The sequence below is a fragment of the Streptomyces sp. NEAU-W12 genome, assembly GCF_026242095.1.
Classification (GTDB): Bacteria; Actinomycetota; Actinomycetes; order Streptomycetales; family Streptomycetaceae; genus Streptomyces.
In genome coordinates this window covers 1-52,440 of the sequence record NZ_JAPJDM010000025.1, presented here as the reverse complement: position 1 = coordinate 52,440, position 52,440 = coordinate 1, and the positions used below count along the sequence as shown (strand labels likewise).

Annotated in this window: 47 protein-coding genes and 2 pseudogenes; 36 read left to right on the top strand and 13 right to left on the bottom strand. The window is 72.6% G+C overall.

Annotated elements, in window-relative coordinates; all coding sequences use genetic code 11:
* Positions 1 to 153: 153 nt before the first annotated feature.
* Positions 154 to 759: a proline-rich domain-containing protein gene (locus tag ORI94_RS27580; RefSeq protein WP_266080503.1), complete on the bottom strand. Its 606-nt coding sequence runs from the start codon at positions 757 to 759 to the stop codon at positions 154 to 156.
* A 365-nt stretch (positions 760 to 1,124) separates the two neighbouring features.
* On the opposite strand from ORI94_RS27580, the gene ORI94_RS27575 reads away from it, so the two are divergent.
* The 12 genes from ORI94_RS27575 to ORI94_RS27520 all read left to right on the top strand — a co-directional run bounded on the left by ORI94_RS27575 (position 1,125) and on the right by ORI94_RS27520 (position 17,112).
* Positions 1,125 to 1,979 carry a bifunctional methylenetetrahydrofolate dehydrogenase/methenyltetrahydrofolate cyclohydrolase gene (locus ORI94_RS27575; protein ID WP_266080501.1) on the top strand — a complete coding sequence of 285 codons (855 nt, stop codon included), beginning with the start codon at positions 1,125 to 1,127 and terminating at the stop codon, positions 1,977 to 1,979.
* A 247-nt stretch (positions 1,980 to 2,226) separates the two neighbouring features.
* Positions 2,227 to 2,670 (top strand): DUF3017 domain-containing protein, encoded by a 444-nt coding sequence (locus tag ORI94_RS35385; RefSeq protein WP_323056095.1) that lies wholly within the window; start codon positions 2,227 to 2,229, stop codon positions 2,668 to 2,670.
* A gap of 508 nt (positions 2,671 to 3,178) precedes the next feature.
* Positions 3,179 to 4,324, top strand: coding sequence for a helix-turn-helix domain-containing protein (locus ORI94_RS27565; protein ID WP_266080497.1), 1,146 nt, complete (start codon positions 3,179 to 3,181; stop codon positions 4,322 to 4,324).
* Positions 4,325 to 4,818: 494 nt separating this feature from the next.
* Positions 4,819 to 5,808, top strand: coding sequence for a malate dehydrogenase (locus ORI94_RS27560; RefSeq protein WP_266080496.1), 990 nt, complete (start codon positions 4,819 to 4,821; stop codon positions 5,806 to 5,808).
* Positions 5,809 to 6,024: 216 nt separating this feature from the next.
* The gene (locus tag ORI94_RS27555) at positions 6,025 to 7,776 is read left to right on the top strand and encodes a hypothetical protein (protein WP_266080494.1); all 1,752 of its coding nucleotides are present in this window, start codon (positions 6,025 to 6,027) and stop codon (positions 7,774 to 7,776) included.
* Positions 7,763 to 8,119 carry a hypothetical protein gene (locus ORI94_RS27550; RefSeq protein WP_266080492.1) on the top strand — a complete coding sequence of 119 codons (357 nt, stop codon included), beginning with the start codon at positions 7,763 to 7,765 and terminating at the stop codon, positions 8,117 to 8,119. The genes ORI94_RS27555 and ORI94_RS27550 overlap by 14 nt, the downstream gene beginning before the upstream one ends.
* A gap of 427 nt (positions 8,120 to 8,546) precedes the next feature.
* The gene (locus tag ORI94_RS27545; RefSeq protein ID WP_266080490.1) at positions 8,547 to 9,275 is read left to right on the top strand and encodes a hypothetical protein; all 729 of its coding nucleotides are present in this window, start codon (positions 8,547 to 8,549) and stop codon (positions 9,273 to 9,275) included.
* Between the two features lie 211 nt (positions 9,276 to 9,486).
* On the top strand, positions 9,487 to 11,007 hold the full coding sequence (locus ORI94_RS27540) for an aldehyde dehydrogenase family protein (protein ID WP_266080488.1): 1,521 nt from the start codon (positions 9,487 to 9,489) through the stop codon (positions 11,005 to 11,007).
* Positions 11,008 to 11,251: 244 nt separating this feature from the next.
* Positions 11,252 to 12,850 (top strand): GMC family oxidoreductase, encoded by a 1,599-nt coding sequence (locus ORI94_RS27535; protein WP_266080486.1) that lies wholly within the window; start codon positions 11,252 to 11,254, stop codon positions 12,848 to 12,850.
* Positions 12,850 to 13,959 carry a quaternary amine ABC transporter ATP-binding protein gene (locus tag ORI94_RS27530; RefSeq protein ID WP_266080484.1) on the top strand — a complete coding sequence of 370 codons (1,110 nt, stop codon included), beginning with the start codon at positions 12,850 to 12,852 and terminating at the stop codon, positions 13,957 to 13,959. Before ORI94_RS27535 ends, ORI94_RS27530 begins: the two co-directional genes overlap by 1 nt.
* A 64-nt stretch (positions 13,960 to 14,023) precedes the next feature.
* The gene (locus ORI94_RS27525; protein WP_416237908.1) at positions 14,024 to 16,042 is read left to right on the top strand and encodes an ABC transporter permease; all 2,019 of its coding nucleotides are present in this window, start codon (positions 14,024 to 14,026) and stop codon (positions 16,040 to 16,042) included.
* A gap of 101 nt (positions 16,043 to 16,143) precedes the next feature.
* The gene (locus tag ORI94_RS27520; RefSeq protein ID WP_266080482.1) at positions 16,144 to 17,112 is read left to right on the top strand and encodes an ABC transporter substrate-binding protein; all 969 of its coding nucleotides are present in this window, start codon (positions 16,144 to 16,146) and stop codon (positions 17,110 to 17,112) included.
* 156 nt (positions 17,113 to 17,268) lie between these two features.
* Here the strand turns inward: ORI94_RS27520 and ORI94_RS27515 are convergent.
* Positions 17,269 to 17,452 (bottom strand): annotated as a pseudogene (locus ORI94_RS27515) (isocitrate lyase/phosphoenolpyruvate mutase family protein); the annotation flags it as partial.
* A 218-nt stretch (positions 17,453 to 17,670) separates the two neighbouring features.
* Positions 17,671 to 18,228, bottom strand: a complete 558-nt coding sequence (locus ORI94_RS27510) for a carboxymuconolactone decarboxylase family protein (RefSeq protein ID WP_266080480.1) — start codon at positions 18,226 to 18,228, stop codon at positions 17,671 to 17,673.
* Between the two features lie 47 nt (positions 18,229 to 18,275).
* Between ORI94_RS27510 and ORI94_RS27505 the strand changes: the two genes are divergently transcribed.
* From ORI94_RS27505 to ORI94_RS27480, 6 genes are all read left to right on the top strand, one after another.
* The gene (locus ORI94_RS27505) at positions 18,276 to 19,646 is read left to right on the top strand and encodes a PLP-dependent aminotransferase family protein (RefSeq protein WP_266080478.1); all 1,371 of its coding nucleotides are present in this window, start codon (positions 18,276 to 18,278) and stop codon (positions 19,644 to 19,646) included.
* A 204-nt stretch (positions 19,647 to 19,850) separates the two neighbouring features.
* Complete coding sequence (locus ORI94_RS27500; protein WP_266080476.1) at positions 19,851 to 20,243, top strand: hypothetical protein; 393 nt, start codon at positions 19,851 to 19,853, stop codon at positions 20,241 to 20,243.
* Positions 20,244 to 20,278: 35 nt separating this feature from the next.
* Positions 20,279 to 21,502 (top strand): glutathionylspermidine synthase family protein, encoded by a 1,224-nt coding sequence (locus ORI94_RS27495; RefSeq protein ID WP_266080474.1) that lies wholly within the window; start codon positions 20,279 to 20,281, stop codon positions 21,500 to 21,502.
* A 427-nt stretch (positions 21,503 to 21,929) separates the two neighbouring features.
* Positions 21,930 to 23,378 carry a glycine hydroxymethyltransferase gene (locus ORI94_RS27490; protein WP_266080472.1) on the top strand — a complete coding sequence of 483 codons (1,449 nt, stop codon included), beginning with the start codon at positions 21,930 to 21,932 and terminating at the stop codon, positions 23,376 to 23,378.
* Between the two features lie 271 nt (positions 23,379 to 23,649).
* Complete coding sequence (gene trpS / locus ORI94_RS27485; protein ID WP_266080470.1) at positions 23,650 to 24,663, top strand: tryptophan--tRNA ligase; 1,014 nt, start codon at positions 23,650 to 23,652, stop codon at positions 24,661 to 24,663.
* Positions 24,664 to 24,887: 224 nt separating this feature from the next.
* Complete coding sequence (locus ORI94_RS27480) at positions 24,888 to 25,466, top strand: 2'-5' RNA ligase family protein (protein ID WP_266080468.1); 579 nt, start codon at positions 24,888 to 24,890, stop codon at positions 25,464 to 25,466.
* Positions 25,467 to 25,492: 26 nt separating this feature from the next.
* On the opposite strand, the pseudogene ORI94_RS27475 reads toward ORI94_RS27480, so the two are convergent.
* Positions 25,493 to 26,288: pseudogene (locus tag ORI94_RS27475) on the bottom strand (SDR family NAD(P)-dependent oxidoreductase).
* Positions 26,289 to 26,413: 125 nt separating this feature from the next.
* On the opposite strand from ORI94_RS27475, the gene ORI94_RS27470 reads away from it, so the two are divergent.
* On the top strand, positions 26,414 to 27,328 hold the full coding sequence (locus ORI94_RS27470; RefSeq protein ID WP_266080466.1) for a YihY/virulence factor BrkB family protein: 915 nt from the start codon (positions 26,414 to 26,416) through the stop codon (positions 27,326 to 27,328).
* On the opposite strand, the gene ORI94_RS27465 is transcribed toward ORI94_RS27470, so the two are convergent.
* Positions 27,276 to 28,622 (bottom strand): D-alanyl-D-alanine carboxypeptidase family protein, encoded by a 1,347-nt coding sequence (locus ORI94_RS27465; RefSeq protein WP_266080464.1) that lies wholly within the window; start codon positions 28,620 to 28,622, stop codon positions 27,276 to 27,278. The two genes, ORI94_RS27470 and ORI94_RS27465, sit on opposite strands and share 53 nt — an antisense overlap.
* 172 nt (positions 28,623 to 28,794) lie before the next feature.
* On the opposite strand from ORI94_RS27465, the gene ORI94_RS27460 reads away from it, so the two are divergent.
* On the top strand, positions 28,795 to 29,043 hold the full coding sequence (locus ORI94_RS27460) for an SCO4848 family membrane protein (protein WP_042165347.1): 249 nt from the start codon (positions 28,795 to 28,797) through the stop codon (positions 29,041 to 29,043).
* Between the two features lie 24 nt (positions 29,044 to 29,067).
* Entirely contained in the window at positions 29,068 to 30,468 is a 1,401-nt protein-coding gene (locus ORI94_RS27455; protein WP_266080461.1) for a metallophosphoesterase, read from the top strand.
* A gap of 283 nt (positions 30,469 to 30,751) precedes the next feature.
* Here ORI94_RS27455 and ORI94_RS27450 read toward each other — a convergent pair whose 3' ends face one another.
* Entirely contained in the window at positions 30,752 to 31,627 is an 876-nt protein-coding gene (locus ORI94_RS27450) for a TetR/AcrR family transcriptional regulator (protein WP_266080459.1), read from the bottom strand.
* 100 nt (positions 31,628 to 31,727) lie between these two features.
* Between ORI94_RS27450 and ORI94_RS27445 the strand changes: the two genes are divergently transcribed.
* Positions 31,728 to 32,369, top strand: a complete 642-nt coding sequence (locus tag ORI94_RS27445; protein ID WP_266080457.1) for an alpha/beta hydrolase — start codon at positions 31,728 to 31,730, stop codon at positions 32,367 to 32,369.
* 339 nt (positions 32,370 to 32,708) lie between these two features.
* Here ORI94_RS27445 and ORI94_RS27440 read toward each other — a convergent pair whose 3' ends face one another.
* The gene (locus ORI94_RS27440; RefSeq protein WP_042165354.1) at positions 32,709 to 33,119 is read right to left on the bottom strand and encodes a VOC family protein; all 411 of its coding nucleotides are present in this window, start codon (positions 33,117 to 33,119) and stop codon (positions 32,709 to 32,711) included.
* A gap of 202 nt (positions 33,120 to 33,321) precedes the next feature.
* On the opposite strand from ORI94_RS27440, the gene ORI94_RS27435 reads away from it, so the two are divergent.
* The 3 genes from ORI94_RS27435 to ORI94_RS27425 all read left to right on the top strand — a co-directional run bounded on the left by ORI94_RS27435 (position 33,322) and on the right by ORI94_RS27425 (position 34,706).
* Entirely contained in the window at positions 33,322 to 33,795 is a 474-nt protein-coding gene (locus tag ORI94_RS27435; RefSeq protein ID WP_266080454.1) for a TM2 domain-containing protein, read from the top strand.
* A gap of 49 nt (positions 33,796 to 33,844) precedes the next feature.
* Positions 33,845 to 34,204 (top strand): DUF2752 domain-containing protein, encoded by a 360-nt coding sequence (locus ORI94_RS27430; protein WP_323056094.1) that lies wholly within the window; start codon positions 33,845 to 33,847, stop codon positions 34,202 to 34,204.
* 235 nt (positions 34,205 to 34,439) lie between these two features.
* Positions 34,440 to 34,706 carry a TM2 domain-containing protein gene (locus ORI94_RS27425; protein WP_042165362.1) on the top strand — a complete coding sequence of 89 codons (267 nt, stop codon included), beginning with the start codon at positions 34,440 to 34,442 and terminating at the stop codon, positions 34,704 to 34,706.
* An 84-nt stretch (positions 34,707 to 34,790) separates the two neighbouring features.
* Here ORI94_RS27425 and ORI94_RS27420 read toward each other — a convergent pair whose 3' ends face one another.
* The 5 genes from ORI94_RS27420 to ORI94_RS27400 form a co-directional block, all read right to left on the bottom strand.
* Positions 34,791 to 35,570, bottom strand: coding sequence for a succinate dehydrogenase iron-sulfur subunit (locus tag ORI94_RS27420; RefSeq protein ID WP_266080450.1), 780 nt, complete (start codon positions 35,568 to 35,570; stop codon positions 34,791 to 34,793).
* Positions 35,570 to 37,324 (bottom strand): succinate dehydrogenase flavoprotein subunit, encoded by a 1,755-nt coding sequence (sdhA, locus tag ORI94_RS27415; protein WP_266080448.1) that lies wholly within the window; start codon positions 37,322 to 37,324, stop codon positions 35,570 to 35,572. The genes ORI94_RS27420 and sdhA overlap by 1 nt, the downstream gene beginning before the upstream one ends.
* Positions 37,325 to 37,343: 19 nt before the next feature.
* On the bottom strand, positions 37,344 to 37,826 hold the full coding sequence (locus ORI94_RS27410) for a succinate dehydrogenase hydrophobic membrane anchor subunit (RefSeq protein WP_042165370.1): 483 nt from the start codon (positions 37,824 to 37,826) through the stop codon (positions 37,344 to 37,346).
* Positions 37,827 to 37,831: 5 nt separating this feature from the next.
* Positions 37,832 to 38,212: a succinate dehydrogenase, cytochrome b556 subunit gene (sdhC, locus tag ORI94_RS27405; protein ID WP_266080445.1), complete on the bottom strand. Its 381-nt coding sequence runs from the start codon at positions 38,210 to 38,212 to the stop codon at positions 37,832 to 37,834.
* A gap of 280 nt (positions 38,213 to 38,492) precedes the next feature.
* Positions 38,493 to 39,074, bottom strand: a complete 582-nt coding sequence (locus tag ORI94_RS27400; RefSeq protein ID WP_266080443.1) for a 2-oxo-4-hydroxy-4-carboxy-5-ureidoimidazoline decarboxylase — start codon at positions 39,072 to 39,074, stop codon at positions 38,493 to 38,495.
* A 247-nt stretch (positions 39,075 to 39,321) separates the two neighbouring features.
* Here ORI94_RS27400 and ORI94_RS27395 point away from each other — a divergent pair, with 247 nt between their 5' ends.
* The 8 genes from ORI94_RS27395 to ORI94_RS27360 all read left to right on the top strand — a co-directional run bounded on the left by ORI94_RS27395 (position 39,322) and on the right by ORI94_RS27360 (position 47,688).
* Complete coding sequence (locus tag ORI94_RS27395) at positions 39,322 to 40,923, top strand: beta-N-acetylhexosaminidase (protein ID WP_266080441.1); 1,602 nt, start codon at positions 39,322 to 39,324, stop codon at positions 40,921 to 40,923.
* A gap of 149 nt (positions 40,924 to 41,072) precedes the next feature.
* Positions 41,073 to 41,633: a hypothetical protein gene (locus tag ORI94_RS27390; protein ID WP_266080439.1), complete on the top strand. Its 561-nt coding sequence runs from the start codon at positions 41,073 to 41,075 to the stop codon at positions 41,631 to 41,633.
* A 108-nt stretch (positions 41,634 to 41,741) separates the two neighbouring features.
* Positions 41,742 to 42,311, top strand: coding sequence for a hypothetical protein (locus ORI94_RS27385; protein ID WP_266080437.1), 570 nt, complete (start codon positions 41,742 to 41,744; stop codon positions 42,309 to 42,311).
* Between the two features lie 921 nt (positions 42,312 to 43,232).
* Complete coding sequence (locus ORI94_RS27380; RefSeq protein ID WP_266080435.1) at positions 43,233 to 43,664, top strand: hypothetical protein; 432 nt, start codon at positions 43,233 to 43,235, stop codon at positions 43,662 to 43,664.
* Positions 43,665 to 43,859: 195 nt separating this feature from the next.
* Positions 43,860 to 44,477, top strand: coding sequence for an RNA polymerase sigma factor (locus ORI94_RS27375; RefSeq protein WP_266080433.1), 618 nt, complete (start codon positions 43,860 to 43,862; stop codon positions 44,475 to 44,477).
* Between the two features lie 187 nt (positions 44,478 to 44,664).
* On the top strand, positions 44,665 to 45,588 hold the full coding sequence (locus ORI94_RS27370) for a hypothetical protein (RefSeq protein ID WP_266080431.1): 924 nt from the start codon (positions 44,665 to 44,667) through the stop codon (positions 45,586 to 45,588).
* Positions 45,589 to 45,931: 343 nt separating this feature from the next.
* Positions 45,932 to 46,606 (top strand): RNA polymerase sigma factor, encoded by a 675-nt coding sequence (locus ORI94_RS27365; protein WP_266080429.1) that lies wholly within the window; start codon positions 45,932 to 45,934, stop codon positions 46,604 to 46,606.
* On the top strand, positions 46,606 to 47,688 hold the full coding sequence (locus ORI94_RS27360) for a hypothetical protein (protein WP_266080427.1): 1,083 nt from the start codon (positions 46,606 to 46,608) through the stop codon (positions 47,686 to 47,688). The genes ORI94_RS27365 and ORI94_RS27360 overlap by 1 nt, the downstream gene beginning before the upstream one ends.
* 231 nt (positions 47,689 to 47,919) lie before the next feature.
* Here the strand turns inward: ORI94_RS27360 and ORI94_RS27355 are convergent, their stop codons facing one another.
* Positions 47,920 to 48,822, bottom strand: coding sequence for a L,D-transpeptidase family protein (locus ORI94_RS27355; protein ID WP_416237911.1), 903 nt, complete (start codon positions 48,820 to 48,822; stop codon positions 47,920 to 47,922).
* Between the two features lie 431 nt (positions 48,823 to 49,253).
* Between ORI94_RS27355 and ORI94_RS27350 the strand changes: the two genes are divergently transcribed.
* The 3 genes from ORI94_RS27350 (at position 49,254) to leuE (ending at position 52,227) form a co-directional block, all read left to right on the top strand.
* Positions 49,254 to 50,852 (top strand): acyl-CoA mutase large subunit family protein, encoded by a 1,599-nt coding sequence (locus ORI94_RS27350; RefSeq protein ID WP_266080425.1) that lies wholly within the window; start codon positions 49,254 to 49,256, stop codon positions 50,850 to 50,852.
* Positions 50,853 to 50,944: 92 nt separating this feature from the next.
* The gene (locus ORI94_RS27345) at positions 50,945 to 51,520 is read left to right on the top strand and encodes a Uma2 family endonuclease (protein ID WP_266080423.1); all 576 of its coding nucleotides are present in this window, start codon (positions 50,945 to 50,947) and stop codon (positions 51,518 to 51,520) included.
* Positions 51,521 to 51,564: 44 nt separating this feature from the next.
* Positions 51,565 to 52,227, top strand: a complete 663-nt coding sequence (leuE, locus tag ORI94_RS27340) for a leucine efflux protein LeuE (RefSeq protein WP_266080421.1) — start codon at positions 51,565 to 51,567, stop codon at positions 52,225 to 52,227.
* Positions 52,228 to 52,440: the final 213 nt, after the last annotated feature.

Below are 52,440 nucleotides of genomic sequence, written 5' to 3'. Positions count from 1 at the left end.
CCCCCCCCCCCCCCCCCGGCCCCCCCCCCCCCCCCCCCCCCCCCCCCCCCCCCCCCCCGCCCCCCCCCCCCCCCCCCCCCCCCCCCCCCCGGCCCTGGTGCGTGATTGGCCGAAAGCAGTGCCGGGCGGATCCGGCACGGCGGGGGAACGGGTTCAGTACCGGGGCCGGTTGAACCAGTGGCTGCCGTTGCGGTTGGCGCAGAACACGATGATCAGGATGCCGAGGATCAGGCTGATCAGCGCGAAGACGTTGGCTGTGATCAGGCTGATCACACTGAACAGCGTGACCACCGAGGCGTAGACGATCGCGGAGACACGCACCCCGCCGCGACCCGTGGCCATTTTCACGGCGGTGAGGATCGCCCAGAACGCGAACCCCAGGACGATCACACCGAACACGATCATGATGCCCGCGCCGATGTCGCCGACCGTGTTCACGTCGTCCGACGAGAAGTTCGGGTCGGAGGAGAGCTCCTCCTGGAGGTAATCGGCGAACCAGGCGCTGGCCACCACCATCAGCACGCCGCCGAGGGCCTGGAGCCCGCCGAGCACGAACAGCATCACGCGCGCGGCCTTCACGCTGCCCGGCATCACCGCCACGGGGCCCGGCCCCGGCTGTCCGTAGGACTGCGGGAACTGCGGCGGCGAGGGGTAGCCGTAACCGGGCTGGCCGGGCTGCTGCTGGGGGTAGCCGTAGCCGGGCCCGCCGTGCTGCTGGGGCGGCTGCCCGTAGGGGTTGTTCGGGTCGCCGAAGCTCATGGCGGTTCTTCCTCCGTTGTCGCTTCAGGTGCGGGGACACGCGGGGCGCGGGTCGGAGGAAGGTCTACAGATGCGGTCCGTCCCCCCGGTACTGCCCGCGGCACTGTCCGTTCATCGTTCTCGACAGATCTGTCGATTGTCCAGCCGCAGGCAGATTGTGTTGTGCAAGTGCAACATTGCTGATCTTGGCCGGATACAGGTGGAACGCGACCGGTGCGGGGGCGGGCCGGAGCCGGTGTGTGGGATCGCGAACCCCGAGGCCGTCCGTGCGCGCCCGTCGCACGGCCCGGGTGCGGCCCCCGCACGGGGTGGCCGGAATGCGGGCGGATTGGAACCCGGGGCCGGTCATCCGCGAGGATGGGGCCATGACCGCCCAGATTCTCGATGGCAAGGCCACCGCAGCAGCGATCAAGTCCGATCTGACCGCCCGCGTGGCGGCGCTGAAGGAGAAGGGCGTCACGCCCGGCCTCGGCACGATCCTCGTCGGGAACGACCCCGGCAGCCAGAAGTACGTCGCAGGCAAGCACCGGGACTGCGCCCAGGTCGGTATCGCCTCCATCCAGCGGGAGTTGCCCGAAACGGCCACGCAGCAGGAGATCGAGGCAGTCGTCCGCGACCTGAACGAGGACCCGGCCTGCACCGGGTACATCGTCCAGCTGCCGCTGCCCAAGGGCATCGACGAGAACCGCATCCTCGAACTCATGGACCCGGACAAGGACGCCGACGGCCTCCACCCGATGAACCTCGGCCGGCTGGTCCTGAACGAGCCGGCTCCGCTGCCCTGCACCCCCAACGGCGTCCTCACCCTGCTGCGCCGCTACGGCGTGGAGATCAAGGGCGCCGAGGTCGTCGTCGTCGGCCGCGGTGTGACCATCGGCCGTCCGATGCCGCTGCTGCTGACCCGGCGCAGCGAGAACGCCACCGTGACCCAGTGCCACACCGGCACCCGTGACCTGTCGGCGCATCTCAAGCGCGCGGACATCATCGTCGCCGCCGCCGGCTCCGCCCATCTCGTCCGTCCCGAGGACGTCAAGCCCGGCGCGGCCGTCCTCGACGTCGGTGTCTCCCGCAGCGCCGAGGGCAAGATCGTGGGCGACGTGCACCCGGGTGTGGCCGAGGTGGCCGGCTGGATCTCCCCGAACCCCGGCGGTGTCGGCCCGATGACCCGGGCCCAGCTGCTGGTCAACGTGGTCGAGGCGGCGGAGCGCAGTGCCGGCTGACCGCAGCGCCCGAGAGGCGGAGGCCGGGGCCCGCGAGCCCGGGACGGACTTCGGCGAGACGCACGAGCCGGAGCCGGAGCCGGACCGGGGGCACGGGCAGAAGCAAGAACAGGGCCAAGGACAGAAGCAGGAACGGAAGCGGGAACAGGGGCAGGAGAAGAGGCAGGGGCAGGAGGGGGAGAAGGAACGGGAGCCGGCCGAGGGTGCCGCCGCCGAGGAGGCCTCCGGGGACGTCGCCGACGAGGAGATCACGGTCGTCGACCCCGTCAGCGCGCCCGACGCCTCGGGGCGGCCACGGCGCGCCACCCGTCGCTTCCCCCTCTTCACCAGGGACACCGCCCGCCCGGAGGGCGGCGGCCGGGCCGCACCCGGCGACGCTCCCGCGCCCGCCCGGCAGTGGCCGATCCTCGCCGTCCTGCTCGTGGCCGGGCTCGGCCTGCTGCTGACGGCGCTCGACCTGTTCCGGATCGGCACGCTGCTGATCGGCACGGCGCTGCTGGTCGGCGGGGCGCTGCGCTGGCTGCTGCCGGGCGTCGGCATGCTCGCCGTGCGCTCCCGCTTCACGGACATCGCCACGTACGGGGTGCTGGGTCTGTCGATCGCGCTGCTGGCGATGATGGCGCAGCCCGACCCCTGGCTGGAGATCCCGTTCCTGAAGGACACCCTGCACTTCACCGTCAGCAACAGCTGACGCGCCCGTTGCCCCGTCCCGCTGCCCCGTCCCGCTGTCCCGCTCATCCGGTGAACGGCGGCCCGTCCTCACCCCCGTGAAAGGACGGGCTGCCGCCGGGAGCAACCTTCCTGCACCGTGAACCGGCTGTTCAACGGCTGTCAGGGCGCTGTGGCACGGAAGTGACCGTTCCGGTACGTCCCCCGGATGGCCCGGACCGGCCCGGGAACTTCCGCGAAGCGCCTCTGGAACCCGGGCGGCGTGATAACCATGACGATCCGGGACGACCTGTGACGTCCCCCGCGTTGTGACGGTTCCGTTCGGTCGAAAGGGCTGCCGGTGGGAGACTGGGACACGAGCGAGTGAGCGTGCGACGGCGCATGCCCGCGGCCCTGACGCTCCCGTGCGCCCCACCCCGGGAACCGAGATCCTGACTGGCGGCATCCACGTGGGTAGCCGGAACGGGGACTCGGCAGAGGCACCACGCGCGAGGAAATACCAGCACGACCGGGGGGAAGGTGGGGAATCAATGCCTCGTTGGAAGGCCTTGCCGGATGAACTCGATCCGCAGATCAAGGAGTTCACGAGTCAGCTCAGGCGGGTGGTGGACCGCAGTGGCATGAGTGTCGCGTCGGTCTCGGACCGCACGGGCTACAGCAAGACGTCCTGGGAGCGTTATCTGAACGGCCGGCTGCTCGCGCCCAAGGGCGCGATCGTGGCACTGGCCGAGGTCACCGGAACCAATCCGGTGCACCTGACCACGATGTGGGAGCTGGCCGAGCGGGCCTGGAGCCGCTCGGAGATGCGTCACGACATGACGATGGAGGCGATCAGGATCTCGCAGGCGCGTTCCGCGCTGGGCGAGTTCGCCGGACCGTCGTCGGCCGGCGCGGGCGGCCGGGGGCGCAAGGGCGGCGGTGCCGCGGTCCGGCCGGGCGGCGCCGGACCGGCCGTGGGCTCCCCGCTGGTACCCCCGCAGCCCACCCCCTCGGACGTCCGTGACGCGTCGGGGTCGAACTCCTGGGGCATGGCCGGGTACGCCGGACCGTCCCCGTCGGGCCCCCGGAACGCCGCGGCGCACGCGGCCGCGCAGCCCGCGGGGGGCGACGGGCGTACGCCGGGCGCGCCGCCGCAGGGTGCGGCGGGCCGTGGCGGTTCCGGCGGCAAGCGGCGGGCGGGAACGTTCCTCGCGGGTGCCGTCTGCGTGCTGGTGGTGATCGCGGCCGCGTTCTACGTCACCGGGCTCGAGGGGGGCAAGGAGGCCGAGGCGGTGAAGTCGCCCTCGCCCACGGTCTCCGTCCCCGCGAACCTGCCCGCCGGGGTGGAGTGCAGCGGCGACAGCTGCCACGGCAAGGACGCGGAGAGCATGGGGTGCAGCGGTGACCTCGTGACCACGACGCGGACGGCGACCGTCGGCACCACGCTCGTCGAGGTCCGCTACAGCGAGGTCTGCGGTGCCGCGTGGGGCCGGATCACCCAGGCCACGCAGGGCGACACGGTCGAGATCACCGGCGGGAAGAGCAAGCAGAGCGACAGCATCACCGAAGCCGGCGACACGGTCACGTACACCCCGATGATGGCGGTCGGGGAGGCGGCGGACGCCAAGGCGTGCGTGCTGCTGGCCTCCGGCGAGCAGGGGTGCACGGAGGAGACGGCGGCGGGGACCGCGGAGTAGGTCTCCGAGGCGCGCCCGCGGCCCGCCGAGTACGGGCGCGGTGCGGCGGGCGCCGGCGGCGCGGGGCGGTGGCGGCCCTCCGGGGCCCGCCCGGGCCGGCACGCACCCGGTGAAGTTCGTGGCGCGGGACGGGCATGAGTCGGCGAATGCCGGGCATGAGCACGTCACCCCCACGGGAGTCCGGCAGGATCGGTCACCCGAACGGCGGCCGCCTCCGTCCCTCTTACGGGCGGGCGGCCGCCTTTCCCGTGAGTGCGCTCGCGTACCCCTCGGTCACTCTGTGGGACGGGCCACATGGAGCCCGGCCGTCCACGATCGTGGATGCGCGATAGCCTGGCCGCTGGATCTCTCTTGACGCCAAGAGACCGATCATCCAGCGGTGATCCCTCCGTACCGGTGATCGATCATCGTGGCGGGCACCGGTCACGAGCCGGACGGGATCCCGTACCCCGGGGCAGGGACGCCCCACCGCCAGCTGTCATACGGAGAACGCCATGACCCGCACTCCCGTGAACGTCACCGTCACCGGCGCGGCCGGCCAGATCGGTTACGCCCTGCTCTTCCGCATCGCCTCCGGCCAGCTGCTCGGCGCGGACGTGCCGGTCAAGCTGCGTCTGCTGGAGATCACCCCCGCGCTCAAGGCGGCCGAGGGCACGGCCATGGAGCTGGACGACTGCGCGTTCCCGCTGCTCCAGGGCATCGACATCTCGGACGACCCGAACGTGGCCTTCGACGGGGCCAACGTCGCCCTTCTCGTGGGTGCCCGTCCGCGCACCAAGGGCATGGAGCGCGGTGACCTCCTGGAGGCCAACGGCGGCATCTTCAAGCCGCAGGGCCAGGCCATCAACGGCCACGCCGCGGACGACATCCGGGTGCTCGTGGTCGGCAACCCGGCCAACACCAACGCGCTCATCGCCCAGGCCGCCGCGCCCGACGTACCGGCCGAGCGCTTCACCGCGATGACCCGCCTGGACCACAACCGCGCGCTGACCCAGCTGGCGAAGAAGACGGGTTCGACGGTCGCCGACATCAAGCGCCTGACCATCTGGGGCAACCACTCCGCCACGCAGTACCCGGACATCTTCCACGCCACCGTCGCCGGCAAGAACGCCGCCGAGGTCGTGAACGACGAGAAGTGGCTGGCCGAGGACTTCATCCCGACCGTCGCCAAGCGCGGCGCCGCGATCATCGAGGCCCGTGGCGCCTCGTCGGCCGCCTCCGCCGCCAACGCGGCCGTCGACCACGTCCACACCTGGGTCAACGGCACCGCGGACGGCGACTGGGTCTCCATGGGCATCCCGTCGGACGGCTCCTACGGCGTCCCGGAGGGCCTGATCTCCTCCTTCCCGGTCACTGTGAAGGACGGGAAGTACGAGATCGTCCAGGGCCTGGAGATCAACGACTTCTCCCGTGCCCGCATCGACGCCTCCGTCAAGGAGCTCGAGGAGGAGCGCGAGGCGGTCCGCGGCCTCGGCCTCATCTGATCACCCGGTCCGACCGCGGACCACGGACCCCGCACCGGTACTGACCGGTGCGGGGTCCGTCCCGTGCCCGGGGCACAAGCTCTACCCAAAGCTTGACGCATGTCACATGATCGCACTCTTGACAATCCGGTTCCCTCCGGCCTGGCGCCTCCCATATGCTGATGGCTCGTCAACTCTTCCGTCACCGAAGACGTACGCAGCATCGGGGGGACCGGCATGAGCACTGTCCACGTGCCGCAGCAACCGCATCACCCGGAGGGCCCGGCCCCGCCGGAGTGTCCGGCCGTCGCACCGCACGCCAGTGAGGCGACCCGGCTGCTGTGCGGGGGCGTCTACGTGGACCCCGACTATCGCGACCGCGTCATCGAGGAGCTGTATCTCCACGAGCAGCGGATCGTGGCCCCCTCCCTGGGCTTCGACGCGGCGCGGGTCCTCGCGCACGCGCTGCGGGCCCGCCGGCAGGAACTGCTCTGGTCCGCCGCCGTCGTCGGGCTCTGGGTGGTGGGCGTCGCGGTGACCGGCGGGCTGCTGGCCGGCCTGCTGCTGCCCAGTCTGCTGCTCGGCCTCGCGGCCCGGGTCAGGGGCGGCGCCCAGGAGCCGCCCTTCCACCGGCAGTTCCCCGCCCTCGTGCTGCGCTGGGCGGGCCGCATCCTCTTCACGACGCAGGTGTTCCTCGTCGTCGCCATGGCCTTCGGCGCCGATCCGGGCGGCTCCGGTTCCTCGTCCGGCTCGTACGGCTCCAGCAGTTCCTACGCCTCGGGTGGTTCCAGCGGCCTCGGCGACCTGGGCCTGCCCTTCGCCGTCGTGGTCGAACCCTGGCGGGCCTGGCTGGGCATCGGGGTCCTCGCGCTGATCGCGTGGTGCGCGGCGGCCCAGCGGGACGGGTTCGCCCGCGCGTTCGCCGCGGAGCTGTCCCCGCTGCGCTTCCCGGACGCGGCGAACGACCCCGCGGAACAGGCCGAGGGGGAGAAGTTCACCCGGCTGACGGGACGCATCCGGCGGGAGCAGCACGCGCCGCTGATCATGTACGACGAGGAGCGTCCCTTCTGCGGAGCGGGAGCCGCGCACGACACCTGGGTGCTCGCCGTGGAACTCCGGCCGGACGAGGAGCAGAAGCAGCGGCAGCCGCTCGGCAACCGTGTGATCCTCGACCGGATCCGGCCGCTGATCGAGCAGTTGCGTGAACCCGCCGAGCACGCGGGCACCCCCGTGCGCGACCGACTGCGCGGGCTGGAGGTCGACGAGTGCGTGTTCCTCCCCGTCGAAGGGCTGACCGACCGCGACCAGGCCCCCTGCACGCCGGAGGCGTTCGAGCAGCATTGGCTGCGGGCGGTCGAGGAGGGCGGCGAGAAGCGGCGGCACTTCCTGCGGATCCGGGTCGGCGGCTGGGGGGAGGAGCTGGGCGTCACCGTGTACGTACGGGTCCACACCCAGGGGCACATGCTCATGCTGGAGATCGCACCGCACGTCATGACCCCGGTGCGCCAGGAGTTCAAGCGTGCCGACCATCTCGCGCACCGGGTCCGCACCAGCCCGGCGCCGGCAAGGATCGCCTCGACGGCGGCCCTGGTGCCCGGTTCCGCGGGCCGCGCCCTGGTCTCCTTGTTCCGCGGCGCGCTCTTCGCCTGGCGGCTGCTCACCGGTGGACACCGGAGCGCGCTGCCCGAGGGCCCGGCCCTCTCGGTGCGCGAACTGGCCGCGATCGACACCGGATCCACGTTCCAGGAGATGGACGTGGCCCGTTACCTCCGCAGCATCCAGGACCGTGTCGGACGCGGGGTGCGGCTCGCGCTCGCCGAAGCCGGTTACGAGACCGGCGAGTTCGTCCAGAAGATCGTGAACATCAGTAACGGCGCCGTCAGCATCAACCGGGTCGAGGGCTCCACCTTCGCCATCGGTGAGAAGGCCAGTGCCGCCACCGGCGGCCCCGGGCCGCAGAAAGGAGCCCCCGGCCATGGCGGCACGTGAGGAGCAGCCGGGCGTCAGCCTCGGGAACGTGCACGGCAGTACCTTCGCCATCGGCAGCAACGCGCACGCGGAGAGCCATCACGGCGTCCCGGCGCCGCGAGCCGCCGACGAGGAACTGCTCACCGCGGTACGGGAACTGCGGGCCGATCTGTCCCGGCTGCGGCAGAGTGAGCAGACCGCACGGCTGGACGAGGCCCTCGCGGAGACCGAGGACGAGATCGACCGGACCGGCGCGGCCGGGGAGGGCCGCCGTCGACGGCTGCGCGACCTGCTCGCCGACGCCGAGACCGTCACGGCGCTGCTGGCCTCGGCCGGGACGGTGGCGGGTCTGCTCGGGATGTGACGCCGGCGGGCGGCACGACGAGGGGACGAGAAGGGCGACGAGGGGGACGAGGGGGGGGGAAGCGGTGAGCGGAGGACAGGGACCGCGGTACTGGAACGAGGAGACCCAGCGCTGGGAGGAAGGGAGCCCCGGAACACAGGGGAACCCGGGGAGCTCGGGGAACCCGGGGGAGCAGGGGGAACCGAGCGGCGCGGGCGCGGTGACGCGCGCCCCGGAGGTCCCGCCGCGCCCGGATGTCTCGCCCTCCGCCCCCACCCTCACGGGCATCCGGTGGCCGGGTGGTGGTACCCCGCCGGTGCCCTCCGGGCAGCCCGCGCCGGCCCTCTGGTCGTCTCCCGAGCTGCCCCACGGCCCCGCCGGGCCACCCGTCCCGCCCGTGCCTCCGCCCCCGGCGCGGCGCGGGCTCGACCAAAGGCGGGTGTGGGCCGTGGCGGGCGGGGCCGCCGTGGTCGGGGTGGTCGTGGGACTGGTGCTGACCCGGCCCCTGGGAGGCGGCGAGGGGGCGGACGGCCAGGAGGACGACAAGGCCGCCTCGGCGAGCGTGTCGCAGCCCGCCGGTTCCCGAACCCCCGGGCCGCAGGAGCCCTCCGCCCCGCGGGAGCCGTCCTCTTCCGCCGAGCAGACCGCGCCGGTCACCCCGGACCCGGACCCGGACAGCACCGTCCCCGCCGGTTACGACCGGTACACCGACTCCGAGGGCTTCACCCTCGCCCGCCCCGAGGGGTGGACCCGCACCAGTGTGTCCTCCCAGTACGGCATGGACGTGGTCAGCTACCGCAGTCCCGGCAGCGGCAGGCGGCTCCAGGTGTTCGAGGTGGCGGAGCCCTCGCCCGACGCGTCGTACGAACTCTTCCTCTCCGACGCCACCCCGAAGGCCCCGGGATTCGAGCAGCTCTCCCTGGAGACACTGGACGACGGCGACTTCACCGGCTCCCGGCTGGAGTACCTCGCGGACTCCTTCGGGGGAGAGCCCGACATCGGGACCTGGCACGTGGTCGACCTGCGCTTCCAGGCCGCCGACGGCAAGCTGTACGCGCTCGCCGCCTACGGGGCCGACTCCGACGGCCACGAGGACGAACGCGAGCTGATCCGGACCGCCCTCGCACACTTCTGCCCGCCGGACACCACCTGCGGGACGGCCGTGGACCTCGGCTGAACCGATCGCGGCCGGTGGTACGGGGGTATTTGCCCGTTCTTGTTCGCGCGGTTCGTGACGCTGCACACTTTCCGCCGTGAATCGCGCATGCATGCGAAGCCCGCGGGCAGAAGCCCTCCCGCTCTGTGGGTGACGCCTGTGTGGCTCGATCTGGTCACTCGACCTGTGTCACTCGCGGGCGCGGAACAGGAACGGAAGGCAGTAGGCGATCATGGCGGACACTACAGAGCATCAGGTGCGCACCTCCATCCACGCGGGAGGCGAGTGGCGGGCGGCCGTCTCGGGGGCCACGCGCGAGATCTTCGACCCCGCGGACGCCCTGCCGTTCGCCGTCGTCGCGGAGGGCGACGAGAAGGACGCCGACCTCGCGGTGGCCGCCGCCCGGCGCGCGTTCGACGAGGGCCCGTGGCCGCACACCCCGGTCACCGAGCGGGCCGCGCTGCTGCGCCGCGTCGCCGGTCTCCTCGTCCGGGACCGGGAGGAGCTCGGCCTGCTGGAGAGCCGGGACGCGGGCAAGACCGTCGAGGAGGGGCGTGTCGACATCGACTGCGTCGCCGACGCCTTCCGCTACTTCGCCGACCTGGTCGCCGGGGAGGCCCCCGGCCGGGTCGTCGACGCGGGTTCCACCGACGTCCACAGCGTCGTCGTGCACGAGCCCGTCGGCGTCTGCGCCATGATCACGCCCTGGAACTACCCTCTGCTCCAGGCCAGTTGGAAGATCGCCCCGGCGCTGGCGGCCGGCAACACCTTCGTCGTCAAGCCCAGCGAGATCACCCCGCTGACCACGGCCGCCCTCATCGGCCTGCTGACCGAGGCGGGCCTGCCCGCCGGTGTCGCCAACATCGTCACCGGCCCCGGCCACACCGTCGGCGCCCGGCTCGCCGAGCACCCCGACGTCGACCTGGTCTCCTTCACCGGCGGACTGGTCAGCGGCACCAAGGTCGCCGAGGCCGCCGCGCCGACCGTGAAGAAGGTCGCCCTCGAACTCGGTGGCAAGAACCCCAACGTGGTCTTCGCCGACTCCTGCGCCACCGAGGAGGGCTTCGACACCGCCGTCGACCAGGCACTCAACGCGGCCTTCATCCACAGCGGCCAGGTCTGCTCGGCGGGCGCGCGGCTCATCGTCGAGGAGTCGGTCCGCGACCGCTTCGTCACCGAACTCGCCCGCCGCGCCGAGCGGATCAGGCTCGGCCGGGGCACCGCGGACGGCGTCGAGTGCGGCCCGCTGGTCTCCGAGCAGCAGCGCGACAAGATCGAGGCGTATGTCGCCTCCGCGCTGAAGGAGGGCGCGGTGCTGCGCTCCGGCGGCAAGCGTCCCGAACCGTCCGCGGAGCGGCCCGAGGCCGGCTACTTCTACGAGCCGACCGTCCTCGACCACTGCCACCGCGAGATGCGGGTGGTGCGCGAGGAGGTGTTCGGGCCGGTCCTCACCGTCGAGACCTTCCGCACCGAGGACGAGGCCGTCGCCCTGGCCAACGACACCGAGTACGGGCTGGCCGGCGCCGTCTGGACCGCCGACGCGGGCCGCGCCCGGCGGGTGGCCGGACGGCTGCGCCACGGCACCGTGTGGATCAACGACTTCCACCCCTACCTCCCGCAGGCGGAGTGGGGCGGATTCGGCAAGAGCGGAGTGGGCCGTGAACTCGGCCCGGCGGGTCTCGCCGAGTACCGCGAGACCAAGCACATCTACCAGAACCTCGCGCCGAAGCCGGTGCGCTGGTTCGCCGGCTGAGCCCGCCACCACCGAGCGGCCCCCACGGCGAACGCGGCGAACGCGCGGCACCGCGGGGAGAGGCGGCCCCGCGACTCTCCCCGGCATCCGCGGCACCCACGGCCCTCGGGGCGCGCGGCACCCCGGCGTGTCCGGCGCACCAAGGACAGCGGAAACACCCGCCCCGCCCCACCCCACCGTTTCGAACAGCACACCGCACAACTCCCTGCCCACCCGCCCCGAGCCCCCGGAGGAGCGACAGCCCATGCCAGAGCGCGCCCACGAACACCGCCACGAACCCGACCGGGAGCACGGCCCGGACGCCACCCGCGACCACACGTACGACTACGTCGTCATCGGCGGTGGCACCGCGGGGTCCGTCATCGCCTCCCGGCTGACGGAGAACCCGGACGTCACCGTCGCGGTCATCGAGGGCGGTCCCAGCGACGTGGGCCGCGACGACGTGCTGACCCTGCGCCGCTGGATGGGCCTGCTCGGCGGCGAGCTGGACTACGACTACCCCACCACCGAGCAGCCACGCGGCAACTCGCACATCCGGCACAGCCGGGCCCGCGTCCTCGGCGGATGCTCCTCGCACAACACCCTCATCGCGTTCAAGCCGCTCCCGTCCGACTGGGACGAGTGGGAGCAGGCCGGTGCCCAGGGGTGGGGCCCGGTGCAGATGGAGGCGTATTACGCCCGGCTCAAGAACAACATCGTCCCGGTCGACGAGAAGGACCGGAACGCCATCGCCCGTGACTTCGTCGACGCCGCCCAAAACACGCTCGGCGTGCCGCGCGTCGAGGGCTTCAACAAGAAGCCGTTCAACGACGGCGTCGGCTTCTTCGACCTCGCCTACCACCCGGAGAACAACCAGCGCTCCTCGGCGTCGGTCGCCTATCTGCACCCGGTGATGGACGAGCGCCCCAACCTGACGCTCCTGCTGGAGACCTGGGCGTACCGGCTGGAGCTGAACGGCACCCGCGCCGAAGGCGTCCACGTCCGCACCAAGGACGGCGAGGAGCTCCTCGTCCGGGCCCGCAGCGAGGTCCTGCTGTGCGCCGGAGCCGTCGACTCCCCCCGGCTGCTGCTGCACTCCGGCATCGGTCCGAAGGCCGACCTGGAGGCGCTCGGCATACCCGTGGCGCACGACCTCCCCGGTGTCGGCGAGAACCTGCTCGACCACCCCGAGTCGGTGATCGTCTGGGAGACGGACGGGCCCATCCCGGACAACTCCGCGATGGACTCCGACGCCGGCCTGTTCGTGCGCCGCGACCCCGGACACGCGGGCCCCGACCTGATGTTCCACTTCTACCAGATCCCGTTCACGGACAATCCGGAGCGCCTCGGCTACCGGCGGCCGGAGTTCGGCGTCTCGATGACCCCGAACATCCCCAAGCCGAAGAGCCGCGGCCGGCTCTACCTGACCAGCGCCGACCCGGAGGTCAAGCCCGCGCTGGACTTCCGCTACTTCACCGACGCGGACGACTACGACGCCCGCACCCTCGTCGACGGCATCCGCATCGCCCGCGAGATCGCGCAGAGCGAACCGCTGGCCCACTGGCTCAAGCGCGAGGTGGCCCCCGGCCCCGACGTCACCGGTGACGAGGAGCTGAGCGAGTACGCCCGTAAGGTCGCGCACACCGTCTACCACCCGGCGGGCACCTGCCGGATGGGCGCGGCCACCGACCGGTGGGCCGTCGTCGACCCCGAACTGCGGGTCCGCGGCCTGGAGGGCATCCGCATCGCCGACGCCTCCGTCTTCCCGACGATGACCGCCGTGAACCCCATGATCGGGGTGCTGATGGTGGGCGAGAAGGCGGCCGAACTGCTGGCCGAGACCAGCGAAGGGAACCACGCCTGATGAGCAGCACCGTCACCCCCGGGAAGTCCCGGCCCGGTACGCAGACCCCGTCCGCGGACCCGTCCGGGCAGCCGCCCGTCTTCGGCGTGCGCAACCTGTGGAAGGTCTTCGGCCCGAAGGCCGAACGCATCCCCGCCGATCCGGAGACCGCGGGCCTCACCCAGTCCGAACTGCGCACCCGCACCGGCTGCACCGCGGCCGTCCGGGACGTCTCCTTCGACGTGCGCAAGGGCGAGGTCTTCGTCGTCATGGGCCTGTCCGGCTCCGGCAAGTCCACCCTCGTACGCTGCCTGACCCGGCTCATCGAGCCGACCTCGGGCTCCCTGGAGATCGACGGCGAGGACGTCCTCGCCATGGACCGCAACCGGCTGCGCGAGCTGCGCAGGCACCGCGCGGCCATGGTGTTCCAGCACTTCGGCCTGTTGCCGCACCGCTCCGTCCTGGACAACATCGCCTACGGTCTGGAGATCCAGGGCATGTCCAAGGCAGAACGGCGGGCCCGGGCCGAGGAGATGGTCCACAAGGTCGGCCTCGACGGGCTGGAACTGCGCCGCCCCGGCCAGCTCTCCGGCGGTCAGCAGCAGCGCGTGGGCCTGGCACGGGCGCTCGCCTCCGACCCCGAGGTGCTGCTCTTCGACGAGCCGTTCAGCGCCCTCGACCCGCTGATCCGGCGGGACATGCAGGAGGAGGTCATCCGGCTGCACCACGAGGAGGGCCGCACCATGGTCTTCATCACCCACGACCTCAGTGAGGCGCTCCGGGTCGGCGACCGCATCGCACTGATGCGGGACGGCGAGATCGTGCAGCTCGGCACCCCCGAGCAGATCGTCGGCTCGCCCGCCGACGACTACGTCCGCGACTTCGTCCGCGACGTGCCGCGCGAGCAGGTCATGACCGTGCGCACCGCGATGCGGCCGGGGGGCTGCGGCGGCTCCGAGCACCCCGGCTCCCTCACCCCCGACACGATCGTCGTCGAGGCCGTCGAGACCGTCGCCCGCAGCGGCCGGGCCGCGTGCGTGGTGCAGGACGGCGCGTGCCTGGGGCAGGTCGACCAGGTGGACCTGCTGCGGGTCGTCGCCGGACTGGACCGCGAGGAGGCGGCCGCATGACCTCCCGTCCCCGTACGAGCCCGGTGGCCACCGGCGCCGTCTCCCACGGCCGGGGGTGGACCGCGTGAGCGCCGTCATCACGCCCGCCCCGCCGACGAAGCCCACCGGACAGCCGGAGGAACCCGCGCCCGCCGAGCGGCGCCCCCTGCTGCGGCACCCCGTGGTGCGCCGTCTGCTGCCGCTGGCCGTCGCCGCCGCCGTGCTCGTGCCGCTCGCCGCCCTGCTGTGGGGCAGCGGAACCTGGCCGTCCGAGCTGACCGCGGACGTCCGGACACCCCTGGACGACGCCTACACCTGGGTCGTGAACAACCGGGAGACCCACCCGGTCTTCCTCTACTTCCTGCTGCACCTGAGCAACTGGTCCGACGGATCCGTCAGCTGGATGACGGACCTGCTGGAGTCCCTCGGCTGGTTCCCGGTGATCACGGCCGCCATGCTGCTGTCCTGGCGGGCGGGCGGACTGCGCGACAGGCGCGGACCGAAGCTGGCCGGCGTCACGTTCGCCGCCTTCGCGGTGTGCGGCGTGCTCGGTATGTGGGAAGCCACCATGGAGACCCTGGCCCTGATGGCGGTCGCGGTCACCGTCTCGGCCGCGATCGGCGCGCTGCTGGGCCTGGGCGCCGGGCTGTCGGACCGCTTCGAGCGGATCCTGCGACCGGTCCTGGACACCATGCAGATCATGCCGGCGTTCGCGTATCTGCTGCCGCTGGTGCTGCTGTTCGACATCGGCGTGCCGTCCGCCCTGATCGCGACGGTCATCTACGCGGCCCCGCCGATGGCACGGCTGACCGCGCTCGGTCTGAGGGGCGCGGACCCGTCGGTCATGGAGGCCGCGAAGTCGCTGGGCACCAGCCCGGCGCAGCGGCTGCTGACGGCCCGGCTGCCGCTGGCCCGCAAGGAGATCCTGCTCGGCCTGAACCAGACGATCATGATGGCGCTGTCGATGGTCACCATCGCCTCCGTGATCGGAGCCGGCGGCCTCGGTGAGGAGGTGTTCCGCGCACTGTCCACCGTCGACGTCGGCGGGGCGCTCGCCGCGGGCATCCCGATCGTGCTGCTGGCGGTCTGGCTGGACCGCACCACCGCCGTCGCCGGAGAGCGGCTGAGCGAGGGCGCGGCCCCGGCCGGCTCCTCCTGGCTGCACGGCCGGCGCGCCTGGGCCGTGGCCGCCGGCTCCGGTGCGGCGCTGGGTACGGTCGGGTGGCTGCTGCTGATCGCCGAGTGGCCGGGGACCTGGACCGTCAACATGGCCCCGCCCGTCAACGACGCCGTGGGCTGGTTCACCGGCCACCTGGCCGAGGGCGTGCCCGTGCTGGGCGGCACCCGGACCTGGGCGGACGGCTTCACCATCTGGGTGCTCGACCCGCTCCGGGACGGCCTGACCGCCATGCCGTGGTGGCTGATGGTGCTGCTGGCCGCGGCCCTGGCCCTGCTCGCGGGCGGCTGGGGCGCGATGTGCATGGCGGGCCTGGCGATGGCCGGGGTCGGCGTCATCGGTGTGTGGGCCACTTCCCTGGACACCCTGTCGCAGGCGATCGCGGGCGTCGCCGTCACGCTCGTGCTCGGCTTTTTGATCGGCGTGGTGGCGGCCCGGGTGCCGCTGCTGAACCGCCTGCTGCGGCCGGTGCTGGACACCATGCAGACCCTGCCGCAGTTCATCTACCTGATCCCGGTGGTGGCCCTGTTCAACGTGGGCCGCTCCGCCGCCGTCGCCGCGGCCGTGCTGTACGCGCTGCCCGCCGTCGTACGGATCACGGTGCAGGGCCTGAGCCAGGTCGACGCCGCGACGCTGGAGGCGGCCCGCTCCATGGGCGCGAGCTCCTTCCAGCAGATCCGCCAGGTGCAGGTGCCGCTGGCCCGGCCCGCGCTGATGCTCGCCCTCAACCAGGGCGTGGTGCTGGTGCTGGCCATGGTGATCGTCGGCGGCTTCGTCGGCTCCGGCGCCCTCGGCTACGACGTCGTCTACGGCCTGCAGAAGAGCGAGCTCGGTGTCGGCCTCAGCGCCGGTGTGGCGATCGTGCTGCTGGGTCTGGTCCTGGACCGCACCACACAGCGCCCGGGCCGGCCGGCCGGTACCCGCTAGCCCGCCGTTCCCGGGACCCGGCCTCCCGCCCGTACCCGGCCCCCAAGCCCCCTCCGCAGGGAAACGACCCCCTGCCTGTTCCCACCGAAAGAGACACTCACATGAAGAGCAGAAAGAACCTCCTGCGCGCCGCGACCGCCACGGCCGCCGTCCTCGCCGTCACCGGCCTGAGCGCGTGCGGTGCCGCCAAGACCGACTCCTCCTCCTCATCATCGTCGGGCGGCTCCGACACGGTCACCATCGCCGTCCCGTCGTGGGTCGGCGCCGAGGCCAACGGGGCCGTCGCCAAGTACCTCCTGGAGAACGAGCTCGACACCGAGGTCGAGCTGACCCAGCTCGACGAGTCGGTCGCCATCGACGGGCTCAACAGCGGCAAGGTCGACGCCGTGCTCGAGGACTGGGGTGGCGCGCCGGACAAGATCAAGCGGTACGTCGAGGACAAGAAGTCCGTCGTCGAGGGTGGTGACCTCGGTGTCACCGGCCACATCGGCTGGTTCGTGCCGAAGTACCTCGTGGACGAGCACCCGGACATCACGGACTGGGAGAACCTCAACAAGTACAGCGATCTCTTCCGTACCGCGGAGAGCGGGAACAAGGGCCAGCTGCTCGAGGGTTCGCCGTCGTACACCACCAACGACGACGCGATCATCGAGAACCTCGATCTGGACTTCAAGACCGTGTACGCCGGCTCCGAGGCCGCGCAGATCACGCAGATCAAGGAGGACTACAAGGCCAAGAAGCCGTTCATCACCTACTGGTGGACGCCGCAGTGGCTGAACGCGCAGGTCGACCTGGTCGAGGTGAAGCTGCCCGAGTACAAGGAGGGCTGCGACGCCGACCCGAAGAAGGTCGCCTGCGGTTACGCCCAGACGCCTCTGCAGAAGTACTTCAACGCCGACTTCGCCAAGGACGGCGGGGAGGCGGCCCAGTTCCTGAAGAACTTCAACTGGACCGCCGAGCAGCAGAACGAGGTGGCCGCGATGATCGCGGACAAGAAGATGAGCTCCGCGAAGGCGGCCGAGACCTGGGTCAAGGCCAACGAGGACGTCTGGAAGGCGTGGCTGGCCTGACCGGAGCCCCACCGTCGCACGGGGGTGACCGCGCCCCTGGCGCTGTGGCCGGGAGGGGCCACCGGCTCCGGCACACCTTCCCGGCCACAGCACCAGAGGCCCTCCGGGGGGGTGAGTCCGGCCGCGATGCCGGCCGGTGCCCGTGCCGCCCGGTGCTGCCGGGGCCGCCCCGTCCTCGTGCCCGAGGGACGCCGCCCCCCGTGCTGGGCGTCGCGAGCGCCGGGGATCCGGCCTCGGCGAGGCCCCGGGCGCGGGCCGCGTCCCAGGGGCCGGGCAGGACGAGCGGGTCGCCCGGAGCGCGTCCGTGGTGGAGGGCGCGGAAACGGCCGGCCCTGCTCACCGCTCGGCACTCCCCGGAGAGAACCGCCAGCCGGTTCCCGCCGCCGCCGACGGCGACCGGCGCCGGGAGACGGGCCGGCCCGTCGGCGTCGAAGCGACGGGCGGCCCCTCCCCGGGGCTCGGCGGACCGGACTGCCTCTCACCCAGCCCTGCCCGGCGGCGCCGTCCCGGCCCGCAGCGCGGACCGGACGCCGTCGGCCGGCAGCGTGGTGCGCGCCGTTACCTGTAGTGCCCCGGCGTGTAGTGACCCGGCGTCCTCCGGCACGTCACACCGAAACGGTTCCAGGCGTTGATCACCGTGATCACGGCGATCAGCCGCGCCAGCTCCGGCTCGTCGAAGAACCGGGCGGCCTTCCCGTACACCTCGTCGGGCACGAAGCCGTCCGTCAGCACGGTGACCGCCTCGGTCAGCTCGAGCGCCGCCAGCTCCTTCCCGGTGTAGAAGTGGCGCGACTCCTGCCAGGCGGCGAGCTGCACGATCCGCTCCACGCTCTCGCCCGCCGCGAGCGCGTCCTTGGAGTGCATGTCCAGGCAGAAGGCGCAGTGGTTGAGCTGGGAGGCCCGGATCTTCACCAGCTCGAGCAGCCTCGGGTCGATCCCCTTACGGGACGCCGCGTCGAGCCGCACCATCGCCTTGTAGACGTCGGGGGCGAGCGCGGCCCAGTCCAGTCGGGGTGTCTCCTCGGGCGCGTACTCCGTGGCCGTACCTCCGCCGACGGCGGCTGCCGTCGCGGTGCCGTCGTTCGTGGTGGTGGTCGTGGTGGTGGTCGTGGTCATGGCTACGAGCGTAGGAGTGAGGCAGCCCAGGAGTATGGTCCATTCGCATGGCGAAACCATGGGCCACTTTCGGTATCGACCTCCACCTGGAACCGGCCGGTCCCGGTCTGCGCCGCGGTCTGACCGACGCCCTGCGCGAAGCGGTCCGCAGCGGCCGGCTCGCCCCCGGCACCCGGCTGCCCTCCTCCCGTGCCCTCGCCGCCGACCTGGGCGTCGCCCGCAACACGGTCGCCGAGGCCTACGCGGATCTGGTCGCCGAGGGCCGGCTGACCGCGCGGCAGGGCTCCGGGACCCGGGTCGCCGACCGTGCGGTGCCCCGGCCGCCCGCCCGGCGGCCCACCCCGCGACGCCCGTCCGGGCGGCCGCGGTACGACCTCACCCCCGGCATCCCCGACCTCGCCTCCTTCCCGCGCGCCGAGTGGCTCAGGGCCTCCCGCCGGGCCCTGGCGACCGCCCCCCACGACGCCCTCGGCTACGGCGACGCGCGGGGCCGCCCCGAACTGCGTACCGCCCTCGCGGACCACCTGGCCCGCGTACGGGGCGTACGCGCCGACCCCGAACGCATCGTCATCTGCTCCGGGTTCGCCCACGGCCTCCACCTGCTCTGCGACATCCTGCGCGCCCGCGGCGCCCGCACCCTCGCCGTGGAGTCCTACGGCCTCGCCGAACACCGCGACCTGATCGAACGCACCGGCCTGCGCACCACTCCGGTCCCCTCCGACGACGCCGACCCCGGCGACGCCGCCGCGGTGCTGCTCAACCCCGCCCACCAGTTCCCCCTGGGCGGTGTCCTGCGCCCGGAGCGCAGGGCGGCCGTCATCGACTGGGCCCGCCGCACCGGCGGCCTGATCCTGGAGGACGACTACGACAGCGAGTTCCGGTACGACCGCCAGCCCGTCGGGGCGATCCAGGATCTGGACCCCGACCACGTGGTCCACCTCGGCACGGTCAGCAAGTCCCTCGCCCCCGGCCTCCGTCTGGGCTGGATGGTGCTGCCCCCGTCCCTGCTGCCGGAGGTCGTCGAGCACGGCGCCGTCCGTTCCGTCGGCGTGCTCGAACAGCTCACCTTCGCCGAGTTCCTCACCTCCGGCGCCCACGACCGGCACGTGCGCGCCGCACGGCTGCGCTACCGGCGTCGCCGCGACGCCCTGGTCGACGTCCTCGCCGAGCGGGCGCTCGACGTCCGGGTCACGGGCATCGCGGCCGGGCTGCACGCGGTGCTCCGACTGCCGCCGGGCACCGAGCAGTCGGTCGTCCGGGCGGCCGCCTGGCAGGGCCTCGCGGTCAAGGGCCTGGCGTACTTCCGCCACCCCGCCGCCGAGGTCGCCCCCCTGGACGCCCTGGTCGTCGGCTACGGCACCCCGCCGGACCATGCCTGGACGGCGACCCTGGACGCCCTGTGCCGGGCTCTTCCCTGAAGGGTGGGCCCGGCAGCCCTTCGCGACGGGCGGCCGTGCCGAGCCCGCACACCCTCCCAAAGGCCCCGGAACCGGGCCCGGCCGAGCCCGCTTTCAAGGGCCCCCTGCCCACGTCTGCCGGTCGGCGCCTAGGCTGTCCGCCGCGAGCCGGGGAGCATGACGGACCGGCAGCGGCCACGCGGCACACACGGGGGAGCGGAGAAGATGACGCAGAACACGGCCCAGGAGACGGTGCAGGGCACGGCCCGGAAGGCTCGGACACGGCGGCGGCTGCGGTCCGGCACGGTGATGCTCGGCAGCATGGGGGTCCTCGCGGCGGCCCTGTCCGCGTGCAGTTCCGATCCGGACCGCCGCTGCGTGGACCGGGACAGCTACGACTACGTCAACGGTTACAAGGTCGTCGCCGACAAGAACTGCACGACGTCCTCCGGTTCCGCCGGCAGGGGCGGCAGGTCCGGCTCGGCCCAGCGCGTCGACGCCGACTGGTACTACGACGCCGATGTCAGCGGCAGCTGGGCCGAGGACGGCACCTTCAACCGGAGCGAGGCCGTCGACCGGGGCGGCTTCGGCTCGTCCTCCGGCAAGAGGGGCGGCTGAGGACCCGGACGGGCGAAGGAACGAAGGGCTCACCCGTGGAACGCCGCACCATCGAACCCCGCCCCGGCTGGCAGCGGACCGTCGAGGAGCAGGGTCTGATCTACCCCCTCACCCTGCCCAAGCCGCTCGAGGCCGACCGGGCTGCGGGAATCCCCGTCCCCGAGGACGCCTGGGTCCCGTACTGGGACGAGAGCGCGTACTACGTCTTCGCCATGGACGAGGTCGAGGCGCTGGAGGAGGCCGTCGAGGAACTGCACCGCATGTGTCTCGCGGCCGCCGACCACATCGTCGGCGCCGACCGCTTCGCCGACCTCGGCATCACCGATCCGAGGGTCGCCGGCGCGGTTGCCGAGGCCTGGCACCGGCGGGCCGAACTCCCCTCCGTCTACGGCCGTTTCGACCTCCGCTACGACGGCACCGGCCCCGCGAAGATGCTGGAGTACAACGCCGACACCCCCACCTCCCTGGTGGAGGCCGCCTCACCCCAGTGGTTCTGGATGGAGGAACGGTTCCCCGGCGCCGACCAGTGGAACTCCCTGCACGAACGCCTCGTCGACGCCTGGCGGAGGCAGGCCGCGCTCCTCCCGCCGGGCAGCCCGCTGTACTTCGCCCACTCCTGGGACGACGTGCTCGGCGAGGACCTCATGACCGTCGCCTACCTCAAGGAGACGGCCGAGCAGGCGGGCCTCGAGACCGAGTGGCTGACCGTGGAGGAGATCGGCTGGGACCGGCTCTCCGGCCGCTTCGTCGACAACGACCTCCGGTTCATCCGCAGCATCTTCAAGCTGTACCCCTGGGAATGGCTCACCACCGACCGCTTCGCCGGCCACGTCCTCGACACCCTCGACAACGGCGGCGGCACCGGCAGCACCCTGTGGATCGAGCCCGCCTGGAAGATGCTGCTGAGCAACAAGGCCCTGCTGGCGATCCTCTGGGAGCTCTACCCGGACCACCCCAACCTCCTCCCGGCCCATCTCGACGGCCCCCGAGACCTGGCGTCGTCCACCGGCTACGTGGCCAAGCCGCTGCTCGGCCGCGAGGGTGCCGGGGTGACGATCCACCCGCCGGGCAGCGCCCCCGTGGTCCGTGACGAACCCTGCTGCTACCAGCAGCTCGCCCCGCTGCCGGACTTCGACGGCAACCATGTCGTCCTCGGCGCCTGGACCGTCGGGGACGAGTCCGCCGGTCTCGGCATCCGCGAGTCGTCGGGCCTGGTCACCGACGAGTACGCCCGTTTCCTCCCGCACGTGATCCTGTGAGCGCCCCCTGATCCGACGCCTCCACAGGGCCGCGGGCCCTTCACAGGGGCGCGGGGAGCCGCGCGGCCGGGCCCCACCGCACCCGCAGCCCGCACCCGCAGCCCGCGGCCGGCAGCCGACGGTTGGCAGCTCGCAAGCTCGCAAGCTCGCAAGCTCGCAAGCTCGCAAGCTCGCAAGCTCGCAAGCTCGCAAGCTCGCAAGCTCGCAAGCTCGCGGCCGCCGGGCAGGCGTGCCCGCTCGCATGGCGGACGCCTTGCCACGACGCCCCGTGCCGCCCGGTAGGCTGGCCGGCGGGCCGTGACTGGCGTGCTGGGATGGGACCGACCATCGGGAAGCGGCCCCCGGACCCGTGACCCGCCGGGACCGGCCGAGTGCCGTGCGCCTGGGCCATGCCGTGAACGCCGAACGCCACGTCCGGAGGTCCCTCATGCCCGCCGAGCCCCTCTCCACCGCTTCCACCGCCTTCCGCTCCGCCCTCGACGTGATCCGCGCCGTCGAGCCGCGCGTCGCCGACGCCATCGGCCAGGAGGTCGCCGACCAGCGCGAGATGCTCAAGCTGATCGCCTCCGAGAACTACGCCTCGCCGGCCACCCTCCTGGCGATGGGCAACTGGTTCAGCGACAAGTACGCCGAGGGCACCGTCGGCCGCCGCTTCTACGCCGGCTGCCGCAACGTCGACACCGTCGAGTCGCTGGCCGCCGAGCACGCCAAGGAGCTCTTCGGCGCCCGTCACGCCTACGTCCAGCCGCACTCCGGCATCGACGCCAACCTCGTCGCCTTCTGGGCCGTCCTCGGTGCCCGCGTCGAGGTGCCCTTCCTGGAGAAGAGCGGCGTCCGCCAGGTCAACGACCTCTCCGACGCCGACTGGGCCGAGCTGCGACGTGCCTTCGGCAACCAGCGCATGCTCGGCATGTCCCTGGACGCCGGCGGCCACCTCACCCACGGCTTCCGCCCGAACATCTCCGGCAAGATGTTCGACCAGCGCTCCTACGGCACCGACCCGGGCACCGGCCTGATCGACTACGAGGCGCTGCGCGCGTCCGCCCGCGCGTTCAAGCCGCTGATCATCGTCGCCGGGTACTCCGCGTACCCCCGCCTGGTGAACTTCCGGATCATGCGCGAGATCGCCGACGAGGTCGGGGCCACGCTCATGGTCGACATGGCGCACTTCGCGGGTCTCGTCGCCGGCAAGGTGCTGACCGGCGACTTCGACCCGGTCCCGCACGCCCCGATCGTCACCACCACCACCCACAAGTCGCTGCGCGGCCCGCGCGGCGGCATGGTCCTGTGCGACGACTCCCTCAAGGACCAGGTCGACCGCGGCTGCCCGATGGTCCTGGGCGGCCCGCTCCCGCACCTCATGGCCGCCAAGGCGGTCGCCCTGGCGGAGGCCCGGCAGCCCTCCTTCCAGGACTACGCCCAGCGCGTCGTGGACAACTCCCGCGCCCTCGCCGACGGCCTGATGCGCCGCGGCGCCACCCTGGTCACCGGCGGCACGGACAACCACCTGAACCTGATCGACGTGGCGTCCTCCTACGGCCTCACCGGCCGCCAGGCCGAGGCCGCCCTCCTCGACTCCGGCATCGTCACCAACCGCAACGCCGTCCCGGCCGACCCGAACGGCGCCTGGTACACCTCCGGCATCCGCGTCGGCACCCCCGCGCTGACCACGCGCGGCCTGGGCGCCGCCGAGATGGACGAGGTCGCGGGCCTGATCGACCGCGTCCTGACCACCACCGAGGCCGGCACCACGAAGTCCGGCGCCCCCTCCAAGGCGGCCCACGTCCTCGACGCGAAGATCGCCGACGAGGTCTCCCACCGCGCGACCGACCTGGTGGCCGGCTTCCCGCTGTACCCGGAGATCGACCTCGGCTGACGGCGCCGACGGCACTCAGCGGCCGATCAGCTCCCGACGCGGCTCCTCGCGCGGCGGTCCGGCACGGCGGCGGACCGCCGCGCGGCGTGCCGGCGGGGTTCCGGCGGCCTCCGCCGCGGCTCCCGCGGCCACCCGCCACCCCCGTCCCCACGCCCCGTCGCGTGACGCCGCTCCCGCCCCACCCCCTTGTCACGTCCCCGCGCACGGATCGGGACCCGCCTGTTTCGGACCAGTGCCCGACCGCCCCCCGGGGCCTGAGAGAATGATGGGCATGGCCCCTGACAGTCCTCGCGTGCTCTCCGGAATCCAGCCCACCGCAGGCTCGTTCCACCTCGGCAACTACCTCGGCGCCGTACGCCAGTGGGTGGCCCTGCAGGAGACCCACGACGCGTTCTACATGGTCGTCGACCTGCACGCGATCACGGTCCCGCAGGACCCGGCCGAGCTGCGCGCCAACACCCGGCTCGCCGCCGCCCAGCTGCTGGCCGCCGGGCTCGCCCCGGAGCGCTGCACGCTCTTCGTCCAGAGCCACGTCCCCGAGCACGCCCAGCTCGCCTGGGTCATGAACTGCCTCACCGGCTTCGGCGAGGCCTCCCGCATGACCCAGTTCAAGGACAAGTCCGCCAGGCAGGGCGCCGACCGCGCCTCCGTCGGCCTGTTCACGTACCCGGTCCTCCAGGTCGCCGACATCCTGCTCTACCAGGCGCACGAGGTGCCGGTGGGCGAGGACCAGCGCCAGCACATCGAGCTCACCCGCGACCTGGCCGACCGCTTCAACACCCGCTTCGGCCCGACCTTCACCGTCCCCAAGCCGTACATCCTCAAGGAGACGGCGAAGATCTACGATCTTCAGGACCCGACGATCAAGATGAGCAAGTCGGCGTCCACGCCGAAGGGCCTCATCAACCTCCTCGACGACCCGAAGGCCACCGCCAAGAAGGTGAAGAGCGCGGTCACCGACACCGACACCGTGATCCGCCACGACGTCGAGAACAAGCCGGGGATCAGCAACCTCCTCACCGTGTACTCGACCCTCACCGGAGCGGGCATCACCGAGTTGGAGGAGCGTTACGCCGGCAAGGGCTACGGGGCGTTGAAGACGGACCTCGCCGAGATCATGGTGGAGTTCGTGACCCCGTTCAGGGAGCGCACCCAGCAGTACCTCGACGACCCCGAGACGCTCGACTCGATCCTGGCCGAGGGCGCGGAGAAGGCCCGCGCCGTCGCCGCGGAGACCCTCGCCCTGGCCTACGAGCGGGTGGGCTTCCTGCCCGCCAAGCACTGACCCGGCCCCGGGCCGGGGCTCCCGCGGCGACCACCGCGGAACCGAACGCGGGCCCGGCCCCGGTCCGTACCACCGGCTGAGCGCCGTACATCACTCCGGCTGCGCCTGCCCGGGAGCGGGCCGTGGTCGTACAGTCGGTACGAGGGCGGCCGCTTCGGCGGCCCCCGCTGCGCACCGGACCGGCCGGGGCGGCGCCACCACAGGGAACGAACGAAGGAGACGACGTGGGGACCGTAACGATCGGTGTGTCGATCGCGGTCCCGGAGCCTCACGGCAGCCGGCTTCAGCAGCTGCGCGCGGGCTTCGGCGACGCCGCTGCTCACGGTATCCCCACGCATGTCACCCTGTTGCCGCCGACGGAGGTCGACGAGGGCGACCTGGCGGCCGTCGAGACGCATCTGGACGAGGTCGCCGTGGTCGGCCGCCCGTTCCTCATGCGGCTCTCCGGTACCGGCACCTTCCGGCCCCTGTCGCCGGTCGTGTTCGTCCGGATCGTGGAGGGCGCCGAGGCCTGCACCTGGTTGCAGAAGCAGGTCCGCGACGCGTCCGGTCCCGTCGCGCGCGAGCTGCAGTTCCCCTACCACCCGCACGTCACCGTGGCGCACGGCATCGAGGAGGCGGCGATGGACCGCGCCTTCGAGGAGCTCGCCGACTACGAGGCGCGGTGGCCCTGCACCGGCTTCGCGCTCTACGAACAGGGAGCCGACGCGGTGTGGCGCAAGCTGCGGGACTTCCCGTTCGGCTCGCCGGCGGTGCCCCCGCAGTCCGGCCGTGCCGACCGCGGTTCCGTCAGCGCGCTCTGACGACCGGCCCTCGCAGGGCCCGGAGGTCAGAGCGGCAGCCGCCGCACCACCGCCCGGGGCAGGTGCCGGAGCGCCGACGTCACCACGCGCAGTCCGCCCGGCACCCACACCGTCTCCGCGCGGCGGCGCAGCCCCAGCTCCACCGCCGTCGCGACCGCCTCCGGGGTGGTGGCGGGCGGAGCTCCGGGCGGTGCGGCGGTCGTTTGGGTACGGACGGAGCCGGGACGCACGACCATGACGTGCACACCCGTGCCGTACAGCGCGTCGCCGAGGCCCTGGGTGAAGGTGTCCAGGCCGGCCTGGCCGGAGCCGTGGATGAAGTCCGCGCGGCGGGCCCGCTCCCCGGCGACGGACGACAGCCCCACCAGGGAGCCGTGCCCCTGGTCCTGGAGGGCGAGGGCGCACACGAGGCCCGAGGAGACCGCGCCGGTGCAGTCGGTCTGTGCGATCCGGACGGCGGCCCGGGGCGACCGCTCGTCGTGTGCCTGGTCGCCGGGGGTGCCGGAGGCGAGGAGCACCATGTCGATGCCCCCTCCGCGAGGACCTTGCCGAGGACGCTCTCGTGGGAGTCGTGGTCCAGGGCGTCGATGGCGACGGTGCGGACCTGGGCGCCCAGGCGGCGCAACTGCTCCGCGGCCCGCTCCAGCGCGGGGGAGAACCGGCCCCCCGCCACACCGTGCGGGTGCGGCGGGCGATCAGCCGGCGTGCGGTGGCCTGAGCGATCTCGGAGATGCCGCCGAGGACGAGCAGGGGCCGGGGCAACCGGAGCGCGGCGGGAGCGCCGCGGCCCCGTCCCGTGGGGGAGACGGTGCCATCAGGCATGCCGATGACCGTATGGCCCCTGTATGGGGGATGTGTCCTGTAACCTCACCCCACTCCTCGAAACGGGTGATTAATGGGATGTCGTTCCGCACATGGGACCTCTCCCACGGGGGCAGAGGCGGTTCATGGACTGGCTGAAGAGACTCCCGGTCGTCGGCCCGTGGGTCGCGCGGCTGATGCTCACGCACGCGTGGCGGTCGTACGAGCGGATGGAACGGGTGGCCTGGACGCGGCTGGCCGCCGCGATGACGTTCACCAGCTTCGTCGCGCTGTTCCCGCTGCTCACCGTCGCCGCGGTGGCCGGCGCCGCCATGCTCAGCCAGGAGCAGCAGGACACCCTCCAGGAGAAGATCGCCGAACAGGTGCCCGGCATCTCCGACCAGCTGGACATCGGCAGCCTGGTGGACAACGCCGGCACCATCGGTCTCATCGCCGGTGCCGCCCTGCTGTTCACCGGCATCAGCTGGGCCGGATCGACGCGCGAGTGCCTGCGCGCGGTGTGGGAGCTGCCCGAACCGGAGGAGAACCTCCTCCTGCGCAAGGCCAAGGACGCGGGCATCCTCGTCGGGCTCGGCGGCGCGGTCCTGGTCACCCTGGTCGCCTCCACGGTCGCCTCGACGGCGGTCGACTGGATCAGTGACGCCATCGGGCTGGAGAAGGGCGGCTGGGGCGGGATCGTGCTGCGGATCGCGGCCTTCGCCGTCGCCGCGGGCGCCGACTTCCTGCTCCTGCTGTACGTCCTGGCGCCGCTGCCCGGCGTCGAACCCGCCCGTCGCCGTCTGGTCGTGGCCGCGCTCATCGGCGCGGTCGGCTTCGAACTGCTGAAACTGCTGCTCAGCGGCTATGTGCAGGGCGTCGCGGCGAAGAGCATGTACGGCGCGTTCGGCGTTCCGGTCGCCCTGCTGCTGTGGATCAACCTCACCATGAAGCTGGTCGTGTTCTGCGCCGCCTGGACGGCGACGCGGAACAAGGAGGAGGGCGGGCAGGTCACGGACGCGGCCGGCGGCGCACCAGATCCGGCAGCGGCCAGCGGCGGTTGACCAGGAACGCCCCGCCCGCGAGCAGGGCCAGCACCCCACCCGTGACGGCGAGCGCGGCCCCGACGCCGCCGGCCCCGCTCCCGGCCGCGGCGCTCGCCACCGGCTGGGAGCCCGCGGCGCCGGGCGCCACCTCGCCCGCGCCGCCCGCCTCGCCGGGGGAGGCACCGGGACCCGGCCGGGCGCCGGTCCGCGCGGCGTTCCTGGGCGGCACCAGCTCACCCACCGGGTCGACCTTCCCGGCAGCCCTGAAACCCCAGTCGAGCAGCCGCGCGGTCTCCTTGTAGACCCTGTTGCTCTCCTTCTTCTGCGGGTTCATCACGGTGACGAGCAACACCCTGCCGTCCTGCTCGGCGACCCCGGTGAAGGTGGCACCCGCGTTGGTGGTGTTGCCGTTCTTCACCCCCGCGATGCCCTCGTAGACCGGCACGTCGTAGTCGCCGGACAGCAGCCGGTTGGTGTTCTGGATCTCGAAGGACCCGCGGACCTTCTTGCCCTTCTTGTTCTTCTTCGTCTCACCGGGGAAGTCCGCGCGGACCGTCGAGGCGTACTCCCGGAAGTCCTTCTTCTGCAGCCCGGAACGGGCTATCAGGGTCAGGTCGTACGCGGACGACACCTGGCCCTCGGCGTCGTAGCCGTCGGGGCTCATCACGACCGTGTCGAGGGCCTGGAGCTCCTCGGCGTGCTCGTTCATCTCCTCGACGGTGTTCTCGAGGCCCTCGTTCATGGCGGACAGCACCCTGACCGCGTCGTTGCCGGAGCGGAGGAAGACGCCGAGCCACAGGTCGTGGACGGTGTACGTCTCGTCCTCCTTGACCCCGACCATGCTGGAGCCCGGGCCGATGCCGGCCAGGTCGGAGGGTTCGACCCGGTGCTTCGTCGAGCCGGGCCACTTCGGCAGCAGCGTGTCGGCGAACAGCATCTTCAGGGTGCTCGCCGGAGCCAGTCGCCAGTGCGCGTTGTGCGCGGCGAGCACCTCGCCGGACTCCGCGTCGGCGACGATCCAGGACCGGGCCGACAGGTCCTTCGGCAGCACCGGCACGCCGCTCGCGAGGTTGACCTGGGTCCCCGCCCGCCCGAGCCGGGCGCCGCCCACCGTCGACATCCTGGCCGGAGGAGCGGCCTTGGACCCCTCCGACGGGGCGGCCGAGGGCTTGGAGGAGGCCGAGGGCCTGGAGGAAGGGGTGGAGGACGGACTCGGGGCCGCGAGGGCGACGGGAGCGGTCAGCGCGGTGGACACCACCATGACGGAAGTGACCAACAGCGAGCGCATGATGGAGTTTTTGGGTGCGGGCACGGTCGGAAACGTACATGCAGTGCCTGAGGAAGTCCCCCCTCCCTCCCCACCCCGCGAACGGAACCGGACACCGGCCGGTGATACTGGACCCCTACCGTGCCCGCCCGGGGGAAACCCTCCGGAGCCCTGGCCGAATCCGGGCGCCCGGTGCTGCGATGAAAGGTCAGATCTGGTGAAACTCAGCCGCCCCGTCTCCTGGTTCCTGCTCGTCTTCGGGGTGTGGAGCTGGATCATCTGGATCACTTTCGTCAAGAACCTGGTCAAGGACGGCAGCGGGCTGGCCTTCGACGACGGCGAGCCGACGGCGTACTTCTGGGTCCATCTGCTGCTGGCCGTCGTCTCCTTCGTATGGGGGACGGTCATCGGGGGCATCGGGTTGCGCGGTCTGCGCGCACTGAGCCGGACGTCACGGACGTCGTAACGGAAATCTGGGGAACACCGCACCGTGGCCATAGTTTTTGTACTCATCGCCCTGCTGGTCCTGTCCGTCCTGGTGGCGGGCAACTGGTACCTGTGGCGCCGTCTGTTCCGCGACACGACCCGGGCCCCGGGTGCCGTGCGCCGCATCGGCGTGGTGGTGATCGCCGGAGGCTGGGCGGTGACCTTCGCGGCGTTCTTCGCCACGCGCAGCGGTGTCCCGTTCTGGCTCAAGCAGGTCCTGGCCTGGCCCGGCTACCTCTGGCTGGCCCTGTGTCTCTACCTGCTCCTCGCGGTGCTCGTGGGCGAGGCCGTCCGCCCGGTGCTGCGCCGGGTCCTGGAGCGCCGGGCGCGGCGCACGGCGGCCGCCCCGCCGGGCCAGGGGCCGACGCCGGTACCGGCGGCCGCGGCGGCCACCACTGCCGCACCGGCCGCGCCGGCACCGGCCGCGTCGGCACCGTCCGCGTCGGCACCGGGAACGTCGCGGCCGGCGGCCGCGGACGCGCCCGCGCCGACCGGGACCACGACCGCTGCGCCCACCTCCGGCGCCCCTGACGTCCCCGACGCGATCGAGGAGCCCGCCGTCCCGGTGGAGCCCGCCGGACCCTCCCGGCGGCTGTTCGTCTCCAGGGTGGTCGCCGGGGCCGCCGCCGCGGCGGCCGTCGGAACGGTCGGGTACGGCACGTACGGCACGGTGCGCGGACCGAAGGTCAAGCGGGTCACCGTGCCGCTCGCCAAGCTGCCCCGCGCGGCGCACGGCTACCGGATCGCCGTGGTCAGCGACATCCACCTGGGACCGGTCCTCGGCCGGGGCTTCGCGCAGAAGGTCGTCGACACGATCAACTCGACCCAGCCCGACCTGATCGCCGTCGTCGGCGACCTGGTGGACGGCACGGTCAAGGAACTCGGCCCGGCCGCGGCCCCGCTGGCGCAGCTGAGGGCACGTCACGGCTCCTTCTTCGTCACCGGTAACCACGAGTACTTCTCCGGCGCCGAGGAGTGGGTCGACGAGGTGCGCCGACTCGGCCTGAACCCGCTGGAGAACGCGCGCACCCACCTCCCGCACTTCGACCTCGCCGGCGTGAACGACCTGGCCGGCGAGGACGAGGGCCAGGGACCCGACTACGCGCGGGCGCTCGGCGACCGGGACCGGGCCCGCGCCTGCGTGCTTCTCGCCCACCAGCCGGTGATGGTCCACGAGGCCGTCGACCACGGTGTCGACCTCCAGCTCTCCGGCCACACCCACGGCGGCCAGCTGTGGCCCGCCAGCTACCTCGCCGCCGCCGCCAACCCGACCCTCGCGGGCCTGGACCGCTACGGCGACACCCAGCTGTACGTCAGCCGCGGCGCAGGCGCCTGGGGCCCGCCGACCCGGATCGGCGCGCCGTCGGACATCACGGTGATCGAACTGGCGTCGAAGCAGACCTGACGGCCCCGCCGCAGGGGCCCGGGCGCCACCCCGGGCCCCTGCGGTACGGCCCGGTGCCCCGGGCCCCGCGGCCCGGGTCCGTCCCACGCGCTCAGCACCCGGCCCGCAAGGCGGTCGGCAGCGGGTCGGTCCGGTCCGCCGTACCGGCCGGTGCCGTGACCGGCTCCTCCCGTGAGGACGCGGAGACCGCCTGCCCCGCACGGTTCCCGCGCGGGGCAGGCGGCGGTGCTCGGCGGCCCGCTGGTGCACGACGTGGAACTCGCCCCCGGTGAGGTGGACACCGTCAACCGACCGGGCCGGGCCGCCCGTCGCGGCCGGCGGGCGCCCCGCGGGCCGTCCCGTCGTTCCCGGCGGGCGCCCCGCGGTCGCTCCCTCCGTTCCCGGCGGACGCCCCGCGGCCCGTCCCGTCACCGTTTCCGGCAGGGACTCCCCGGGCCTTCGCCGGGTCCGGCAGCATCCTGGTCATCCCCGGCAGGAACTCCGTGAACATGTCGTGGACCTCGCGCACCAGCGGGCGCAGGGTGCGGAAGCGGGCCAGCGCGACGCCCCGCGCGGTGATGCGGGCGCCGCGCTCGGCGAGACGGTGACTGCGTTCGCGGCCCTCGGTGCGGTCGAAGATCCAGTAGAGGACGAGCCCCATCTGCGCCAGCCACATCAGCTCCGGCAGCACCTCCCGCAGTTCGACGGGCACCTTGGCCTTCGAGCCGGCCAGCACGTCCCGATGGACGCCGATCGCCTCCGCGCGCGCGTGCTCCGACTCGGGCGAGAAGGGACTGAGCGGGCTGTCCGGGTCGGCGGCGTTCTTGAAGAACTGCACGGCGAACTCGTGGTACGGCGTGGCGATGTCCAGCCACGCCTTCAGCACGCCCGCGAACCGGGCCTCCAGATCGGTCTCCCGCGCCAGGGACTCCCGCACCGCCCGCTGGTGCTCGGCGGCGATCCGGTCGTAGAACCCCTGGATCAGGTGTTCCTTGCCCTCGAAGTAGTAGTACGCGTTGCCGACGGACACCCCGGCCTCCGCGGCGATGGCCCGCATGGTCGTCCTGTCGTACCCGCGCTCCTGGAACAGCCGCATGGCCGTCTCCAGGATCAGGGCGCGGGTCTGCTCGGACTTGCTGAGTGCGGCACCGTCACCGGGACCGTCGTTCTTCACGGACACGGACAGAGAGCCTAGCCCCGGGCCGGAACGCCCCCGCCCGTGCGGACCGCCACCAGGTCCTGTCGTCACCTGCACCAGGGGCGTGGACCGCTCTGACGCCGTGACCGAGTCCGAGCCTCGCCGCCTGGAAACACTCCCCGACTGCCCGCCGGGCGCCGGCAACGCGCACCAGTTCGTCCACTCCGACACGGTGGCATTCCAGTACGCCGGCCAGTTCCCCGACGACGTCGCACGCCTCGGCTACCTCGACCTGCCGCTGCCCGGGCCCGCGATCGACGCGCCCACCTACCGCTCATTGAGCTGGCACATCGCCTTTCACTCCCAGCGGCGGGTCCCCGAGACGGCCGTGGGCGACGATGTCCGCGCGTACCTGGCACTGTTCCATCCCCAGGTCTCCTTCGAGGGAACGGCGTTCGGCGGCACCTCTGACCGCTCCCCGTTCACCGGCACCGAGATCGACGAGTACGCACGGACCTACAGCCGGCCCGAGGTCCTGTCGGGCGGCTTCGAGCTCTACCGCGCCCTCGGCGAAGACGTCCGCGACACCGTGGCAGCAGCGCCGACACCTGTCCCGGCCCTGCTCATGACCGCCCAGGGGCAGCTCGACGCGATCCAGGGCACAGTGGCCCCGCGCATGACCAACATCGTGCGGGCGGTGGACGTGCCGAACGCCGGGCACTGGCTCGTCGAGGAGAACCCCCGGTTCGTCACCGCCGAGCTCTTGCGTCTCCTCGACGGATGACCGGACGGCCGCGGCCGGTTCGCGTCTCGGCTGCCTGCGGGTGATCACGGCCCGAGGCTTCCTGGGGCCGAGGCGGCCTTGCCGTCGTGGGCCCTCCTCCGAGGGGCGTGCGGGCGGGACCCGCCGGTGACGGCATCCCGCCCGCCGCTTCGCCTCCACGCAGTGAGCTGGTCACGGTGGCGGCGCAGGCGTCAGGCCGTCGCCAGACACTGCCACTACCGGCGACGATGCCACTCGTTGGAGGGGTGGTCCGGCGAGACCGCCCCTGACACACCAACAGCCCACTAAACTCCCGACGACGCCTCTGACCAGGCCGGATAGCGCAACGCTGCTGGAGTACTAGGGGCGGCGGCCCAGTTGCGGGCGCTTGGTGTAGTCGGTCAGGCCGACCACGTTCCCCCAGGGGTCGGCGAACTCGACGGTCCATCCGGTGGCGCCCGTGAACGGTCCGTCGAGCAGGCCGATCCCGGCGCCCTCCAGCGCCTCGGCGGCGAGACGGGCGTCCGGCACCTCCAGCCACACCCGCACGGAGGGCCACGCCGGCGGCCGGCAGCCCAGGCCCGCCTCGTGCCGCAGCAGCACCCCGGGTGTCTCGCCGCCCACCTTCAGCAGCACGATCCCGGCCTCGTCCAGCCGGAAGCCGACCGGGAACCCGGCCCGTCCGTAGAATCCGACGGCCTCGTCGAGGTCCCCGACGGGCAGCAGCACATGGTCGAACCCGAGCAGTTCGTAGGACTCGTCGTCTGACATGACGTCACATTAGGCGGTGACGGCACAGAGCGGGCCGAGGCGGTGGCCGGGCGGCGGAGGGTCACTCGTCCGGGCGGACGTCCCCGGAGCCTCCCCCGGCGGATCACGTGCCAGGGGCCCCGGTCGGGATCCGACTTCTCATTGCCGCCCGAGTCCTGCAAGATGACCGACAGTTATCCGTATCTTTCAGGAGAGACCCACTGTGAGCGAGCAGCCGCAGCAGCCGTCCACGCCCCCCGGTTTCGGCCCCCCGAACTCCGGTCCGTCCGGTCCGTCCGGCCCCTACGGCTATCCGCAGCCCGGGCCCCAGCAGCCCCACGGCGGCCAGCAGCCTCCCGGCGGCTACCCGCCGCCCCCCGGTGGCTACCCGCCCCCGCCCGGGTTCCAGCAGCCCCCGCCCCCCGGGTTCGTCACCGGCGCTCCCGACCCCGGCGCGCCCTACGGGTACGACCCCTACGGGCGTCCCCTTTCCGACAAGTCGAAGATCGTCGCCGGTGTTCTCCAGCTCTTCCTCGGCTCGTTCGGCATCGGCCGCTTCTACACCGGTTCGGTCGGCATCGGTGTCGCCCAGCTGCTCACCTGTGGCGGGCTCGGCTTCTGGGCACTGATCGACGGCATCATGTACCTGGTCAGCAACGACCGCACGGACGCCCAGGGGCGGATCCTGCGTGGCTGACGCGGCACCCCAGGTCCCGTTCCGGGGGCACCCGCGGTGGCATCCCGCGGTGGCCCCCGTCGCGGTGCTGGCCGCGGGCGCCGCCGGCGCCGCATACCTGTGGGGCACCGACCCGCACGAGCCGGGTCACCTCCTGCCCCGGTGTCCGCTGCGGGCCGTCACCGGCCTGCTGTGCCCGGCCTGTGGCGGCACACGCATGGCGTACGACCTGATGCACGGCCAGTTCGCCGCCGCCTGGCTGGACAACAGGGCCCTGCTGCTCGCCGCGCCGTTCGCGCTGGCGCTGTGGGGGCGCTGGACGCTGGAGGGGCTGCGCGGCCGCTCCTGGGCGCCCCGGATCGGCCCCCGGGTCCAGGCGCTGATCCTGGCGACGGCCGTGACCTGGACGATCGCCCGCAACATCGTCTGAAACGTGCGGTAATCGGGCCGAGATGATCACAGAACGGGAACATTCGACTTCTCGCTTTCCCGTTCGAACACCGGGCCCCTTACGCTCCTCTGGCGCAGGGGGGACGGTTCGCGGACCGTGGGTTTTGGCGCCGTGGTCGCGCGGGATCCGTATGCGTGTTTCCGCTGCTTCCTCCTGAGCCGTCCGGGCGGCCAGCCCGGCGCGTCCCACCTTTTTTCTCCCCAGGAGCAGTGCCATGACCGTCCCCGCCGACCCCCAGGCCCCCTACGGCTACGACCCGCAGGGCCGCCCCTACTCCGACAAGTCGAAGATCGTCGCCGGTCTCCTCCAGATCTTCCTGGGGACCCTGGGCATCGGCCGCTTCTACGTCGGTTCCGTCGGCGTCGGTGTCGCCCAGCTGCTCACCTGTGGCGGGCTCGGCTTCTGGGCACTGATCGACGGCGTCATGTTCCTCGTGAGCAACGACCGCACCGACAAGCAGGGCCGCGTCCTGCGCGGCTGACGCGGCGCCGGCCGCTCCGGCGCCCGCACACGGCCAAGGCCCCGGTCCACCGGACCGGGGCCTTGGCCGTGTGCGGGCGAAGCGTCAGAAGCGGCGCGTGATGAGCGCCCGCTTCACCTCCGCGATCGCCTTGGTGACCTCGATGCCGCGCGGGCACGCGTCCGTGCAGTTGAAGGTCGTACGGCAACGCCAGACGCCGTCACGGTCGTTGAGGATCTCCAGGCGCTGCTCGCCGGCCTCGTCGCGCGAGTCGAAGATGAACCGGTGCGCGTTGACGATGGCGGCCGGACCGAAGTACTGGCCGTCGTTCCAGAAGACCGGGCACGAGGACGTGCAGGCGGCGCACAGGATGCACTTCGTCGTGTCGTCGAAGCGCTCGCGGTCCTCGGCGGACTGCAGCCGCTCACGGGTCGGCTCGTTGGTCTCCTTCGTGATCAGGAAGGGCATCACGTCCCGGTACGCCTGGAAGAACGGCTCCATGTCCACGATCAGGTCCTTGAGGACCGTGAGGCCCTTTATCGCCTCGACCGTGATCGGCTTCTCCGGGCTGAGGTCCTTGATCAGTGTCTTGCACGCCAGACGGTTCTTGCCGTTGATCCGCATGGCGTCGGAGCCGCAGATGCCGTGGGCGCAGGAACGGCGGAAGGTCAGCGTGCCGTCCTGATCCCACTTGATCTTGTGCAGCGCGTCGAGGACGCGCTCCTTGGGGTCGATCTCCAGCTGGAAGTCTTCCCAGGTCGCCTCGGCGGAGACCTCCGGGTTGAACCGGCGGATCCGGAACGTGGCGGTGATGTACGGGGAGTCGCCGAAGCCGGGCTCGGGGGATCCGGCCGCTTCCGCCTTGTCCACAACAGGGGTAGCCATCAGTACTTACGCTCCATCGGCTGGTAGCGGGTCTGGACGACCGGCTTGTAGTCGAGCCGGACCGACTCGGAGCCGTCGTCGCCCACCTCGCGGTACGCCATGGTGTGGCGCATGAAGTTGACGTCGTCCCGGTTCGGGTAGTCCTCGCGGTAGTGGCCGCCGCGGGACTCCTTGCGGGCGAGCGCGGAGACGGCCATGACCTCGGCCAGGTCGAGCAGGTTGCCCAGCTCGATCGCCTCCAGCAGGTCCGTGTTGAACCGCTTGCCCTTGTCCTGGACGGAGACGCGCAGGTAGCGCTCGCGCAGCTCGGCGATCTTCTCGACGGCCGTCTTGATCGTCTGCTCCGTGCGGAACACCATGACGTTGGCGTCCATGGTCTCCTGCAGCTCGCGGCGGATCTCGGAGACCCGCTCGGTGCCGGTGGAGGACCGCAGCCGCTCGATCTGCGCGACGACGAAGGACTCCGGCGCCTCGGGCAGCTCGACGAAGTCGGCGGTCTGCGCGTAGTCGGCGGCCGCGATGCCGGCCCGCTTGCCGAACACGTTGATGTCCAGCAGCGAGTTGGTGCCCAGCCGGTTGGCGCCGTGCACCGACACGCAGGCGACCTCGCCGGCCGCGTACAGGCCGGGGACGACGGTGGTGTTGTCCGCCAGCACCTCGCCCCGGACGTTGGTCGGGATGCCGCCCATGGCGTAGTGCGCGGTGGGCTGGATCGGGATCGGGTCCGTGTACGGCTCGATGCCCAGGTAGGTCCGCGCGAACTCCGTGATGTCGGGCAGCTTGGCGTCCAGCTGCTCCGGCGGGAGGTGGGTGAGGTCCAGGTAGACGTGGTCGCCCTCGGGACCGCAGCCGCGGCCCTCACGGATCTCCGTGTAGATGGACCGGGACACCACGTCGCGGGAGGCGAGGTCCTTCATGACCGGCGCGTACTTCTCCATGAAGCGCTCGCCGTCCTTGTTGCGCAGGATGCCGCCCTCACCGCGGGCGCCCTCCGTCAGCAGGATGCCCATGCGCCAGATGCCGGTCGGGTGGAACTGGAAGAACTCCATGTCCTCCAGCGGCAGCCCGCGCCGGTACACGGCCGCCTGGCCGTCACCGGTCAGGGTGTGCGCGTTGGACGTCACCTTGAAGAACTTGCCGTTGCCGCCGGAGGCGTAGATCACGGACTTCGCCTGGAAGACGTGGATCTCACCGGTGGCCAGCTCGTACGCCACCACACCGGCCGACTTCCTGACGCCGTCGACCTCGGTGATCAGCTGGTCCAGGACGTAGAACTCGTTGAAGAACTCCACGCCCTCCTTCACGCAGTTCTGGTACAGCGTCTGGAGGATCATGTGACCGGTGCGGTCGGCCGCGTAGCAGGAGCGGCGGACCGGGGCCTCGCCGTGGTTGCGGCTGTGACCGCCGAAGCGGCGCTGGTCGATGGTGCCGTCCGGGGTGCGGTTGAACGGCAGGCCCATCTTCTCCAGGTCGAGGACGGAGTCGATGGCCTCCTTCGCCAGGATCTCGGCGGCGTCCTGGTCGACCAGGTAGTCACCGCCCTTGACCGTGTCGAAGGTGTGCCACTCCCAGTTGTCCTCCTCCACGTTGGCCAGCGCGGCGGCCATGCCGCCCTGCGCGGCGCCCGTGTGGGAGCGCGTGGGGTAGAGCTTGGTCAGGACGGCGGTACGGCTGCGCTTCGTCGACTCGATGGCCGCGCGCATGCCCGCGCCACCGGCGCCGACGATGACGGTCTCGTACTTGTGGATCTTCATGATTCTCGCAGCCCCGTGCCTAGCGGATGTTCGGGTCGAAGGTGAAGATCACCAGCGTGCCCAGCAGGATGGTGAACACCGTGGCCGTGTAGAGCAGGCCCTTGAGCCACAGCCGGGTGTTCGCGCGTTCCGCGTAGTCGTTGATGACCGTGCGCAGGCCGTTCGCGCCGTGCAGCATCGCGAGCCACAGCATCAGCAGGTCCCAGACCTGCCAGAACGGCGAGGCCCAGCGGCCCGCCACGAAGGCGAAGCCGATCTTGGAGACGCCGCCGTCCAGGACGAGCTGGATCAGCAGGTGCCCGATGACCAGGACGACCAGGACGACGCCGGACAGGCGCATGAACAGCCAGGCGGCCATCTCGAAGTTGCCCCGGGTGGTCTTCGGGGTCTTCTTGGTCCGCTTGCGCGGGGGCTCGATGACCGGCGCCGGGTTGTCGACCGAGTAGAGCGACGCTCCCTCGACGGGGCCGATGCCCGAAGCGGTGGATTCAGTCGTGGACATGGGCGTCAGCTCCCGAACAGTTCACGAGCGGCGTGGCCGAGTACGGGGTAGACCGCCCCGAGCATCAGCACGAGCCACAGGCCGACGACGGTCCAGAGCATCTGCTTCTGGTACCGGGCGCCCTGGAGCCAGAAGTCGACGGCGATGACACGCAGGCCGTTGAGCGCGTGGAAGAGGATGGCGGCGACGAGGCCGTACTCCAGCAGCGCGACGATCGGTGTCTTGTACGTGGCCACGACGGTGTCGTAGGCCTCGGGGGACACGCGCACGAGGGCGGTGTCCAGCACGTGGACGAACAGGAAGAAGAAGATGAGGACGCCGGTGACTCGATGAGCCACCCAGGACCACATTCCTTCCCGGCCGCGGTACAGCGTTCCAGCCGGCACGGAAGTTTCCTCCGGGAGCGGGGATTGGGGCCGCGCCGGCTTTCCTTGTCGGTCGGGCCCGGCCGGGTACGGTCCACCGGCCCCCAGCATCGTAGCCACGTGTGGCCGCGAGGTGGACAGGGGCCCTGCCGCTGTGATCGAACTGGCACGCTTACGGGCTAGGAAAGCGGGCCGCGGAGCGGGTTCCGGGGAGCCGTCGAGGGCTTTTGTGCGGATTGGTGCGGCTTGATGCCGTCTCCGGGCGGCTGCCGCGGCCCCCCGGTGGTGCGCCGTCCGTCCGTCAGCGGTCCGCGTCCGCGAGGAGGGCGGCCAGGCGGCCCCGGGCCAGGCGCCGGAGTTCCTCCGCGGCGACCAGGTGTTCCTCCTCCGGATCGTTGGCCAATCGTGACCGGATGCCTTCGAGTACGTGGTCCAGCGCCTCGTCCGGCTTCAGACCGTCGAGGCAGATGACGAACGGATGTCCGAACCGGCTCCCGTAGGCCGCCTTGGCCGCGTTCAGCGCCGTGTGGGCGGCGGAGTAGGCGTCCGCCGGGAGGCCGGGGAGGGATTCCGCGGCCAGCGCCTCGGCGCGGTCCGCGCGGGGCAGGTCGTAGGCCGCCTCGTCCGCCGCCGCCAGGAGGGACTCCAGGTCCGGGTACGGGCGGTGGGCCGCGACGCGCACCGCCCAGCGAGGGCTGTGCAGGCAGGCCAGCAGGGCGCGCTCGGCATCCTCGGGCGGCATGACGTTGAAGCGCTTCAGGCCGGACAGGACGCCGGGCGTGTCGGGCGCCCCGGGGGTGCCGCGCGACTGTCCGGGGAGGGCGACACGGCCGGGGAGGGGCGGGAGACGGTGCGCGGGCAGCGTGGGTCCTCGGGGTGTCACGTGTGCGTCGGTGAGGGAAGGGGGCGGGAAGGGTGGGAGCGGGGTGGTGAAGGGTGTGGGAGTTGTGCCGTCACGTTATCGAGTGAGTCGATGACGTGTCCGATCGATAGCCGAAATTCACTCGGACGGGAGAGTGTCGGAACGCCTCCCCGGCATCCGTCACCCGGATGGGCCGTAGGTTGGTCGTGTGAGTCAGCACAGGCAGCACAGGCGTCCGCCCTCCGCTCGGCAAACGCGGCAGCGGCGGATGCTGGTCGTGGCCCTCGCCGCGGGTGCGCTGGTCGCGGCGTCCGGGGTGGGCGTCGGCCTCTGGGCGACGTCAGACGACGACGGAGGATTGGCCGGTTCCGCCACCTCCCGCTCCGCGGACGCGGCGGGCTCGCCGCCCTCCGGGGCCCCCGAGCCGAGCCCCACCCGTTCCTACCCCTTGTCGAAGGCGCCCCGGACCATTCCCGCCGTCCGTGACCACAGCGCCGAGCGGGGTCCCGGCTGGCGGCCCGGGCGCGGTCACCGGGTGGTCGTCGGCGATCCGGCGCTGGCGGACGAGGGCCGCCTCATAGCCCGAGAGCTGGGCCTCGCGTACGCGGGGGAGAGGAACGACGAGCGAGCCGGGGACCTGCGCCTGGAGCTCAACGAGGGCGGGGGCGCGGACCCGGAGTCGTACACGATGACCGTGCGGGGCGGGCGGGTGACCGTCAGGGCTCCCGCCGAGGCGGGCGTCTTCTACGGCACCCGCACCCTCAAGCAGCAGGTCCGCGGCGCCGGGAGCGCCCCCGAGGGCGTGGTGCGCGACGGGCCGGCCAAGCAGCGGCGCGGGATGATGCTGGACATCGCCCGCAAGCACTTCACCGCCGACTGGATCGAGGACCGGGTCCGCGAGCTCGGCGACCTGAAGTACAACGAACTGGGTCTGCACTTCTCCGACGACCAGGGCTTTCGCATCGAGTCCGACGCGCACCCGGAGATCGTCTCCGACCAGCATCTGACCAAGGCGCAGGTCGAGCGGATCGTCGACCTCGCCGAGAGCCGGCACATCACCGTCGTGCCCGAGATCGACTCGCCCGGACACCTCGGCGCGGTCATCGCCGCCCACCCCGGCCTCCAGCTGCGCGACGCGGGCGGCGGGCCCGTGCGCGGCGCGATCGACATCTCCGATCCCGGGTCCGCCGAGATCGTCGACGACCTGCTGAACGAGTACGCCGGACTGTTCCCCGGCTCGCAGTGGCACCTCGGCGCAGACGAGTACCAGGCGCTGGTGGTCCCCGACCCCGAGGCGTCGTTCCCGGGCCTGGCCGCCGCCGCGCGCGAGGAGCACGGTCCCGGTGCGACCGTCGAGGACCTCGCCACGAGCTGGCTCAACGACCGCGCCGACACCGTCCGCGCCCACGGCCGCACCCTCCGGGCCTGGAACGACGGCTTCTTCGAGGGCGGGTCGGTACCGGCCGCGGAGGACATCCAGGTCGCCTACTGGACCGGCAAGGAGATCGGCGCCCGGCAGCCGGCGGACTATCTGGGCGAGGGCCGCGAGGTCGTCAACTACAACGACGAGTTCCTCTACTACGTGCTCGGCGAGCCGAACGACTTCGTCTACCCGACGGGGGAGCGGATCTACGAGCAGTGGACACCGCGCGTGCTGCGCGGCACCACCGCCGTCCCCGCCCGGTACGACGGCCTGATCCTCGGCGGGTCCTTCGCCGTCTGGTGCGACCTGTCCCGTTCCCAGACCCAGGAACAGGTCGCGGCCGGGATCAGGATGCCGCTGCGGGCGACCACGCAGAAGCTCTGGGACCCGGCCGAACCGGCGTTGTCCTGGGCGCAGTTCCGGAGCCTGGCGGACGAGGTCGACTGAGCCGGAGGCGGTGTGGCGGTTTCGGCGGCCCCCAGTCGGTACAGACGGAGGTGTGCGGGGCGGATCGTGGCGTATTCCTGCGAACCCCCGTGCGACTGTGGTCGTCTTCTGCTGAGCCGAGACCAACACACCGGGGGGAATACCGGCACATGGGCTACTGGGGGTATTTCGTCGTGGGCCGTGACGAGCGGCCGCTCGCCGAACGGGACGCGCTGGCCGGCGCCCGGGGCATGACCCTGCGCACGTCGGCGCCGGGCGGATGGCAGGTCTGGGAGTACCCGAGCGGCGACGGCGGCATAGGGAACATGAACGACCTCGCCGGGGAGACCGGCGCACCCGCGCTGTTCGGCTACGTGATGGACAGCGACTGCGTGGTGGTGGAGGCGGCCGCACCGGAGAGCGGCGCCTGGACGACCTGCCTGGCGCGGTCCGCGATGGCCGGCCACCTCGGCGCCCCGGCGGCGGACGGCGGCGAGGACCGGACGGACGGCGGCGAGGACGCGGCGGGCGTGGTGCAGGGCGGGCTCACACTGGAGGACTACTTCCTGGAACCCCGTGACGCCGCCGACCGGGCCGTGGTATGGGCCGCCGAGGCCGGACACACCGTGTCCGTGGAGGAACTGGTCGAGGTGCTGACCGCAGCTCCCGACCCCGTGGCCGAAACCTTGTTCTTCCGGTTGCTCGACCGGCTCGGAGTGGTGCCCCTGTGACACTCCCGGGCCGTCGCACGCAGTAAGGGCAAAGCGCGGCCTCCGTACTGGTGAGGTCCATGAAGGGCCTTCTCGAAGGCCCGCGAAGACCCGCTGAGGGGGACGTGGATGAGCCTGGTGGAACTGATCGCGCAGGCCGACGAGCGCGCACTGGCCGCGAGCGGACTGGCTTGTTTGGATCGCTGCGTGCCGTTGCTGGGCGGTGACGACGAGACGCTGCGCCCGCTGTGGGGGAGCCTCGCCGAGGACGCCTCCGCCGAGGACTGGGCGGAGCGGCTGGAGCAGACGCGCGGCAAGCTCGCCGCGGCGGACGGCGCGGACGCCGCGGCGGCGCTCGCGTACCGGATGCTCACCACCGCCCCGGCCGGGAACTTCGCCGCCGCACTGCGGGAGTGGGCGCACGCCTGCTCGGTCTCCGCGCTGCGGATCCACCGCATCCTGGACGGCGGTGCTCCGGACGAGCACGTGGCGGACGCGATCGAGGCAGCCCGCGGGGGCCGTACGGAGGGTCTGCCGCTGTCGCCGCTCGGTGCCGCCGAACTGCGCCGCCAGATCGCCGTCCTGGAGGTCCTGACCGGTCACGGCCCGGCCGGGCTGCGGCGCGCGCTGGAGGTCTCGACGGAGGGCCGGCGCGTCCTCGTCGCGGCCCTGTCCCGCCGGAACCGCAGGGTCGGCTGACCCGGGCCGCGCCAGGGCCTGGGGCGGAAGGGGCGGCGCCGCCCGGAGGGCGGCCGCGCGCTGCCATGGGCGTCCCCCCCCCCGCCCGAGCGGGGCCGAGGGCCCGGGGAGCGTGGTGCTCCCGGCGTGTCGCCCAAAAGCCCTCGTACCGGGCGGGCGCACCCGGGCTTCCGGGCGGTGCGGCGGGAGTGCGTGCCGGGCGTCGCGCGGCAGGCGCCCCTTTCCCAGCAGGCCCTGGAACAGCAGCCACCTCACCACCGCCTCGCGCTGTTCTGCCGTGCGCGTGCAGAACGCGGTCAGGTCGCGGTGGGCCGCCGCGAAGGCGCCGCGGGCCTGCCGCTCCACGTCCGGGCCTCCGTAGCGCGGGAGGACCCGGTCACGGGAGCGTCGCCACAGCGCGTCGAAGTCGGCGGTCTCCAGGAAGCCGGCGACCCGGCCGGCCTGCGCCGCGGTGAGTAACAGGAACGGCGGCCGGCCGGGACCGGGCGGGGAGACCGGCCGGCCGCCGAGCACCGCGTGGGCGTGCGGCCCGTTCGGCGCGTGCGGCGGGGGAGCGCCCGCATAGAGGAGCTCGTGGTCGAGGCAGCCCTTGTCGAGGAGCTCTTCGCGGTGCCGGCCGACGCGTTCACGCACGGTGTCCCAGCCGTCCTCGAACAGCCGCAGCAGCCGGGCGGGGCTGTTGCGCAGGGCCGGGGCGGCACGGTGCGGAAGTGGAAGGAGGTACGCATGACGACAGGAGCGCAGCCGGTCCCCGATCCGTCCCCCCGACGTCGACCGCCCCGCGGCTCGCAGAGCCGGCCACCCGCCGGAACGGTGGCGCCCGTGACCGGGATGCGGCGGAGCCGGGCCGGTTCTGCGCCGGCTGCCCGTGCCCCCGCGCGTCCGGGTGACGAAACCACGGGCCCGAGCGCTCTATCGGGTGTGACGACTGCGACGACTGGAACTTCTACGACCGCGACGACCGCGACGACACGGCAGGAGACCCGGCCCTCGGCCGCGGCCAAGCCCGTGCGGTGGGCGGCGGACACCGTGACGGCGATGCGCGAAGGGGCGCGGCTGCGCCTCGACTACTCGGCGCGCAGCCTGTGGAGCGTCGACCGCGCCATCGAGGACATACGCGGCGAGGCGGCCCCGTACGCCGCCGTGGAGACGGTGCTGCGCGGGTTCGGCGCCTACGCCGGTGAGGTGATGGTGCGCCAGGCCGGCGGCGAGTGGGTGGCCTCGGGCGGCGAGTACTGGGTCCGTACTCCCGACGGCCGCTTCTGGGACCCCATGGAGGAGGCCCGCCGCTGCTACACGGCCGACGGCTCCCTGCGCCTGCTGTGCCGGGACGCGTCGAGCGGCGACCTCTGAGGTGGCGGGCGGCACGCACGGGTCGCGCAGACGGCCGTAGCGGTCCGCACCGGCGGGTTCGCGGGACGCACGGGGCGGCCGGCGGGCTGTGACACTTTCGTGGCGCCGGACGCTGATGACCGTGGGGCCGTGGGCACGACCCGACGGGGCGCGCCGCACGGCCGCGCCGCGGACCGGTACGGACGAGGACAGTTCTTGGGCAAGGGAGGGCGACCCCGCCGCGCGCAGGCGCACGACGGGGAACTGGGCGCGGCCGTCGCGCGGGCCCAGGACGGTGACGAGGCCGCCTTCGCCGTGGCCTACCGGCTCGTGCAGCCCGCACTGCTCGGCTACGTGCGCGGACTGGTCGGAGACGACGCCGAGGACGTGGCCTCCGACGCCTGGCTGGAGATAGCCCGTGACCTCGGCCGGTTCAAGGGCGACGGGGCCGGGTTCCGGGGCTGGACGGCGACCATCGCCCGGCACCGGGCACTGGACCACCTGCGCCGGCAACGGGCGCGGCCACGGCCCTCGACGCTGGAACAGGACGTGCTGGACCTCCCCGGCCCGCAGAGCACGCCCGACCAGGCGCTGGAGGTCCTCTCCACCGAGCGTGCCCTGGAACTGGTCGCCGGGCTGCCCCGGGACCAGGCCGAGGCCGTACTGCTGCGGGTGGTCGTCGGCCTCGACGGCCCTGCCGCCGCCCGCGCCCTCGGCAAGCGGCCGGGCGCGGTACGGACGGCCGTGTACCGGGGCCTGAAACGCCTGGCCGCACAGCTGGGCGGGGAGAGGGTGACGGATGCGGTCCCGCGGACGCTGGGTGAGACGAAGTAGCCGGTGACCAGTGACCGGGTCGGCGCGTGACGGCCGACGGAGCCGTCCGTGAAGCGCGTCGGTCCGGTGATCTGAACCGCCCGGACGCGCGGAACGTATGCGTCGGTCGGGCGGCTGCCGCCGGGCCGGGGGAGTGGCCCGGCCGGATTGAACGGATTGAACGGATCGAGCAGGAACGGAAACGGACATGGGTGAACGGAGGAACGACGGCGGGACGCCCGGCCGTCGGCGTGCGCACCCTGATGAGGGCACGTCGCAGGGCCGCCGCACGGCCGGACCGGACCGCCCGGGTTCCGGTTCCGCCTCCGTCTCCTCCGTACCCGCCTCCGCTCGGCATCCTGCCCGCGACGCCGTCACCCCCGACGCCCTCGGCCTCGAGGTCCTGCTCGCCGACGCCCTGGTCCAGGACGTGGTCGACGCCGGCGCCGAGCAGCGGGCGGTGGCCGCGTTCCGGGAGGCGCGGGACGCGGCCACGCATTCCACCCGCACCCGGCGCCGCGACGACTGGCGTCCCCGGGAACAGCGCCTCGGCCGCCTCTCGGTGAAGGCCACCCTCTCCGTCCTGATCGCCGGCCTCGGCCTGGGCGGGGTCGCCGTCGCGGGGATCGGTGCGGCCGGGCCGTCGGCCGGTCCCCGGGACGGCGGGGGCCGCCCCACGGCACCGGTCGACACCTCCGCGGTGTCCGAAGCCCCGTCCGCCGACCGGCCCTCCGCCGCTGATGCCGACGCCGACGCGGACCCGGGCTCCGGCCCCGCCGCTACGGAGAGCCCTCTCCTGCCCCGGGAGACCGAGGCCCACTGCCGCGCGTACGAGAAGCTCGAGGGACGCGGCAGGGCGCTCGACTCGACCGCCTGGAAGCGGCTCGTCGGGGCGGCGGGCGGCGCGGCGAACATCGACGCGTACTGCGCCGGGCAGGTCGGTCCGGCGACGAGGGAGGCGGAGCCCGCCGGCACCGGTGAGCCGAAGGACCGGACCGGCGGCGCGGGAGGAACCGGGAGCGGCCCTTCGAGCGGAGCGGGCAACTCCGGAAACGACACCGGTGGTCCGGGTAACGGCGCGAGCGGGCGTCAGGGCGCGTCCGCCCGGCCGGGTGGCGAGAAGAAGCCGTAGACCACGGCTGCCGAGGCAACGGCCGGGGCCGCCACCCCCCACAGGAGAGGCCCCGGCCGTCGCGCGGCACGGACCGCGCGGCGGTCCGTAACTCCTACAGCGCCACGGGTGCGTTTTCTGTCACACCGCCCGGTCACAGCTCTGTTGAATCACGCACGGAAACATGGACGGACATGGACGGGGAGAGGTTTGAGGTCGTAACGTGCCTTTCGCGCCAGGCTGCGACGGAAACATGACCACGATCCGCTCGCGGCCGGAGACCGCAACCATCCATTGAGGGACCACGACGGCGAGAACCCGGCCCGCGAGAGCGGCGCCGGCTTGGGCGCAAAGAGGGTGCGCGGTGCTGGGGGACGACGCGGAGCTGACGGCCGCGGTGGGGGCGGCACAGGACGGGAACGAGACCGCGTTCCGGACGGTGTACCGGGCCGTGCACCCACGGCTGCTGGGGTACGTGCGCACGCTGGTCGGTGAGCTCGACGCCGAGGACGTGACGTCCGAGGCGTGGCTGCAGATCGCCCGGGACCTGCAGCGGTTCAGCGGTGACGCGGACCGGTTCCGCGGCTGGGCCGCCCGGATCGCCCGCAACCGTGCCCTCGACCACATCCGCATGCGGGGGCGCCGCCCCGCGATCGGCGGCGACGAGGGCGAGCTGAACGGGCGGCCCGCCGACTCCGACACCGCCGACCAGGCCATCGAGGCGATGGCCACCGACGGCGCCTTCGCCCTCATCTCCCGGCTGCCGCAGGACCAGGCCGAGGCCGTCGTCCTGCGGGTGGTCGTGGGCCTCGACGCGAAGACCGCCGCCGCCACACTGGGCAAACGGCCGGGCGCCGTGCGCACGGCCGCGCACCGGGGTCTGAGGCGGCTGGCTGAGATACTCGACGGCGATCCGGAGGCGTATCCGGAATCCGCGGGGGTGCTCGACGCCCTCCCGCCTCCGAGAGAACCACGCAGCCCTGCGGTGACGTCCGCGAGTGTGACGCATGTGCGAGCGCGGACGCAGAAGGACATGTGATGGCCGACGAGCAGTACAGGTGGCTGGACCGCGAAACGGCGGAGCGACTGCTGGGCGGAGAGTCCCCCGAAGCTGTCGACCCGGCCGACCGGGACCAGGCCGAACGGCTCGCGCGCGCCCTCGGCGCCCTGTCCGCCCCACCCCCGCCGGCCGGCGGGGAACTCCCCGGCGAGGCCGCCGCGCTGGCCGCTTTCCGCACGGTCCGCGAGGAGCGGGCGGAACAGGCCGCGCAGGACACCGACGGGGGACTGGTCAGCATCGCTGCCCCGCCCGCTGACCGTCCCGGGGCCGAGCGCGGACCCCGCCGGGCGCGCCCGGCGCGCCCGGCGCGCTTCGGGCTGGTCGCCGCGCTGACCGTGGGCATGGTCGGCGGTGCCGCGGTCCTGGCCGGTACCGGGGTCCTGCCGGCACCGTCCGGGGTCTCCGGCCCCGCCGCCACGGCCACCGCCACCACCCCGCCCGAGCGACCCCTGCCGCCGCGGCCGGAGAGGGACGCGCAGCGCGGCGCCACGCCCGGGGGCGGCGATCCGGACAAGCCGTCCGGGGAAGCCGACGGTGGTACCGGACAGCAGGACGGACCGGATACCGGCGTCGACGAGGACGGCGGCGCGACGGAGCCCGGTGGGAAGACCGACGACCTCGCGACCGGGAACGGCCGCGGGAAACAGATCGCCTCGGCCTGCCGTGCCTTGCGTGACGGCCGCAAGCTCCCGGGCAGCCGCGAGCGCCTGCTGGAGGACGCGGCGGGCGGCTCCGCCCGTGTCGGGCCGTACTGCGAGAACGTCCTGGCCACCCACGGGGCCGGAGCCGACACGGGCACCGGCCCCGGCTCCGGCTTTGGCCCCGGCCCCGGCTCCACGGCGAAGAGCGACGGTGGCGGCGGCACCGGCACCGGCCGGGGCGGCGACGCCACGGGAAGCGGGACCAACGGCACCGGCGACGGCGGCACCGGGGGCGCGGCGAACGGCGGCAACGGGAACGGCAGGGGCAACGCGACCGGCGACGCCGATGCCGACGGGAACGCCAACGGCGGCAAGGGCAAGGGCGGCAAGAACGGCGAGGGTGCCGACGCATCCGGCTGACCTGCTGCTTTACGGGCGTTCGGGAGGCCCGCGTCGTCAGGTGTGACGTTTTCGGCCACCGGGGCGCAGTACTGAGTGAGCCGACGGGGCAGCGGCTACGGCACGGAGCCGGGGTTCCCCCCGTACCTGCGGCTCGTGCACTCGGCGCGGGCGGGACACGTTCCCCCGGTCCCGCCCGCGCCCCTTCCCCCGTCACCCCTCTGATGCCGCCGGCCGTCCGCGCGGCGCGGCTCACCAGTGGACGACGACCTTGTCGCCGTTGCGCACCTGCTCGTACAACCCGGCGATGGCCGCCTCGTCCCGCACGTTGACGCAGCCGTGCGAGGACCCGGCGTAGCCCCGCGCGGCGAAGTCGGCCGAGAAGTGCACGGCCTGGCCGCCGCTGAAGAACATGGCGTACGGCATCGGGGAGTCGTAGAGCGTGGACACGTGGTCGCGGGACTTCCAGTAGACCTCGAAGACCCCGTCGCGCGTCGGTGTGGGTTCGGAGCCGAAGCGGACGGGCAGCGTCGTCAGGGTCCGCCCGTCGATCATCCAGCGCAGGGTGCGGCTGGACTTGCTGATGCACAGCACGCGTCCCGTCCGGCAGCGCGCGTCGGGAGCGGCGGCCGGCTGGCCGCCCATCAGGTACAGCTCCCAGCGGCCCGGCTCGCGCGTCATGCCGAGCAGCCGCTGCCAGGTGACGGTGTCGGTCCGCCCGGTCCGCGGCAGCCCCCGCTTGCCCTGGAACCCCTCGACGGCCTCCTGCGTGGCACCGTCGTACGTCCCGGTGGGCCCGTCGAACAGCCAGGCGACCTGACGCAGCCGGGCCTGGAGCTCGCGGATGTCACGCCCCGAGTCGCCGGGGGCCCACAGCACCCGCGCCGGCGGCCGGGCAGGCACGCTCTCCGGCCGGTCACCGGCGCCGGGGCCCCCGCCGCCGTCGTCGGTCTCGGACCTGGAACCGCCGCCGGAGCCGGAGCCGTCGTCCGACCCGGACCCGGACCCGGACCCGTCGTCGGACCCGGAACCGGAACCGGAGGGCGGCCGGTACACCGACGGCGTGCCGCTCGGCAGCTCGATGCGCACCGGTGACCGCCCGTTGCCGTCCGCGTCGACGGGCTGCACAGTGCAGCCCGCCGCGCCTCCGGCCAGCGCGGCCAGCGCCACGCCCGCGGCGACGGCCCGCGCCGCCGCACCCGTGCCCGGCCGCGGCCGGGTCCCCGCCGACGCCCTCGTCCTCGTGCCCGTAGTACGCACGCGAGCCCCCTCGCCTCACCGGCCCCTGCGGGCCGTCACCTGAGATGCTCCCCGACGTGACCGCTCCCGAACCAGGGGGCATGGTGGTCAGTGACAGGCGGACGGCGGCGGAGGCGAGCGCTGTGAGCGGGGTCCCACCGGCCCTGTGAGGAAGGTCCCAGCGTGTGCCCCTGCACCGGGTCGCACCCCCACGACTACAGTCCGTCGAAGGGCCGGATCCGTACCGGTGGGCAGTCGGTCGGTACGGGTGAGCACCTGACGGGCACCTGACCTGACGTGAACGGGCAAGCAGCCGAGCAGCGCTGCTCAGCGGGAGGCATCACACCATGGCACGCGAGTCGGGCAGTGCCCGGTCCACCGAGAGCGGACTGCCCATCGAACCGGTCTACGGGCCGGAGTCCCTCGAGGGCTGGGACCCGGCCGAGCAGTTGGGCGAGCCGGGGAAGTTCCCGTTCACCCGGGGCGTGTACCCGACGATGTACACGGGCCGGCCGTGGACGATGCGCCAGTACGCCGGTTTCGGCACGGCGAGCGAGTCCAACGCCCGCTACAAGCAGCTGATCGCCAACGGCACGATGGGCCTGTCGGTCGCCTTCGACCTGCCCACCCAGATGGGCCACGACTCCGACGCCCCGATCGCCTCGGGCGAGGTCGGCAAGGTGGGCGTGGCCATCGACTCGGTCGACGACATGCGGGTGCTGTTCGGCGGGATCCCGCTGGACAAGGTCTCGACGTCGATGACGATCAACGCCCCGGCCTCCCTGTTGCTGCTGCTGTACCAACTCGTCGCCGAGGAACAGGGCGTCAGCGCCGACCAGTTGACGGGCACGATCCAGAACGACGTGCTCAAGGAGTACATCGCGCGCGGGACGTACATCTTCCCGCCCAAGCCGTCCCTGCGCCTGATCGCGGACATCTTCAAGTACTGCCGGGCCGAGATCCCGAAGTGGAACACGATCTCGATCTCCGGCTACCACATGGCCGAGGCCGGCGCGTCCCCGGCGCAGGAGATCGCCTTCACCCTCGCCGACGGCATCGAGTACGTGCGGACCGCGGTCGCGGCCGGCATGGACGTCGACGACTTCGCCCCCCGCCTGTCGTTCTTCTTCGTCGCCCGCACGACGATCCTGGAGGAGGTCGCCAAGTTCCGCGCGGCCCGCCGGATCTGGGCCCGGGTGATGAAGGAGGAGTTCGGGGCGAAGAACCCCAAGTCGCTGATGCTGCGCTTCCACACGCAGACGGCCGGCGTGCAGCTGACCGCCCAGCAGCCCGAGGTGAACCTGGTGCGCGTCGCCGTCCAGGGCCTGGCCGCCGTCCTGGGCGGCACCCAGTCCCTGCACACCAACTCCTTCGACGAGGCCATCGCGCTGCCCACCGACAAGAGCGCCCGCCTGGCCCTGCGCACCCAGCAGGTCCTCGCCTACGAGACGGACGTGACCGCGACCGTCGACCCGTTCGCCGGCTCCTACGTCGTCGAGCGGATGACCGACGAGGTGGAGGCCGCGGCACGGGAGCTGATGGACAAGGTCGAGGACCTCGGCGGTGCGGTCAACGCCATCGAACACGGCTTCCAGAAGAGCGAGATCGAACGCTCCGCCTACCGCATCGCCCAGGAGACCGACTCCGGCGAACGCGTCGTGGTCGGCGTCAACCGCTACCAGCTCGAGACCGAGGAACCCTACGAGCCGCTGCGCGTCGACCCGGCCATCGAGGCCCAGCAGGCCCAGCGCCTGGCCGCACTCCGCGCGGAGCGCGACCAGCAGGCCGTCGACAACGCCCTGACCGCCCTGAAGAAGGCCGCCGAGGGCGAGGACAACGTCCTCTACCCCATGAAGGACGCCCTGCGCGCCCGCGCCACCGTCGGCGAGGTCTGCAACGCGCTGCGCGAGGTCTGGGGGACGTACGTGCCGAGCGACGCCTTCTGAGCTGGTCGGTTACCTCGTATGAGTGACCGCGGGCGGAAGCCGTCCGTCCCCGGTTACCCTCGTGGAGAGTGGGCCCCGAAAAGGAGGACGCCATGGCCGTACTGCAGCAGGAGCTGACCCTGGGCGAGGCTGCCGACCAGCTCGCCCGTGCACTGCCTGGCCACCGCGTGGAGATTCTCCAGGGGAGGCTCACTGTGACACCGCCGCCGGACGGCTCGCACGGGTTGTCGTTGACGAAGTTCTGCAGGGCACTCGAGCGTGCGGGTATCGCGGGCAGCGGGGCCGAATGGATCCAAGGTGTTGGTCTGTGGCTGCCCACCTTGCCGGCGGACTTCGCGATCCCCGACCTGTCCGTCGTCGACGACGACTTCCGCGACGCCCACGTCACCAAGAACTATTACGCGCCGAACGTCTTCCGCCTGGTCGTCGAGATCACGTCGTCCAACTGGTCCGACGATCTCGGCCCCAAGGTCGAGTGCTATGCCCAGGCAGGCATCCCGGCCTACCTGGTCGTGGACCGCAAGCACGACGAGGTCCTGCTCTACACGGAACCGGCCGACGGCAAATACCCCGACCCCCAGCGCTTCGAGCGGGGGCAGGGCGTGGCCCTGCCGGGATCGGTCGGCGTGCGCGTAGAGCTCCCCGTGGACACGCTTCTCGACGGCTGAAACACCGGCGTGGAGTGTCGCACCCCCGTGCGACACTCCTTTTCATGTTCGGCGTCATCGACCTCCCCACCTACCTGGCCGGCCTGATCCTCATCGTGCTGCTGCCCGGTCCCAACTCGCTGTACGTCCTGTCCGTCGCCGCCCGGCGCGGGGTGCGGTTCGGCTACAGGGCGGCGGCCGGGGTGTGGTGCGGGGACGCCGTGCTGATGACCCTGTCCGCGGCGGGCGTCGCCTCGCTGCTCCAGGCGAACGCCGTGCTGTTCGGCATCGTGAAGTACGCGGGCGCCGGCTACCTGACGTGGCTCGCGGTCGGCATGCTGCGCGCGGCCTGGGGCATGTGGCGGACCCGGCGGGACCAGAGCGCCCTCGAGGGCGTCTCCCGGGCGGCTCAGGCCGACGCGGCCCCCGTGGAACGGCCGTACCGCAGGGCGCTGGTCATCAGCCTGCTCAACCCGAAGGCGATCCTGTTCTTCGTCTCCTTCTTCGTGCAGTTCGTCGACCCGGCCTACGCCTACCCGGCGCTCTCCTTCGTGGTCCTCGGCATCCTCGCCCAGATCGCCAGCGTCCTCTACCTGAGCGCCCTCATATTCGGCGGCACCCGGCTCGCGGCCGCCTTCCGCCGCCGCCGGGCCCTGTCGGCGGGCGCCACCTCGGCGGCGGGCGCCCTGTTCCTGGGCTTCGCGGCGAAGCTGTCCCTGGCGGCATGAGACCGGCGACCCGGTTTCCTCACCACGGGGGTGCCGGAGAGCCGGGACAGCCGCGGCGGTTCCGGGGTGCTGCTTGTCCCCGTTCGGGTGCGGGCGGCGGCTACTTGGACGTGACGATCTCGACGAGGACGTGCCGGCGGCCCTCCGGGTCGGCGGCCTCACCCACGGGGGCGAAGGAGTGGGGGTCCACCTCGTACTGGTGTTCCTCGTCCT

Coding starts and splice junctions, on each gene's coding strand:
- ORI94_RS27580 (WP_266080503.1), bottom strand. CDS start 759: ATGAGCTTCGGCGACCCGAACAACCCCTACGGGCAGCCGCCCCAGCAG.
- ORI94_RS27575 (WP_266080501.1), top strand. CDS start 1,125: ATGACCGCCCAGATTCTCGATGGCAAGGCCACCGCAGCAGCGATCAAG.
- ORI94_RS27565 (WP_266080497.1), top strand. CDS start 3,179: ATGCCTCGTTGGAAGGCCTTGCCGGATGAACTCGATCCGCAGATCAAG.
- ORI94_RS27560 (WP_266080496.1), top strand. CDS start 4,819: ATGACCCGCACTCCCGTGAACGTCACCGTCACCGGCGCGGCCGGCCAG.
- ORI94_RS27555 (WP_266080494.1), top strand. CDS start 6,025: ATGAGCACTGTCCACGTGCCGCAGCAACCGCATCACCCGGAGGGCCCG.
- ORI94_RS27550 (WP_266080492.1), top strand. CDS start 7,763: ATGGCGGCACGTGAGGAGCAGCCGGGCGTCAGCCTCGGGAACGTGCAC.
- ORI94_RS27540 (WP_266080488.1), top strand. CDS start 9,487: ATGGCGGACACTACAGAGCATCAGGTGCGCACCTCCATCCACGCGGGA.
- ORI94_RS27535 (WP_266080486.1), top strand. CDS start 11,252: ATGCCAGAGCGCGCCCACGAACACCGCCACGAACCCGACCGGGAGCAC.
- ORI94_RS27530 (WP_266080484.1), top strand. CDS start 12,850: ATGAGCAGCACCGTCACCCCCGGGAAGTCCCGGCCCGGTACGCAGACC.
- ORI94_RS27520 (WP_266080482.1), top strand. CDS start 16,144: ATGAAGAGCAGAAAGAACCTCCTGCGCGCCGCGACCGCCACGGCCGCC.
- ORI94_RS27510 (WP_266080480.1), bottom strand. CDS start 18,228: ATGACCACGACCACCACCACGACCACCACCACGAACGACGGCACCGCG.
- ORI94_RS27505 (WP_266080478.1), top strand. CDS start 18,276: ATGGCGAAACCATGGGCCACTTTCGGTATCGACCTCCACCTGGAACCG.
- ORI94_RS27500 (WP_266080476.1), top strand. CDS start 19,851: ATGACGCAGAACACGGCCCAGGAGACGGTGCAGGGCACGGCCCGGAAG.
- ORI94_RS27490 (WP_266080472.1), top strand. CDS start 21,930: ATGCCCGCCGAGCCCCTCTCCACCGCTTCCACCGCCTTCCGCTCCGCC.
- trpS (WP_266080470.1), top strand. CDS start 23,650: ATGGCCCCTGACAGTCCTCGCGTGCTCTCCGGAATCCAGCCCACCGCA.
- ORI94_RS27470 (WP_266080466.1), top strand. CDS start 26,414: ATGGACTGGCTGAAGAGACTCCCGGTCGTCGGCCCGTGGGTCGCGCGG.
- ORI94_RS27440 (WP_042165354.1), bottom strand. CDS start 33,119: ATGTCAGACGACGAGTCCTACGAACTGCTCGGGTTCGACCATGTGCTG.
- ORI94_RS27425 (WP_042165362.1), top strand. CDS start 34,440: ATGACCGTCCCCGCCGACCCCCAGGCCCCCTACGGCTACGACCCGCAG.
- ORI94_RS27420 (WP_266080450.1), bottom strand. CDS start 35,570: ATGGCTACCCCTGTTGTGGACAAGGCGGAAGCGGCCGGATCCCCCGAG.
- sdhA (WP_266080448.1), bottom strand. CDS start 37,324: ATGAAGATCCACAAGTACGAGACCGTCATCGTCGGCGCCGGTGGCGCG.
- ORI94_RS27410 (WP_042165370.1), bottom strand. CDS start 37,826: ATGTCCACGACTGAATCCACCGCTTCGGGCATCGGCCCCGTCGAGGGA.
- ORI94_RS27395 (WP_266080441.1), top strand. CDS start 39,322: ATGCTGGTCGTGGCCCTCGCCGCGGGTGCGCTGGTCGCGGCGTCCGGG.
- ORI94_RS27390 (WP_266080439.1), top strand. CDS start 41,073: ATGGGCTACTGGGGGTATTTCGTCGTGGGCCGTGACGAGCGGCCGCTC.
- ORI94_RS27385 (WP_266080437.1), top strand. CDS start 41,742: ATGAGCCTGGTGGAACTGATCGCGCAGGCCGACGAGCGCGCACTGGCC.
- ORI94_RS27370 (WP_266080431.1), top strand. CDS start 44,665: ATGGGTGAACGGAGGAACGACGGCGGGACGCCCGGCCGTCGGCGTGCG.
- ORI94_RS27360 (WP_266080427.1), top strand. CDS start 46,606: ATGGCCGACGAGCAGTACAGGTGGCTGGACCGCGAAACGGCGGAGCGA.
- ORI94_RS27350 (WP_266080425.1), top strand. CDS start 49,254: ATGGCACGCGAGTCGGGCAGTGCCCGGTCCACCGAGAGCGGACTGCCC.
- ORI94_RS27345 (WP_266080423.1), top strand. CDS start 50,945: ATGGCCGTACTGCAGCAGGAGCTGACCCTGGGCGAGGCTGCCGACCAG.
- leuE (WP_266080421.1), top strand. CDS start 51,565: ATGTTCGGCGTCATCGACCTCCCCACCTACCTGGCCGGCCTGATCCTC.